The 50,992-nt window shown below is 40.9% G+C and carries 57 protein-coding genes, 5 tRNA genes and 1 riboswitch; of the genes, 57 read left to right on the top strand and 5 right to left on the bottom strand.

Annotation, left to right across the window (positions count from 1 at the left end; translation table 11 throughout):
- Both HMPREF0549_RS02155 and HMPREF0549_RS02160 read right to left on the bottom strand, forming a co-directional pair.
- A partial coding sequence (locus HMPREF0549_RS02155; RefSeq protein WP_003716623.1) for a transporter substrate-binding domain-containing protein occupies positions 1-440 on the bottom strand: 440 nt, incomplete at its 3' end.
- A gap of 16 nt (positions 441-456) precedes the next feature.
- The gene (locus HMPREF0549_RS02160) at positions 457-1,197 is read right to left on the bottom strand and encodes an amino acid ABC transporter ATP-binding protein (RefSeq protein ID WP_003716624.1); all 741 of its coding nucleotides are present in this window, start codon (positions 1,195-1,197) and stop codon (positions 457-459) included.
- 271 nt (positions 1,198-1,468) lie between these two features.
- On the opposite strand from HMPREF0549_RS02160, the gene HMPREF0549_RS02165 reads away from it, so the two are divergent.
- The 3 genes from HMPREF0549_RS02165 (at position 1,469) to HMPREF0549_RS02175 (ending at position 3,537) form a co-directional block, all read left to right on the top strand.
- A complete protein-coding gene (locus tag HMPREF0549_RS02165) occupies positions 1,469-1,945 on the top strand; it encodes a universal stress protein (protein ID WP_003716625.1) in 477 nt (158 codons plus the stop codon).
- Between the two features lie 204 nt (positions 1,946-2,149).
- Positions 2,150-2,833: a VIT1/CCC1 transporter family protein gene (locus tag HMPREF0549_RS02170; protein ID WP_003716626.1), complete on the top strand. Its 684-nt coding sequence runs from the start codon at positions 2,150-2,152 to the stop codon at positions 2,831-2,833.
- A 14-nt stretch (positions 2,834-2,847) separates the two neighbouring features.
- Positions 2,848-3,537: a VIT1/CCC1 transporter family protein gene (locus tag HMPREF0549_RS02175; RefSeq protein ID WP_003716627.1), complete on the top strand. Its 690-nt coding sequence runs from the start codon at positions 2,848-2,850 to the stop codon at positions 3,535-3,537.
- 251 nt (positions 3,538-3,788) lie between these two features.
- On the opposite strand, the gene HMPREF0549_RS02180 is transcribed toward HMPREF0549_RS02175, so the two are convergent.
- Entirely contained in the window at positions 3,789-4,691 is a 903-nt protein-coding gene (locus HMPREF0549_RS02180; protein WP_003716628.1) for a cation diffusion facilitator family transporter, read from the bottom strand.
- Positions 4,692-4,874: 183 nt separating this feature from the next.
- Here HMPREF0549_RS02180 and HMPREF0549_RS02185 point away from each other — a divergent pair, with 183 nt between their 5' ends.
- From HMPREF0549_RS02185 to HMPREF0549_RS02280, 20 genes are all read left to right on the top strand, one after another.
- Positions 4,875-5,540, top strand: a complete 666-nt coding sequence (locus tag HMPREF0549_RS02185; protein WP_040530775.1) for a metal-dependent transcriptional regulator — start codon at positions 4,875-4,877, stop codon at positions 5,538-5,540.
- Between the two features lie 119 nt (positions 5,541-5,659).
- A complete protein-coding gene (locus HMPREF0549_RS02190; protein WP_003716630.1) occupies positions 5,660-6,415 on the top strand; it encodes a threonine/serine exporter family protein in 756 nt (251 codons plus the stop codon).
- A gap of 9 nt (positions 6,416-6,424) precedes the next feature.
- Positions 6,425-6,898: a threonine/serine exporter family protein gene (locus HMPREF0549_RS02195; protein ID WP_003716631.1), complete on the top strand. Its 474-nt coding sequence runs from the start codon at positions 6,425-6,427 to the stop codon at positions 6,896-6,898.
- Positions 6,899-6,948: 50 nt separating this feature from the next.
- Positions 6,949-7,623: a phosphatase PAP2 family protein gene (locus HMPREF0549_RS02200; RefSeq protein ID WP_003716632.1), complete on the top strand. Its 675-nt coding sequence runs from the start codon at positions 6,949-6,951 to the stop codon at positions 7,621-7,623.
- Between the two features lie 70 nt (positions 7,624-7,693).
- Complete coding sequence (locus HMPREF0549_RS02205) at positions 7,694-8,179, top strand: GNAT family N-acetyltransferase (RefSeq protein ID WP_040530778.1); 486 nt, start codon at positions 7,694-7,696, stop codon at positions 8,177-8,179.
- A 36-nt stretch (positions 8,180-8,215) separates the two neighbouring features.
- Positions 8,216-8,389, top strand: a riboswitch (Lysine riboswitch).
- A 100-nt stretch (positions 8,390-8,489) separates the two neighbouring features.
- Complete coding sequence (locus HMPREF0549_RS02210; protein ID WP_003716634.1) at positions 8,490-9,968, top strand: amino acid permease; 1,479 nt, start codon at positions 8,490-8,492, stop codon at positions 9,966-9,968.
- 159 nt (positions 9,969-10,127) lie between these two features.
- A complete protein-coding gene (locus HMPREF0549_RS02215; protein WP_003716635.1) occupies positions 10,128-10,769 on the top strand; it encodes a deoxynucleoside kinase in 642 nt (213 codons plus the stop codon).
- Between the two features lie 64 nt (positions 10,770-10,833).
- A tRNA-Val gene (locus HMPREF0549_RS02220) sits at positions 10,834-10,906 on the top strand.
- 3 nt (positions 10,907-10,909) lie between these two features.
- A tRNA-Leu gene (locus HMPREF0549_RS02225) sits at positions 10,910-10,992 on the top strand.
- Between the two features lie 83 nt (positions 10,993-11,075).
- Positions 11,076-11,147 (top strand) — tRNA-Gly (locus HMPREF0549_RS02230).
- 6 nt (positions 11,148-11,153) lie between these two features.
- Positions 11,154-11,227 (top strand) — tRNA-Arg (locus HMPREF0549_RS02235).
- 49 nt (positions 11,228-11,276) lie between these two features.
- Positions 11,277-11,350 (top strand) — tRNA-Pro (locus tag HMPREF0549_RS02240).
- A 121-nt stretch (positions 11,351-11,471) separates the two neighbouring features.
- Positions 11,472-12,512: a serine hydrolase domain-containing protein gene (locus HMPREF0549_RS02245; protein WP_003716636.1), complete on the top strand. Its 1,041-nt coding sequence runs from the start codon at positions 11,472-11,474 to the stop codon at positions 12,510-12,512.
- 199 nt (positions 12,513-12,711) lie between these two features.
- Entirely contained in the window at positions 12,712-13,734 is a 1,023-nt protein-coding gene (gene adhP / locus HMPREF0549_RS02250) for an alcohol dehydrogenase AdhP (protein WP_003716637.1), read from the top strand.
- A 226-nt stretch (positions 13,735-13,960) separates the two neighbouring features.
- Positions 13,961-14,428, top strand: a complete 468-nt coding sequence (locus HMPREF0549_RS02255) for a CtsR family transcriptional regulator (protein ID WP_003716638.1) — start codon at positions 13,961-13,963, stop codon at positions 14,426-14,428.
- Positions 14,429-14,442: 14 nt separating this feature from the next.
- Entirely contained in the window at positions 14,443-16,920 is a 2,478-nt protein-coding gene (locus HMPREF0549_RS02260) for an ATP-dependent Clp protease ATP-binding subunit (RefSeq protein ID WP_003716639.1), read from the top strand.
- A 234-nt stretch (positions 16,921-17,154) separates the two neighbouring features.
- Entirely contained in the window at positions 17,155-17,748 is a 594-nt protein-coding gene (locus HMPREF0549_RS02265; RefSeq protein ID WP_003716640.1) for a TetR/AcrR family transcriptional regulator, read from the top strand.
- A 224-nt stretch (positions 17,749-17,972) separates the two neighbouring features.
- Positions 17,973-21,599, top strand: a complete 3,627-nt coding sequence (gene rpoB, locus HMPREF0549_RS02270; RefSeq protein WP_040530782.1) for a DNA-directed RNA polymerase subunit beta — start codon at positions 17,973-17,975, stop codon at positions 21,597-21,599.
- 49 nt (positions 21,600-21,648) lie between these two features.
- On the top strand, positions 21,649-25,284 hold the full coding sequence (rpoC, locus tag HMPREF0549_RS02275) for a DNA-directed RNA polymerase subunit beta' (RefSeq protein ID WP_040530786.1): 3,636 nt from the start codon (positions 21,649-21,651) through the stop codon (positions 25,282-25,284).
- Positions 25,285-25,419: 135 nt separating this feature from the next.
- Positions 25,420-26,637, top strand: coding sequence for a DUF998 domain-containing protein (locus tag HMPREF0549_RS02280; RefSeq protein WP_003716643.1), 1,218 nt, complete (start codon positions 25,420-25,422; stop codon positions 26,635-26,637).
- Here the strand turns inward: HMPREF0549_RS02280 and HMPREF0549_RS09275 are convergent.
- Complete coding sequence (locus HMPREF0549_RS09275) at positions 26,593-27,279, bottom strand: prepilin peptidase (RefSeq protein ID WP_003716644.1); 687 nt, start codon at positions 27,277-27,279, stop codon at positions 26,593-26,595. The two genes, HMPREF0549_RS02280 and HMPREF0549_RS09275, sit on opposite strands and share 45 nt — an antisense overlap.
- Before the next feature lie 266 nt (positions 27,280-27,545).
- On the opposite strand from HMPREF0549_RS09275, the gene rpsL reads away from it, so the two are divergent.
- From rpsL to HMPREF0549_RS02310, 5 genes are all read left to right on the top strand, one after another.
- Positions 27,546-27,965, top strand: coding sequence for a 30S ribosomal protein S12 (rpsL, locus tag HMPREF0549_RS02290; RefSeq protein ID WP_040530789.1), 420 nt, complete (start codon positions 27,546-27,548; stop codon positions 27,963-27,965).
- Positions 27,966-27,986: 21 nt separating this feature from the next.
- Positions 27,987-28,457 (top strand): 30S ribosomal protein S7, encoded by a 471-nt coding sequence (gene rpsG, locus HMPREF0549_RS02295; protein WP_003716646.1) that lies wholly within the window; start codon positions 27,987-27,989, stop codon positions 28,455-28,457.
- A gap of 138 nt (positions 28,458-28,595) precedes the next feature.
- Positions 28,596-30,680: an elongation factor G gene (gene fusA, locus HMPREF0549_RS02300; protein WP_003716647.1), complete on the top strand. Its 2,085-nt coding sequence runs from the start codon at positions 28,596-28,598 to the stop codon at positions 30,678-30,680.
- A 155-nt stretch (positions 30,681-30,835) separates the two neighbouring features.
- The gene (guaD, locus tag HMPREF0549_RS02305) at positions 30,836-32,176 is read left to right on the top strand and encodes a guanine deaminase (protein ID WP_003716648.1); all 1,341 of its coding nucleotides are present in this window, start codon (positions 30,836-30,838) and stop codon (positions 32,174-32,176) included.
- 12 nt (positions 32,177-32,188) lie between these two features.
- A complete protein-coding gene (locus HMPREF0549_RS02310; RefSeq protein WP_003716649.1) occupies positions 32,189-33,514 on the top strand; it encodes a uracil-xanthine permease family protein in 1,326 nt (441 codons plus the stop codon).
- A 53-nt stretch (positions 33,515-33,567) separates the two neighbouring features.
- Here HMPREF0549_RS02310 and HMPREF0549_RS02315 read toward each other — a convergent pair whose 3' ends face one another.
- Positions 33,568-36,459 (bottom strand): YfhO family protein, encoded by a 2,892-nt coding sequence (locus HMPREF0549_RS02315; RefSeq protein WP_040530792.1) that lies wholly within the window; start codon positions 36,457-36,459, stop codon positions 33,568-33,570.
- A gap of 344 nt (positions 36,460-36,803) precedes the next feature.
- Here HMPREF0549_RS02315 and rpsJ point away from each other — a divergent pair, with 344 nt between their 5' ends.
- From rpsJ to rplQ, 29 genes are all read left to right on the top strand, one after another.
- On the top strand, positions 36,804-37,112 hold the full coding sequence (rpsJ, locus tag HMPREF0549_RS02320) for a 30S ribosomal protein S10 (protein ID WP_003716651.1): 309 nt from the start codon (positions 36,804-36,806) through the stop codon (positions 37,110-37,112).
- A gap of 38 nt (positions 37,113-37,150) precedes the next feature.
- Positions 37,151-37,813: a 50S ribosomal protein L3 gene (rplC, locus tag HMPREF0549_RS02325; protein ID WP_003716652.1), complete on the top strand. Its 663-nt coding sequence runs from the start codon at positions 37,151-37,153 to the stop codon at positions 37,811-37,813.
- A 22-nt stretch (positions 37,814-37,835) separates the two neighbouring features.
- Entirely contained in the window at positions 37,836-38,459 is a 624-nt protein-coding gene (gene rplD / locus HMPREF0549_RS02330) for a 50S ribosomal protein L4 (protein ID WP_003716653.1), read from the top strand.
- Entirely contained in the window at positions 38,459-38,752 is a 294-nt protein-coding gene (gene rplW / locus HMPREF0549_RS02335; RefSeq protein ID WP_003716654.1) for a 50S ribosomal protein L23, read from the top strand. The genes rplD and rplW overlap by 1 nt, the downstream gene beginning before the upstream one ends.
- Positions 38,753-38,777: 25 nt before the next feature.
- Entirely contained in the window at positions 38,778-39,623 is an 846-nt protein-coding gene (gene rplB, locus HMPREF0549_RS02340; protein WP_040530795.1) for a 50S ribosomal protein L2, read from the top strand.
- A gap of 40 nt (positions 39,624-39,663) precedes the next feature.
- Entirely contained in the window at positions 39,664-39,939 is a 276-nt protein-coding gene (gene rpsS, locus HMPREF0549_RS02345; protein WP_003716656.1) for a 30S ribosomal protein S19, read from the top strand.
- Positions 39,940-39,957: 18 nt separating this feature from the next.
- Positions 39,958-40,305 (top strand): 50S ribosomal protein L22, encoded by a 348-nt coding sequence (gene rplV, locus HMPREF0549_RS02350; RefSeq protein ID WP_003716657.1) that lies wholly within the window; start codon positions 39,958-39,960, stop codon positions 40,303-40,305.
- A gap of 12 nt (positions 40,306-40,317) precedes the next feature.
- A complete protein-coding gene (gene rpsC, locus HMPREF0549_RS02355) occupies positions 40,318-40,977 on the top strand; it encodes a 30S ribosomal protein S3 (RefSeq protein ID WP_003716658.1) in 660 nt (219 codons plus the stop codon).
- A gap of 2 nt (positions 40,978-40,979) precedes the next feature.
- Entirely contained in the window at positions 40,980-41,414 is a 435-nt protein-coding gene (rplP, locus tag HMPREF0549_RS02360; protein WP_003716659.1) for a 50S ribosomal protein L16, read from the top strand.
- On the top strand, positions 41,404-41,610 hold the full coding sequence (gene rpmC / locus HMPREF0549_RS02365; RefSeq protein ID WP_003716660.1) for a 50S ribosomal protein L29: 207 nt from the start codon (positions 41,404-41,406) through the stop codon (positions 41,608-41,610). Before rplP ends, rpmC begins: the two co-directional genes overlap by 11 nt.
- Before the next feature lie 25 nt (positions 41,611-41,635).
- A complete protein-coding gene (gene rpsQ / locus HMPREF0549_RS02370; protein WP_003716661.1) occupies positions 41,636-41,902 on the top strand; it encodes a 30S ribosomal protein S17 in 267 nt (88 codons plus the stop codon).
- 64 nt (positions 41,903-41,966) lie between these two features.
- Positions 41,967-42,335 carry a 50S ribosomal protein L14 gene (gene rplN / locus HMPREF0549_RS02375; RefSeq protein ID WP_003716662.1) on the top strand — a complete coding sequence of 123 codons (369 nt, stop codon included), beginning with the start codon at positions 41,967-41,969 and terminating at the stop codon, positions 42,333-42,335.
- A 34-nt stretch (positions 42,336-42,369) separates the two neighbouring features.
- The gene (rplX, locus tag HMPREF0549_RS02380) at positions 42,370-42,678 is read left to right on the top strand and encodes a 50S ribosomal protein L24 (RefSeq protein ID WP_003716663.1); all 309 of its coding nucleotides are present in this window, start codon (positions 42,370-42,372) and stop codon (positions 42,676-42,678) included.
- Positions 42,679-42,708: 30 nt separating this feature from the next.
- A complete protein-coding gene (rplE, locus tag HMPREF0549_RS02385; protein WP_003716664.1) occupies positions 42,709-43,251 on the top strand; it encodes a 50S ribosomal protein L5 in 543 nt (180 codons plus the stop codon).
- A 15-nt stretch (positions 43,252-43,266) separates the two neighbouring features.
- Positions 43,267-43,452: a type Z 30S ribosomal protein S14 gene (locus tag HMPREF0549_RS02390; RefSeq protein ID WP_003716665.1), complete on the top strand. Its 186-nt coding sequence runs from the start codon at positions 43,267-43,269 to the stop codon at positions 43,450-43,452.
- A 30-nt stretch (positions 43,453-43,482) separates the two neighbouring features.
- Entirely contained in the window at positions 43,483-43,881 is a 399-nt protein-coding gene (gene rpsH, locus HMPREF0549_RS02395) for a 30S ribosomal protein S8 (RefSeq protein ID WP_040530800.1), read from the top strand.
- 29 nt (positions 43,882-43,910) lie between these two features.
- Positions 43,911-44,447 carry a 50S ribosomal protein L6 gene (rplF, locus tag HMPREF0549_RS02400; protein ID WP_003716667.1) on the top strand — a complete coding sequence of 179 codons (537 nt, stop codon included), beginning with the start codon at positions 43,911-43,913 and terminating at the stop codon, positions 44,445-44,447.
- 65 nt (positions 44,448-44,512) lie between these two features.
- Complete coding sequence (gene rplR / locus HMPREF0549_RS02405) at positions 44,513-44,869, top strand: 50S ribosomal protein L18 (RefSeq protein WP_040530802.1); 357 nt, start codon at positions 44,513-44,515, stop codon at positions 44,867-44,869.
- A gap of 22 nt (positions 44,870-44,891) precedes the next feature.
- On the top strand, positions 44,892-45,401 hold the full coding sequence (gene rpsE, locus HMPREF0549_RS02410) for a 30S ribosomal protein S5 (RefSeq protein ID WP_003716669.1): 510 nt from the start codon (positions 44,892-44,894) through the stop codon (positions 45,399-45,401).
- 14 nt (positions 45,402-45,415) lie between these two features.
- The gene (gene rpmD / locus HMPREF0549_RS02415; protein WP_003716670.1) at positions 45,416-45,598 is read left to right on the top strand and encodes a 50S ribosomal protein L30; all 183 of its coding nucleotides are present in this window, start codon (positions 45,416-45,418) and stop codon (positions 45,596-45,598) included.
- 32 nt (positions 45,599-45,630) lie between these two features.
- A complete protein-coding gene (rplO, locus tag HMPREF0549_RS02420; protein ID WP_003716671.1) occupies positions 45,631-46,065 on the top strand; it encodes a 50S ribosomal protein L15 in 435 nt (144 codons plus the stop codon).
- Positions 46,066-47,388: a preprotein translocase subunit SecY gene (gene secY, locus HMPREF0549_RS02425; protein ID WP_003716672.1), complete on the top strand. Its 1,323-nt coding sequence runs from the start codon at positions 46,066-46,068 to the stop codon at positions 47,386-47,388.
- A 5-nt stretch (positions 47,389-47,393) separates the two neighbouring features.
- A complete protein-coding gene (locus HMPREF0549_RS02430) occupies positions 47,394-48,044 on the top strand; it encodes an adenylate kinase (RefSeq protein ID WP_278557020.1) in 651 nt (216 codons plus the stop codon).
- A gap of 129 nt (positions 48,045-48,173) precedes the next feature.
- Positions 48,174-48,392: a translation initiation factor IF-1 gene (gene infA / locus HMPREF0549_RS02435; protein WP_040530804.1), complete on the top strand. Its 219-nt coding sequence runs from the start codon at positions 48,174-48,176 to the stop codon at positions 48,390-48,392.
- 35 nt (positions 48,393-48,427) lie between these two features.
- Positions 48,428-48,547, top strand: coding sequence for a 50S ribosomal protein L36 (gene rpmJ, locus HMPREF0549_RS02440; RefSeq protein WP_003714521.1), 120 nt, complete (start codon positions 48,428-48,430; stop codon positions 48,545-48,547).
- A gap of 31 nt (positions 48,548-48,578) precedes the next feature.
- Positions 48,579-48,944, top strand: a complete 366-nt coding sequence (gene rpsM / locus HMPREF0549_RS02445; RefSeq protein WP_003716675.1) for a 30S ribosomal protein S13 — start codon at positions 48,579-48,581, stop codon at positions 48,942-48,944.
- A 33-nt stretch (positions 48,945-48,977) separates the two neighbouring features.
- The gene (gene rpsK / locus HMPREF0549_RS02450; RefSeq protein WP_003716676.1) at positions 48,978-49,367 is read left to right on the top strand and encodes a 30S ribosomal protein S11; all 390 of its coding nucleotides are present in this window, start codon (positions 48,978-48,980) and stop codon (positions 49,365-49,367) included.
- Positions 49,368-49,449: 82 nt separating this feature from the next.
- Complete coding sequence (locus HMPREF0549_RS02455; RefSeq protein WP_003716677.1) at positions 49,450-50,394, top strand: DNA-directed RNA polymerase subunit alpha; 945 nt, start codon at positions 49,450-49,452, stop codon at positions 50,392-50,394.
- A 34-nt stretch (positions 50,395-50,428) separates the two neighbouring features.
- Complete coding sequence (rplQ, locus tag HMPREF0549_RS02460; protein WP_003716678.1) at positions 50,429-50,812, top strand: 50S ribosomal protein L17; 384 nt, start codon at positions 50,429-50,431, stop codon at positions 50,810-50,812.
- The last annotated feature ends 180 nt before the right edge of the window (positions 50,813-50,992 follow it).

Here is a 50,992-nt window from a genome sequence, read left to right on the forward strand (position 1 = left end):
TCTTGAATATTTTTAATCGGACTACCCTTTTTTACTAAAAGAGATTGACCGGCATCAAAGTAGGACTTAGTGAAATCAACCTGCTTTTCCCGTTCTGGCGTAATTGTCATCGTTGCCATAATGGTGTCAATATTACCATTCTTTAATAGCGGAACTCGAGTACTGCTAGTAACGGGAACGAAAACGGCCTTTCCGTTAGGCCCGAGGATTTCTTTAGTCATTGCCTTGGCAAGATCGATTTCAAACCCTTCAAGCTTTCCCGTTCGAATATTCTCCAAACCGAAAAGACGAGTATCAGCTTTAACTCCCCAAGTAATTTGCTTATTTTTTTGATCAACTTTGAGAACGTCTTGATTAGCCACAGAACTACAGCCAGAAAGAACGGTGATACTAATAAGGGCAACTGCAGCAATCGTTAATAAGTGCCAAATCTTTTTCATTATTTTGGCCTCCCCCTTAGTGTCCGCTAATCTTACTCATAAATTCGCGGGCCCGTTGAGTAGTTGGTTGATCACCAAAGAACTTTTCGGTGGAGTCATCTTCAATAATTCGACCATCAGCCATAAAGATAACCCGGTCGGCAACGTCCCGAGCAAATCCCATTTCGTGGGTAACCACCAGCATGGTCATGTTAGAATTTTCTGCAATATCCTTCATTACATTAAGAACATCATCAATCATTTCTGGATCGAGTGCACTCGTGGGTTCGTCAAATAGAAGACACTTTGGCTTCATTGCTAGGCTGCGGGCAATTGCAATCCGTTGCTTTTGCCCACCTGATAGTTGTGCAGGCATATTATCAGCCTTATCGGCAAGGCCAACCTTTTCAAGCAGCTGCATTGCGAATTCACGATTTTCCTTTTCCGGTCGTTTAAGAACAATCCGCGGTGCCAGCATGATGTTTTCCAAAACGTTTTTATTGTTGTAAAGGTTAAAATGCTGGAAAACCATTCCAACGTCTTTACGAATCAAGTTAACGTTGGTTTTCTTATCAGCTAGGTCAAACCCGTTAACAATTAATTGACCGTCACGAATTGGATCCAACCCATTAATTGTCCGAATTAGACTACTTTTTCCTGAGCCGGATGGACCGATTAAAACAACCGTTTCACCAGCATCAATTGTTAAGTTAATGTCCTTTAATGCGTGGAATTTACCATAGTATTTTTGGACATCATGAAATTCTATCATTGACATGGTACTTTACTCTCCCCTAAATTTACGATGTCATTAGTAGTCATAAAGACTAAAACAATTAAATTATAGAACTTGTTGGATCGACAGGCAAGAAAGCTCAGACGAATATAAAAATTTAAAAATAATTATCATTTAATATAAAAGAATTTTATTTTAGGCTTACCAAAATAAATATTTACAAATATTTGATAAGTAGTAACATAGTAGGTGAAACTTACTGCGATCGAGATAATCTATTGATCGTCAGGACCACAGAGAGGGGAATAGTTTAATGTTTGAAATTAAGCCAAAGAAGTTCAAGAAGATCCTTGTCGGTGTCGATGATGCACCAGATGCCCGGGCTGCTTTTTCATATGCAGTAGATAAGGCAAAACGTGATGGCTCCGAATTAGGAATTGTTTCTATTTTGGAAACTGGTAACGTTAATGTTTATCAAATTCTTGACAAAGATTATGTTCACAGTTCTGCTGATGAATTACGGAAACGGATTAACGAATACGTAAAGGCTGCCGTTGATTACGGAGTTGATCCAAGCAAGATTACGGGAATTGTTGATCAAGGTGAACGACCAGCGGAACGGATTTGTAACCACGTTATTCCAGCATTTCAACCAGACTTGCTAGTTGTTGGGTCAATTGGTAAATGGGGTAATCGGAAGGCTGTTGGTTCACAAGCATCCTACATGACTAGACATGCAGGTACTTCCGTATTTGTTATTCGGACAACCGCTGTGGAAAGATATGAATAATTATTTCTGATTAGTAATTAGTACTGATTTAAAACCTTAGCTAATCAAGGATAAAGGGACTACGACAACCTGTCGCGGTCCCTTTATCCTTTAAGATGCAATTAATAATCTTTCTAAACTAACGTCAAAAACACAGAATTATTAGTTGATCTACTTTTAAACAATGTTATAATGATTCTAATTTAAAAAAGAGGAGTCTTTAGAATGGCTAGTAAAAAGATGTCACTAGCACAAAAAGTTAATATTTTGCGTGCTAGTGTAATGGGGGCCAATGACGGCATTATTTCAATTGCCGGAATTGTTATCGGGGTTGCCGCTGCAACTAATAATGCCTATTCTATTTTAATTTCTGGACTATCAGGGACGTTAGCCGGAATGATCTCAATGTATATGGGTGAGTACGTATCGGTATCTACCCAGAAGGATTCACAAAAAATGGCATTGATTAGTGAACGTCAACGATTAGATGATCAATACCAAGAAGAATTTAATTATGTTCAGCAAAAGTATGAAGATCAGGATATTGATCCCAAACTTGCTAAGCAGGCTACCAAGGAACTGATGGATAAGGATGCCCTGTCAACTGTTGTTCAAGAACGGTATGGGTTTAATCCTAAAGATTTTACCAGTCCATACGCGGCCGCCATTGCATCGTTCATCTCTTTTCCAACCGGTTCTGTCTTACCAATGCTAGCAGTTACGCTGGCACCCGCAGAAAGTAGAATTCTTGCGACTGCAATCGCGGTTTTAATCGCCCTGTTAATAACGGGATACTGCGCTGCGATCCTGAGTAATTCTAACCGGTTGAAGTCAAGTATTCGGAATGCCATTGCTGGATTACTAACTATGGGTGTTACCTATATTATTGGTCAGTTGCTGGCACACTAAAGGAGGGGTGAGCGATGGAAAAAATTAAGCAACAAAAAAAGCAAACGATGGAAGAAAAGCTGAATACCCTTCGTGCTGGTGTATTAGGTTCGAATGATGGTATCTTAACCGTTGTTGGTGTTCTGGTTTCCGTTGCCGCTGCGACATCTGACCGGTTTACGATCTTTATTGCGGGGCTATCTGATTTGCTTGCATGTGCGTTTTCAATGGCTTCTGGAGAGTATGCTTCAGTTTCAACACAGAAGGATACAGAAGAATCGGCCGTAAGTAAGGAGCAACACCTCTTAAAAACTGATTTTGAAAGTGAAGTTGCTGCTGTTAAGGATTATTACGTCAGCAAGGGTGTTACTCCAGAAACTTCACTCGCAATTGCAAAAGATCTTCTTAGCAAAAAGCCTCTGGAGACCGTTGTTCGGGTTAAGTATGATATTGAGTTAGGACACTACTTGAATCCTTGGGATGCTGCTTTCTCCTCTCTCTTTTCAGCAGCTGCCGGTGGAATCTTTCCCCTTTGTGCGATGACCTTTGCCCCCGCTGCTTATAAGTGGTATGCGGTTATTTTGGCGGTAGTTTTAACTAGTGCGCTAATCGGATATATTAGTTCAAAGCTGGGAAACGGGTTAGTAAAAATCGCAGTTATTCGAAATATTATCATTGCATTGATTACTGTTGCCATCCACTACGGAGTTGGTAAGCTGTTCTAAAAATATTGAAGCTGGGAATTAACTTTCTCGGAGGGACGGTTGACTAACCTAGAACGATGAATGATGATAAACTCATCAGAATCGTTCGTAGCCGAATAGGCTTGCTTCGCTGCGTTAGGCTCGAGTCCCTCAGTTACGATACGAAGTGAGCCTATTTGGATTCCCGCGATTAGACTCTATAAGTTCGGAGATCGCTAAATATGGATAGAGGATGAGAAAAAATGTTTAGTTTTTTCTCATCCTCTTACTACTTATTTAATTAAATGTTCCTCATCAACCACCGTATCGAAGAAGTCCTCGTCTTTTCCCCGGTGGTATTCTGCTTGAATTGTGACGTGGCAAATACCATATTTTTCGCGAAGAATTTTATCAACCTGACTATAAATTTTTTCAACATCGCTAAGCTTCATATCGTGACAATTTAAATGGGCGGAAAAAATAATTCGCTTTTCATCAATCATCCATGCATGAACATGGTGAACCGCGGTAACCCCATCAATTTTAACCAAATCTCGTTCAATTCCGTTATAGTCAAGCTTTGGCGCTGATTCCATAAGAATGGTAACGGTTTGCTTGATTACAGGCCAAGCCTCGTAGGCAATGTAGATTGCCACTGCAATTGTCAAAACCGGATCAAGCCAAGGGATGTTAATAAATGTTAGAATCACACCGCCAATAATTACGGCAAATGATGATAGGGCATCACTTAAAACGTGAAGGTAGGTTGCTTTTACATTTAAGTTATTGTGGCTTCCAGAATGAAGCAGAACCGCTGAAAGTAAGTTAGCGACTAAACCAACAACGGCAACAATTAACATTATTTCACCGTTAATATGTGCGGGCTGCTGAATTCGTTTAATGGCTTCGATGATTAAGAATACCGAGACGATTACTAAGAAAGCAGCGTTGACCATTGCCGCAAGAATTTCAGCGCGACGGTATCCATATGTCCGTTTGCTCGTTTCTGGCTTGTTAGCAATTGACTGGGCAACATAGCCGAGAACAATTGAAAATGAGTCTCCTAAGTTATGAAAGGCATCGGACAGTAAGGCAAGACTTCCTGAAACCAGTCCCCCGATAATTTCAACAGCAGTTATCAGAACGTTTAATACGGTTGCTGCTAAAAAGCGTTTTCCCGTGATTTGTTCATCCATCGTAAACTCCTCATTTCTTTGATATCTCCTTCATAAGTTTAGCATACTAAATTACTAACTAACAAAAAAATTAGGCTATCCGAAGAAGATGTTTATTGATTATGCTATAATCAAATGTGTTATTATAAGTTAATCAGAGGACCGTTCGTAGGCCGATAAACAAAGTAGAGGAGGATGCAGCCCTTGACACCGATGAAAGAAGATTATCTTAAGATTATCTTTGAGCTAGGTGGTAGTCACAAGAAGGTTTCAAATAAGGATATTTCTTTAGGCCTAGGTATAGCGGCAGGTTCTGTAACAGAAATGGTTTCAAAACTATCTGATGAAGGACTAGTAGTTCATGAACCCTATGCTGGTATTTCACTTACTGAAAAGGGACAGAAGTATGCAGCAGAGTTAGTTCGTAAACACCGCCTGTGGGAAACATTTCTTGTTGATAAGCTTCACTATAATTTTGCGGATGTTCACTCAGAAGCCGAAGTTTTAGAGCACCAAACAAGTGACCGTTTAGCAACAGCACTAGATAACTTTTTACAACACCCGCAAGCATGTCCTCATGGTGGAGTTATTCCGTCAGCGAGTGGACAGTTTCCTGATGTTTCACACCGTTTGCTGGCAGATGCAAATGATGGTGAAACAGTTCAGCTTGAACGCTTCTTAGATAACCATGAATTATTAACATACCTGGAAGAATTAAAGTTACGGCCAAACGATACCGTTAAAGTAATCCGCCACGAGCCGTTTGAGGGGCCATTAGTTATTGAAAAAGATGGTGAAGATACCCCGTTAAATGTTTCGTATAAGGCATCGCACAACATCTTTATTAAGGCCGGAAATTCAGACAAATAGTGATGTGAAGGGCCGAGAAATACCTCGGTCTTTTTTGCTACTTTAGTGTTAGAAAGATAGTAACCCAGTTTTTCACAGAGGGAGAACATGAATTAGGAACATCGGGAGGGAAGACATTAATGCTAACAGAAGAACGACGAATTCTTGCGTTACGGACCTGTGTTCTAGCAGGAAGACTGCTGATCGAGAATGGCTCAAACATGGAACGGGTCAACGATACTTTAGATCGAATCGCAAAGAATGCCGGTTTGAGAAAATTCCAGGCTTTCACAACGTTAACCGGGATTGTTGCGAGCAGTGATGATCTCCCTAATTCGCAGGTTGCTGATATTCGCCGGCGAAAAAATGATCTTAGTAAGGTTGCAGCAGTAAATGAAGTTTCTCGTGAACTAGCAAGCGGACTAATTGAATTACCCGAGGCGCATGCCCAATTAAAGTCAATTGAACGGCAGACGACTGACTGGTGGCAAAATCCACTAGAAGCATTCGCAGCCGCTATTTTAAGTGCTGCCTTAATGATCGTTTTTACTGGGGACGTTGTTGACTGGTGGGCGGCATTTATCATTGGCGGCTTAAGTTATGCTGTATTCTCGTTCGTTGTCCGTAAATTTAAAATTCAGTATCTTGGTGAGTTTTGTGCATCACTAGTTATCGGCGGCTTAGCAATCTTAACCGTTAAACTTGGGTGGACTCAAAATGCCAATTCAATTATTATTGGAGGCGTAATGCCGCTGGTACCAGGAATTCCCCTAACAAACGCTGCCCGGGACCTTGTTTCTGGGAATCTCATTAGCGGCCCAACTCGCGGAATTGAGGCAATATTAACTGCAGTAGCGATTGGTAGTGCAATTGTAATTGTCATGCGTTTTAGTTAGGAGAAGCGAATGAACTGGGAAAACTTATTCGTACAATTTATTCTTTCATATATATCTACCGTCTGCTTCGGTGTTTTATTGCATATTCCGTTACGGGCGTATAATACGGCTGGAATTATTGGTGGCGGTGTTTGGGTCATCTATTGGATAATGTATTATTATCAGCATACTGGCTTGGCAATCAGTAACCTTTTTGCTGCCATTTTAATTTCTCTGCTTAGTATGGTTGCTGCCCGTCACTTAAAAATGCCGATGATTGTATTTAATGTTCCTGCCTTAGTTCCGTTTGTTCCAGGGGGACAGGCCTACAAACTTGTTCGTAATTTTGCAATTGGTAATTATCAATTAGCAACGGTATATCTTTATCAGGTCATTGTAATTGCTGGGGCGATTACTCTTGGCTTCGGGCTTGGCGAACTACTAATTCGCGCAGTAAACTACTTGCATCTTAGTTTAGTAAAAACTTCAAAATCAAAAAGCTAGGGGTATGGTATACTCTAAATTAATGTTTAATTGATGATAGGAGAAAGATAATGTTAATTGTTCCAGATAATCAACGGTGGAAACGATTTACAATTAGTGGAGTCGTTTTTATTGTTTTGATGCTAATGATTAAGTTCAATTCAACAATTGGAACCACAATGGATGCAGTTTTTCAATCGTTATTTACTAGCCAACGCTTTGAAAATATTGGTTGGTTCCATGCCTTGATGACTTTAATTTCCTTTTTAGCAAGTCCTAAGCTTGATTTGCTATGGGTCCTGATTATTGCAATTGTTTTATGGCTAAGAAATTACCGAATTCCTGCAGTATGGGCAATCTGTACAATTATTGGTGGGGATGTCATAGGAACACTGGTCAAGCATTTTGTAAAACGGGCACGACCAGCACAACACTTAGCTGCCGACGATGGCTATAGTTTTCCGAGCGGTCATACCCTTGGATTGTTTCTGGTTGCTGGGATCCTTTTCCTTGTGGTAATCCCAATAATTCAGAAAGCAGCTGTCCGGACGATTTGCCAATTATTATTAATTTTTGCAATTTTCTTCTTGGCGGTTTCACGGGTATACTTATATGCTCACTGGCCTGTAGATACAATTGCAGCAATGGTTTTGGCATATGCTTGGCTTCAAGTTGCTGAATGGCTATACGTAGCCTGGGCACCAAAACTGCGAGAGCTAAAAATCTTTAGTAATTCAATTTATTAAAAGAAGAACGCAAAGGATCATTTTTGATTTGTTTGCGTTTTTTATTTCCCGGGAAATGGATGGTCTTTTGATGAAAATTAAAACGAAACGCCTTATTGTTGAAAGGGTTCACCGACAAAATGTTATTGAATTAACGCCACTGCTAAAATATCAATCATTATTCCAACAGGCAGGATTAGTTACAGTTGGAAAGGTTGATTTAGTTACTTTAGGGATGCTTGCCCAAACGGAATGTGTACTGCAAATAAGGGAAAGGGGAGAGCAAGGACTACTTGGCTTGATTATCCTTCTCCATTCCTACGATAAAACGGGTGCTATTCTTCCAAAGCAATACGAGGTTGGCTACCTACTTCTTCCACGAAAACAGCATCAAGGGTACATGACAGAAGCGTTAAGTGCCGTTTGCGACCAGTTAAACCGCTCTCAGATCACGGTAACTGCAGAGGTAAGGAGCGATAATGCTTCGTCAATTGGTGTTTTAAGCCGGTGTAATTTTATTCGTATCACTATAAATCCAGGAATGATCGAACTCTGGAAGCGGCAAGATATGGGATGATGGCTTGCGTTATTAAATGATGAGAGTATAATGTTATCGAAATGAAGAGGTTGCATTCTTTATCAGTATTGACTATTAGGAAAATAAGTTCCGGAGTAGTTTTGAAAGGAAAGAATGCCGAAATGCTGCTTAGCTTATTCTGAGCTGCATTGGGTCATGATTGAAAAAGTCATGGACTGTCGCGATAAATCGCGGGGCGCTTCGCTGAACGATTCAATGATAAATCTTGGATCTTCTAATGAGGTTGCCTTGTTGGAAGATCCTTTTTTATTGAGTAAGTCGCTCAGATATTTTACAGGAGGAATTTAAGATGACAGAAGACACGGGTAATGGTCAGGGGCAGATAAAAAGAACACTTAAAACACGTCACCTGGCAATGATTGCTCTTGGTGGAACGATTGGTACTGGTCTATTTATTACCAGTGGTTCGGCAATTTCAACTGCTGGACCAGGCGGGGCTTTAGTTGCATACGGAATCATGGGGATTATGGTTTATTTCTTGATGACTAGCCTTGGTGAAATGTCGACTTATATGCCGCTTACCGGATCGTTTTCTGCATTTTCATCAAAGTTTGTTGATCCAGCACTAGGCTTTGCTATGGGATGGAACTATTGGTTTAACTGGGCGATTACAATTCCAGTTGATGTAACCAGTGCGGGAATTGTAATGAATTTCTGGTTGCCACATGTTCCTAGCTGGGTATTTAGTACGGTTGTCTTGGTTTTAGTATTCCTTATCAACTATTTATCAGTTCGTTCGTACGGTGAAACAGAATACTGGTTAGCATTAATTAAGGTAATTACCGTGATCGTTTTCTTAATTGTCGGTGTTGCAATCATTCTGGGAATTATGGGCGGTCAACCAGTTGGCTTCAGCAACTTCCACTACAAGAAAGCTCCATTTGTTGGCGGCATTCCTGCAATTATTAGTGTATTCTTGGTTGCTGGTTTCTCTTTCCAGGGGACAGAATTAGTTGGGATTACTGCTGGAGAGGCTGCTACTCCTGAAAAGTCAATTTCAAAGGCAATTCATTCAACTTTCTGGCGAATCCTTCTTTTCTATATCTTTGCCATTTTTGTAATTGCATGTGTCCTGCCATACACAGATAAGAACCTGTTAAATTCGGATGTTACTAACATTACGATGAGTCCGTTTACAATCATTTTTAAGCGGGCTGGATTAGCGGTTGCTGCCAGTATCATGAATGCGGTTATCTTAACTGCGGTTGTTTCTGCGGCTAACTCTGGTTTATATGCTTCAACCCGGATGCTTTACTCGCAGGCTCGTGAAGGTTACGCATGGCGATTCTTCGGCTATGTTAACCGTCGGGGAATACCGATTTATGCATTAATTGGGACGATGGTTGTGTCATCATTGGCATTTGCAACTCAGTTTGTGGTTCCTCAAGCTTACCTTTACCTAACAGATGCTTCTGGACTGTGTGGCTTTATTGCATGGCTAGGAATTGCCATTTCACATTACCGGTTCCGGAAAGCTTACACCGCTCAGGGCCATACTGTAAGCGAACTTAAATATCACGCAACCCTGTATCCTTTTGGACCGATTTTTGCGTTTGTTCTTTGTACAATTGTTATTTGCGGGCAGAACGTTGAGGCCTTTGCAAAACTTGACTGGTCAAATATTTTGATTACGTACATGAGTGTACCGTTATTCCTAATTTTGTTCTTCTACTACAAAATTCGTTATAAGACCCATATTATTCCGTTGAAGGAAGTAGATCTTTCTCGGCAGACTAAGGGTGAAAAGTATGACCCAGAACAAAATTAATTAGAATTTGAAGAGGGTTTCTATACCGAGAAAATTTAGGTATGGGAATCCTTTTCGAATTTAGGAAGAGGACTTCTGGTTCAGTCTCTTCTTTTTTTTAATGTTCAATGTTAGAATGGTAAAGTTGTTTTTCATAAATTAAAGGGGGAGAAGCGTTTAATGATTGCACTTGCAGGGACAATAGGCGCCGGGAAAACAAGCCTAACCGGATTGCTGGCTGATCATTTGAATAGCCAAGCATTTTATGAATCTGTTGATGATAATAAGATTTTGCCGCTCTTTTATAAGGACCCGAAAAAGTATGGTTTTTTACTGCAAATTTACTTTTTAAATCGACGACTAGATGAGATTAAAGATTCTTTTGGAAATGATTTAAATGTCCTTGACCGTTCAATTTTTGAAGATGCATTGTTGTTTAAACTCAATGCTGATATGGGGCGGGCAACCGAAACAGAATCGGATATTTACTCATCATTACTGCACAACATGATGGAAGAGTTACCTGAACAACCTCACCAAAAAGCACCTAATCTGCTAATCACGATCCAGGTTTCATTCGAAACAATGCTGGAGCGGATAAAAAAACGTGGTCGGTCATACGAACAGCTCGCTAATGACCCATCTCTCTATAATTACTACAAGAACCTTAATGAACGCTACCGTGATTGGTATCAACAATATAATGCTAGTCCTAAAATGCTGATTGATGGGGATAAGTATGACTTTGTCGAAGATCCAGTAGCGGCACGTCAAGTATTGAAAATGATTGATCAAAAATTAATCGAACTTGGTTTGAAATAATTGTTGACACTAAATTTAAATGATGATATATTAATAAAGTTCCATTATGAATATATCATTTTTCGGAGGATTAGCTCAGTTGGGAGAGCATCTGCCTTACAAGCAGGAGGTCACAGGTTCGAGCCCTGTATCCTCCATATGCGGATGTGGCGGAATTGGCAGACGCGCAAGATTTAGGATCTTGTATCTTTTAGATGTAAGGGTTCAAGTCCCTTCATCCGCATTTGAAATAATACTTTATTTCAAAATCATATTGACATCGGTCTGTGACACGTGGTATATTAATTATTGTTGCAGAACAGTTATGCGGAAGTAGTTCAGTGGTAGAACATCACCTTGCCATGGTGGGGGTCGCGGGTTCGAATCCCGTCTTCCGCTCTTTATGCACCCATAGCGCAATTGGATAGAGTGTCTGACTACGAATCAGAAGGTTGAAGGTTCGACTCCTTCTGGGTGCACTACTTAAAAGCGTGGCACACTACTTAGTGTTGTCACGCTTTTTCTTTTCGGAACTTAGCTCAGCTTGGTAGAGCGCTGCGTTCGGGACGCAGAGGTCGCAAGTTCAAATCTTGTAGTTCCGATTATTATAAATGTAGAGAGCAGGGGAAACTAATCTGTTAGTTCTATCCTGCTTTTTTTAGTAGTAGTGACTTGGCGAAAGACACTTTGCTTTAGATTACAATCAATTTTTAGGAACGGCTTATGACAAGGAAATTATTCTACTTATTATTAATACCGGTAATTATTCTGGGAGTGCTTCTCTGGAGCCCGCAAAAAAATGTGAATGCCAGTCAGGTTGATAGAAAAACTAAGCTGGAATTACAAGCATACCTTCATGATCACCATATTAATGGAATTATCCTCGTTAACGGGAAAAAGGATCAACCAGTAGTTTTAAGGAATAAACTTACAACTAATCCAGCACAGGTTGTTACTCCTAATGCCCTATTTCCGATTGGTTCGTTGCAAAAATTGATAACGGGAGTCGCAGTGTACCAGCTCGTTCAAAAGGGTGAACTGAAGTGGAGTACGCCACTAAGCAAATATTATCCCCAAATTCAGGGAAGCGACCAGATAACGTTACAACAGTTAATGACTCATACGAGTGGGCTGCAAAACGATGGTGCGTTACCGAAGAAAACATTAAATAACGAACAAAGTCAGGAACGGTTCTTCCTTCATCACTTTAAGAATACAGCCAATCATGATTGGAACTATCAGGATATTGATTTTGAAATACTAGGTGCGATTATTCGCCAGCGGACTCATGGCGGTTACTATCACTATATTAAAAAGACAATTTTGAAACCGTTGAATCACCATCAGCTAAAAATGGTGTATCAGGTAAAACCGCGTAAAGTACTGCAAACTATGCAACCAGGGATGACTTGGCAGATGCTATCACAAGCCGCTTCGTCAGAAATTGGTGCCGGTGATTTGTTACTCTCACCATTAAACTATTGGAACTTTATTTACCACGGTGTACTCAGTAAGCCAAAACTTATTAAGAACTTTGCTAATCAACCTAAGAGCCAGCGTGAAGCTTATTTTGGCGGTATTTATTTTCAGGGAACGGTTATCCGGGCTAATGGTAGCGAACCGGGATATAATTGCTGCTTCTTTGCAGATTATAAAACTAAAAGAACGCTGATGCTGTTTACCAATAACATTGATTATCAAACTCTGCGCCAAACTGCTGAAGAACTTTATGAAATTTACTATGGTGAGCAAATTCAGCCATAGTGAATAAAATTTATTTGCTAAAATACTCACAATTGGTATTAATTAAGTGATGCTAGCTTCAGTAAATTGGTGGAGAACTAATAGAATATTGGTCTGTCAATTTCCTGTTTATTTATTCACAAAAGCGCTTTAAAAACTGAATTGGATTTGTTATTATATCTTGTGTAAAAGATAACAAGTTCAAAGGAGATTTTAGATTATGAAAGCTGCTGTTATTAACGATCCAGTAGATGGTTACGTTACTGTTAAGGATGTTCAACTTCGGGATCTTAAACCAGGTGAAGCCTTAGTTGATATGGAATATTGTGGTCTTTGTCACACCGACTTGCACGTTGCTGCTGGTGACTTTGGTAAGAAGCCAGGTCGGATTATTGGTCACGAAGGTGTTGGTCGTGTATCTAAAGTTGCTCCTGGTGTTACTTCCTTAAAGGTTGGGGACCGGGTATCAATTGCTTGGTTCTTCAAGGGCTGTGGACACTGTGAATACTGCCTTACTGGTCGTGAAACACTTTGCCGGAACGTTTTGAATGCTGGTTACACTGCTGATGGTGCAATGGCACAACAATGTATCGTTCCTGCTGACTATGCTGTTAAGGTTCCAGAAGGCCTTGACCCAGTTGAAGCTACTTCATTAACTTGTGCCGGTGTTACTATGTACAAGGCATTGAAGGTTGCTGACATTAAGCCAGGTCAATGGGTATCTATCGTTGGTGCCGGTGGTCTTGGTAACTTGGGTATTCAATTTGCCCACAATGTCTTCGGTGCTCACGTTATTGCCGTTGATGGTAACCCTGAAAAGCTTGAAGCTGCTAAGGAAAACGGTGCTGAAATTGTTATCAACCGTCATGATGGCGATGTTGACAAGCAAATCCAAGAAAAGGTTGGCGGTGTTCACGCTGCTGTTGTAACTGCTGTTTCAGCTTCAGCATTTGACCAAGCCGTTGATTCCCTCCGTCCAGATGGTAAGTTGGTTGCCGTTGCTCTTCCACAAGGTGACATGAAGCTTAACATTGCTAAGACAGTTCTTGACGGAATTATCGTTGCTGGTTCATTAGTTGGTACCCGTCAAGACTTAGCTGAATGTTTCCAATTTGGTGCTGAAGGTAAGGTTCACCCAATTGTTAAGACACGGAAGTTAAGTGAAATCAACGACATGATCCAAGAATTAAAGGATAACAAGGTTGTTGGTCGTAACGTTGTTGACTTCAGCTTAGAAGATTAATCTATAAATATCCCCTTTTTGAAATTTAGCGGGAGTGAGATGTTGAGTCTCACAAACGTAAATAAGCTCCTAGAGTAAGGTAAGGCCGAGCTCCGGGGGCTTATTTTGTACTTTTTTCTAAATAATTTGCTAACACTTGCTCTTTATTGAGACTGTTTTCTGGTCCCTAATTTAATATTGTGGTAAAATTTGGTCAAGATTAGTCAAGAAATTTGGAGGTGATGGAATGGAAGAGAAAAGCATTTCTGACATTATTGAGGAGTATTTGAAACAAATACTTGGTGAGTCATCTCAAATTGAAATTCGTCGTTCGGAAATTGCCAACCATTTTGATGTTGTTCCGTCACAAATTAATTACGTAATCAAAACCCGATTTACTATTCAGCATGGATATTTAGTGCAAAGTAAACGTGGTGGTGGCGGTTATATTCGAATTGAGCGCGTTAATTTACTTGATAATGTTGATGTGTTAAACTCACTGATCCAAGCAATCGGGGATTCAATTAGTGAGCGTGATGCTTATGACATTGTTCGAACGCTTTATGATGAAAAGCTGCTGACAAGGCGTGAGGGGGATTTAATGCTAGTTGCCTTGTCAAAGCAGACCCTAAATGTGAATGATTGCAATGTTGAAGCTCGATTAAGAGCAAGAATTTTAATTTCAATGCTTAATCGTTTACGGTATGAGAGCTAGGAGGAAAGCAGTTAATGGATAATATGTTTACACCTAGTGCCAAACACGTCTTGGCACTCGCCCATGAACAAGCAAAGTACTTTAAGCACCAAGCCGTTGGTACTGAACACTTATTACTTGCGTTGGCAATTGAAAGGGAGGGAATTGCTAGCAAGATTTTTGAGCAATTCTCCATTACTAGCGATGATATTCAAGAAGAAATTGAGCGGATGATTGGCTATGGGACCATGGATGACATGGGGCCAGCTGATTACCTTCCATATTCTCCCAAAGCACGGCAGGTATTAGCACTAGCGGGACAGGAAGCACAGCAGTTAAATGCCTTAAAGATTGGTACTGAACACTTATTACTCGCGTTGATTTCAGATGAAGGAATTCTTTCTTCCAGAATTTTAATGAGCTTAGATGTTCTACCCCGACAAATTCGCAAAGTAACCTTGCGGCGTCTTGGTGTTTCAGATATTCAGGCACGACAGCGCTTAGGCAGACAGCCGGGACAACGAACACGAAGATCGCAGACACCAACTCTTGATAAGCTTGCACGTGATATGACCCAAATGGCAAGGGATGGTAAACTTGACCCTGTAATTGGTCGCGACAACGAATTACGACGGGTTGAGCAGATCTTAAGTCGCCGAACAAAGAACAATCCAGTGCTAATTGGTGAACCCGGTGTTGGGAAGACAGCGATTGCTGAGGAATTAGCTCGTCGAATGGCCAACAATGAAGTTCCTGAAGACTTAGCACAGAAGCGATTGATGATGCTTGATATGGGATCGTTAGTTGCCGGAACTAAGTATCGTGGAGAATTTGAAGATCGGTTGAAAAAGGTTATTGACGAAATTCAAAAAGACGGCCATGTCATCCTCTTCATTGATGAATTACACACTTTGATTGGTGCTGGTGGTGCTGAAGGGGCGATTGATGCTTCAAATATCTTAAAGCCAGCTCTTGCTCGTGGTGATTTACAGACAATTGGTGCTACGACTCTTGATGAATACCAAAAGTATATTGAATCTGATGCTGCACTAGAACGACGGTTTGCGACTGTTCAGATTGAAGAACCCACTGAAAATATTGCTTTGCAGATTCTAAATGGCTTGCGGCCAAAATATGAGGAACACCATCATGTTAAAATTGATGATGATGCATTAAAGCAGGCTGTTAAATTATCAAGTCGCTACATCACAGACCGTTATTTACCGGATAAGGCAATTGATTTAATTGATGAGGCTTCCTCAATGGTACGGATTGATGCCGAAGAAAAGGGAAATCATCAACCATCATTAACTACCAAATTAGTACAATTACGGCAACAAAAAGAAGCTGCAATTGAGAACCAAGATTTTGATCAGGCTGCTAATCTCCGGCAAGAAGAGCTAACGTTAAAGGCTAAGGTTGATGAGCAACAGAAAAAGACTGAGAAGCAATCTGCACAGCGAAAGCTCCACACAACAGGGGAAGATGTTGCAAAAATTGTTGCTGAATGGACCGGTGTCCCGCTGACCCAGCTTAAGAAGAGCGAAAGTGAACGACTAGTTAATCTTGAAAAGGTTCTTCATAATCGTGTCATTGGTCAAAATGAGGCTGTATCAGTGGTTGCAAAGGCAATCCGTCGAGCAAGAAGCGGCTTGAAGGATCCGCAACGGCCAATTGGTTCATTTATGTTCCTTGGACCAACAGGAGTAGGGAAAACGGAACTAGCTAAGGCACTAGCGGCGGCAATGTTTGGTTCTGAAGATAACATGATCCGGATTGATATGTCTGAATATATGGAAAAGTACAGTGCTAGTCGTTTAATTGGTGCTGCACCGGGTTATGTTGGTTATGATGAAGGTGGTCAGTTAACAGAAAAGGTTCGTCAACACCCATATTCGGTTGTCCTATTAGATGAGGCAGAAAAAGCGCATCCCGATGTCTTTAATTTGTTGCTTCAAGTCCTCGATGATGGCTATTTGACTGATGCTAAGGGACGAAAAGTTGACTTCCGCAATACCATCATTATTATGACCTCTAATTTAGGTGCTACCCAGCTCCAAGATGAAAAAGAGGTCGGATTTGGTGCACGTGATGTTAGTCAGGACTATCAGGCAATGGCATCTGCAATTCGTCAACAATTAAGACTGCATTTCCGTCCTGAGTTCCTGAACCGGATTGATGAAACAATAATTTTCCACTCCTTACAAAAGGATGAACTTCACCAAATTGTTAAATTGATGGTTGCTCAACTAAGAGCACGGGTTGCTGAACAAGGAATTAACTTGAAAGTTACGCCTGCAGCGATTGATGTTGTGGCAACTAAGGGTTACAATCCGGCATATGGTGCTCGGCCATTACGTCGGGCATTGCAGGATCTGATTGAGGATCCGCTAAGCACCGCGCTACTAAGTGGCAACGTAAAAACTGGTGATAACGTTGTTGTCGGTGCTCACCAAGGAAAAATTACCTTGAAAGTAAAAAATGACCACAATGAGCGAATGGTAAAGAATTAAAATTAAAATCGGACTTTGACGTTTGACTTTTGGAACGTTGAAGTCCTTTTATTTACGGGAAGCTATTAAACATTTCTGTTATCATCTGTTCAACTGAAATTAATAAGAATAAAAATATTATTTTATCTATATCTAATTTGGGAGGAGATAATTTTGCTTAAAAGCTTGTCAAATCAAAGTTTTGGTGGCATTATATATTTATAATGTGATTAATATGTTAGGAGATAGTAAAGTATGAAGAGAGCTGAACAGCTTGAGAAAACACGACAGTCAATTATGAGAACGGCAACTAAGCTCTTCTTGCAAAAAGGCTTCGGTGAAACTTCTACTCGTGATATTGCTAAGCAAGTTGGGATTACTCAACCGGCTCTTTACCATCACTTTAGCGATAAGGAAGTCCTCTATCTAGACGTGATGACTAATTTGAGTAGTAAGGTTCGTAAGGATATTAATAAGGTAATGCGGAAACATAAGCTAACACCTAATGAACAATTGTGGCAAATTACGGTTGTACTGAAAAAACATCACCCAGTAAGTATTTACGATCAATACCACCAAGCAGTTAGTTTGCTTTCAAAGAGTTCCCAACAAAAATTGAACATGATTCTCGCAATGAATTATCTTCAGCCAATTGCTGAGTACTTTAAGCAACCAGAAGTTGAATTACGTCCTGATATTTTGCCGCAAGAAGCTGCTGAATTGTTCTTAGCTGGAATTTCACCGATTTTTGGTACCTACCAGCCAATTGGTGGCCATAACATTAGTGACGATCAACGCGATCAATTAATTTTGGATTGCATTATTAGCGGACTTTCAAAAACAAAATAATTAGTTGAGTAACTCTGTTGACATTTAATAAATTATCTTATATACTACAAAAGTATGTAATTGTGAGTTCTCATATGAACCTAGTGATCTATTGTCCATTAGGTTCAGTAAATAAAACCAAAGGCAGTTTTTAACTGTTTTTGGATTTTTTTTGCTCAAAATTATGATTTTAGTTCATTTGTAACCAAATTGTAATATTTGAACTCACTGAATAAATTAGAGAGGTGAACAGTTTGGCCGGACATTTAGTTAAATACGGTAAGCACCGTACCCGTCGTAGCTACTCCCGAATCAAAGAAGTTCTCGAGCTGCCAAACCTGATTGAAATCCAAACGGACTCATACAAGTGGTTCATGGATAAAGGTTTACGGGAAATGTTTGATGATATTATGCCAATTGATGATTTCCAAGGGAAGTTATCATTGGAATTCGTTGACTATCAACTTTTGGAACCTAAGTATACTGTTGATGAAGCACGTGAACATGATGCAAATTACTCAGCACCGCTTCACGTTACTTTGCGTCTTACTAACCATGAGACTGGGGAAATTAAGTCTCAAGATGTTTTCTTTGGTGAATTCCCATTAATGACAGATCAAGGGACCTTCATTATTAATGGTGCTGAACGGGTTATTGTTTCTCAATTAGTTCGGTCACCAGGTGTTTACTACAATGAAGAAGCTGGCAAGAACGGCCGGCCAAGTTATGGTGCTACCTTTATTCCTAACCGTGGTGCCTGGCTTGAATACGAAACTGATGCTAAGAATATTTCTTACGTTCGGATTGACCGGACTCGTAAGTTACCAATGACTGAATTAATCCGGGCACTTGGCTTTGGTTCAGATGATGAAATCATTGATATGTTTGGTGGCAACAGTGAGACCCTATCCTTAACTTTGGATAAGGATGTTCACAAGAATGCTGAAGACTCTCGGGTTGAAGAAGCACTTAAGGATATCTATGAACGTCTTCGTCCAGGTGAACCTAAGACTGCGGACTCAGCTCGGAACCTATTGACAGCACGGTTCTTTGATCCTAAGCGTTATGATATGGCTCCTGTTGGTCGATACAAGACTAACAAGAAGTTAATGCTGAAGTACCGTCTTCTTGGTGAAACCTTAGCCGAAACCCTTGCTGATCCAGATACTGGTGAAGTGCTTGCGCAAAAGGGTGACAAGGTTACCAAGGAAGTATTGAAGAAGTTAGAACCATACTTAGATCGTGACGACTTTAAGATGATTACCTACACTCCTTCTGATGAAGCCGTGGTTACTGAACCAGTAAAGCTTCAAAAAGTTTTGGTTTACTCCCATGAAGATCCAGAACGAGTTGTTCCAATTATCGGTAATGGCCACATTCCATTGGAATACAAGCATATTGAACCAGCTGATATTCTTGCTTCATTGAACTACTTCTTCAACTTGCAAGAAGGTATCGGCACTACCGACGATATTGACCACTTAGGTAATCGGCGGATTCGTTCAGTTGGTGAATTATTGCAAAACCAATTCCGGATTGGGTTAGCACGGATGGAACGGGTTGTTCGGGAACGGATGTCAATTCAGGATCCTGACACTGTTACTCCACAACAATTGATTAATATTCGGCCAGTTGTTGCTTCAATTCGTGAATTCTTTGGTTCTTCACAATTGTCACAATTCATGGACCAAACCAACCCGCTTGGTGAATTAACTCATAAGCGGCGTCTTTCCGCCCTTGGTCCTGGTGGTTTGACTCGTGATCGGGCCGGATATGAAGTTCGTGATGTGCACTATACTCACTATGGTCGGATGTGCCCAATCGAAACTCCTGAAGGTCCTAACATTGGTTTGATTAACAGTCTTTCATCATATGCTCGTGTTAATAAGTATGGATTCATCGAAACTCCATACCGTCGTGTTTCATGGAAGACTCATAAAGTTACTGACAAGATCGACTACTTAACTGCCGACGAAGAAGATAACTACATCATTGCTCAGGCCAACACGCCTTTGAATGATGATGGTTCATTTGCTCAAGACCAAGTTATGTGTCGTGATAAGGATGATTACATTGAAACGAGCGTTGAGAACGTCGATTACATGGACGTTTCTCCAAAACAAGTTGTCTCCGTTGCTTCCGCATGTATTCCATTCCTTGAAAACGATGACTCTAACCGTGCCTTGATGGGTGCTAACATGCAACGGCAAGCTGTTCCGTTGTTGAACCCTCATGCACCATTAGTAAGTACTGGAATTGACTACAAAGCAGCCCATGACTCTGGGGTGGCCATGATTGCTAAGAAATCAGGGACAGTTGAATATGTTGATGCTCGTGAAGTTCGTGTTCGTGAAGAAGATGGAACTCTTGATACTTACAAATTAATGAAGTTCCGTCGTTCTAACGGTGGTAAGAACTACAACCAACGTCCAATTGTTAAAGTTGGCGAACATGTAGACGCCGATGATGTTCTTGCTGATGGACCATCAATGGAACAAGGTGAATTAGCCTTAGGTCAAAATCCATTGATTGCCTTCATGACTTGGCAAGGTTACAACTTCGAAGATGCCATCGCAATTAGCGAACGGTTAGTTAAGGATGATGTTTATACATCAATTCATATCGAGTCATACGAATCAGAAGCTCGGGAAACTAAGCTTGGACCTGAAGAAATGACCCGTGAAATTCCTAACGTTGGTGACGATGCACTTAAAGATCTGGACGAAAATGGGATTGTTCGGATTGGTGCTGAAGTTCATGACGGCGATATTTTAGTAGGTAAGGTTACTCCTAAGGGAATGACTGAATTATCTGCTGAAGAACGGTTGCTTCACGCTATCTTTGGTGAAAAGTCACGTGAAGTTCGTGATACTTCTCTCCGTGTTCCTCACGGTGGTGGCGGTATTATCCAAGACGTTAAGGTCTTTACTCGTGAAAATGGGGATGAACTTTCACCAGGTGTTAACACCATGGTTCGGGTTTACATTGCCCAAAAGCGGAAGATCCAAGTCGGTGATAAGATGTCAGGTCGTCACGGTAACAAGGGTACTGTTTCTATCGTTGTTCCTGAAGAAGATATGCCGTATATGCCAGACGGTACACCGATCGACATTATGTTGAGTCCAATGGGTGTGCCAAGTCGTATGAATATCGGACAGTTGCTTGAATTGCACTTAGGAATGGCTGCAAAGCGTCTTGGAATTCACATGGCAACACCAGTATTCGATGGTGCTACTGATAAGGATGTTTGGGATGCTGTTAAGGAATCCGGGTTCCCTGAAGACGGTAAGACAATTCTTTATGATGGTCGTACAGGTGAACCATTTGAAAACCGGATTGCCGTTGGTTCAATGCATTACCTTAAGTTAGCCCACATGGTTGACGATAAGATTCACGCTCGTTCTACTGGTCCATACTCACTTGTTACTCAACAGCCATTGGGTGGTAAAGCTCAGTTTGGTGGTCAGCGGTTCGGTGAAATGGAAGTTTGGGCTCTTGAAGCTTACGGTGCTGCATACACTCTTCAAGAAATCCTTACTTACAAGTCAGACGATACTGTTGGTCGTGTTCGGACTTACGATGCCATCATTAATGGTGAACCAATTCCAAAGCCGGGTGTTCCTGAATCATTCCGGGTTCTTGTTAAGGAATTACAAGCATTAGGCCTTGATATGAAGGTGCTTGATGGTAACCATAATGAAGTTCAATTGAAGAACATGGATGAAGATGATGATGAAGTTGTTAATGTTGATGCTTTAGCTAAGTATGCTGCAAAGCACAATGCTGAAGAAAAAGAAAAGAAAGACGAAGCGTCTGCCGATAATAAATCAGCTGCAACAACTGATGAACAAGACAAGACTAAGCAAGACTAGTTTTACTTAGTGCTGAACGTAAACTATTAAAATAAGGAGGAAAAATCCTTTGATTGATGTCAATAAATTTGAAAGTATGCAGATCGGCCTGGCATCACCAGATAAGATCCGTAGTTGGTCTTACGGGGAAGTTAAGAAGCCCGAGACCATCAACTACCGGACTTTAAAGCCAGAAAAACAAGGTCTGTTTGACGAACGAATCTTTGGCCCAACTAAGGACTATGAATGTGCTTGTGGTAAGTACAAGCGGATTCGCTACAAGGGTCGTGTCTGTGACCGCTGTGGTGTTGAAGTTACTAGTTCAAAGGTTCGTCGTGAACGGATGGGGCACATTGAATTGGCCGCTCCGGTTTCCCATATTTGGTACTTCAAGGGGATTCCAAGTCGGATGGGTCTTGTCTTAGACATGAGTCCACGATCACTTGAAGAAGTTATTTACTTTGCTTCATACGTTGTTTTGGATCCAGGTGATACTCCACTTGAAAAGAAGCAATTGCTTTCTGAAGCAGAATACCGTGACAAGAAGGCTGAATTTGGCGACCGCTTTACTGCTGAAATGGGAGCCGCTGCTATTAAGAAGTTATTAGCAGACGTCGACCTTAATAAGGAAGCAGCCGAATTAAAGGAAGAACTAAAGGAAGCAACTGGTCAAAAGCGGACTCGTGCTATCCGTCGTTTGGATATTTTGGAAGCATTTATCAAGTCTGGTAACAAGCCGGAATGGATGGTCCTTGATGTTATTCCTGTTATGCCACCTGATTTACGGCCAATGGTTCAACTTGAAGGTGGCCGGTTTGCTACCTCTGACTTAAACGATTTATACCGGCGGGTTATTAACCGGAATAACCGTTTGAAGCGTCTTTTGAAGTTGCAAGCTCCAGGAATCATTGTTCAAAACGAAAAACGGATGCTCCAAGAAGCCGTTGATGCCTTAATTGATAATGGCCGTCGAGGTCGTCCTGTTTCAGGTCCTGGTAACCGTCCATTGAAGTCCCTTTCTCACCTTCTGAAGGGGAAGCAAGGACGTTTCCGTCAAAACTTGCTTGGTAAGCGTGTTGATTACTCTGGTCGTTCAGTTATTGATGTTGGTCCATCATTACGAATGAACCAAATGGGGCTTCCTGTTCCAATGGCTCTTGAATTGTTCAAGCCATTTATCATGCACGAATTAGTTAAGCGTGGTTTATCCGCTAACGTTAAGGCAGCTAAGCGGAAGATTGACCGTCGTGATGATGATGTCTTTGATGTTCTTGAAGATGTTATCAAGGAACACCCAGTTCTTCTTAACCGGGCCCCTACATTGCACCGGTTAGGTATCCAGGCCTTTGAACCAATTCTGGTTTCTGGTAAGTCAATGCGTCTTCACCCATTGGTATGTACTGCTTACAATGCCGATTTTGATGGGGACCAGATGGCGATCCACGTACCACTTTCTGATGAAGCTCAAGCTGAAGCACGGCTATTAATGCTTGCCGCTTCTCACATTTTGAGTCCTCGTGACGGTGAACCAATCGTTTCTCCATCTCAGGATATGGTTATCGGTAACTACTACATGACCACTGAAGATAAGGGTCGTGAAGGTGAAGGGATGATCTTCAAGGATACCGATGAAGCTGAAATGGCATACCGGAACAACTATGTTTCACTCCAAACTCGTGTTGGTGTACAAGTTTCAGCATTCCCTGACAAGCCATTTACTGATGAACAACGCGGTAAGATCATGGTAACTAGTGTAGGTAAGTTATTGTTCAACCGGATTCTTCCTAAAGACTTCAATTACATTAACGAACCTACTGCTGATAACATTACTAAGGGTGTTGATGACCGCTTCTTCCTTGATCCGGGTGAAGATATCAACGAATACCTTGAAAATGCACCACTAGTTCCACCATTCAAGAAGGGCTTCTTGTCAGACTTAATTGCTGAAGTTTACAAGCAATACAAGGTTACCAAGACTTCTCAATTCCTTGACCGGATTAAGGACCTTGGTTACTACGAATCAACTATTTCTGGTTTAACTACCGCAATGTCAGATATTCATGACTTGCCTGAAAAGCCAGAAATTATTAAGAAGGCTCGTAAGCAAGTTGCCTTAGTTACCAAGCAATTCCGTCGTGGGTTGATTACTGATGACGAACGTTACGACCGGGTTATTGGTATCTGGAACGATGCAAAAGACAAAGTTCAAAACAAGTTGATTGAACATATGGACATCCATAATCCAATCAACATGATGTCTGACTCAGGTGCTCGTGGTAACATTTCTAACTTTACTCAGCTTGCCGGAATGCGTGGGTTGATGGCTTCTCCAAACGGTAAGATTATGGAATTGCCAGTTCTTTCTAACTTCTATGAAGGTTTGTCAGTGCTGGAAATGTTCATTTCTTCTCACGGTGCTCGTAAGGGAATGACCGATACCGCCTTGAAGACTGCTAACTCAGGTTACTTGACTCGGCGGTTAGTTGATGTTGCTCAGGATGTTGTTGTTCGTGAAAAGGACTGTGGCACTGACCGTGGCCTTGAAGTTACTGCAATTACAAACGGTAACGAAATGATCGAACCACTTTACGACCGGATCATGGGTCGTTACACTATGAAGTCTGTCTTTGATCCAAAGACTGGCGAGAAGATCGTTGGTAAGAACGTTCTAATCGACGAAACAATGGCACAAAAGATCGTTGATGCTGGCGTTAAGAAGGTTACTATTCGTTCTGCATTTACTTGCAACACTGAACACGGTGTTTGTGAACGATGCTACGGCCGAAACGCAGCTACTGGTGACCGGGTTGAAGCCGGTGAAGCAGTTGGTACCGTTGCCGCTCAATCAATCGGTGAACCAGGTACTCAATTGACCTTGCGGAACTTCCACACTGGTGGTGTTGCCGGTAACGAAGATATTACTCAAGGTCTCCCTCGTGTTCAAGAAATTGTGGAAGCACGTAATCCTAAGGGGCGTGCAACCATTACTGAGGTTACTGGTGAAGTTGAATCAATCGAAGAAAATCCAGCAGAACGGACTAAGGATGTTACTGTTAAGGGTGAAACTGATACTCGGACATACACCTTACCAATTACTGCACGGATGCGGGTTGCTGAAGGTGACTTTATTCACCGTGGAACTGCTCTTAATGAAGGTTCAATTGATCCTAAGGAATTGATTCGGGTTCGTGATGTTCTTTCTACAGAAACTTATCTCCTTGCTGAAGTTCAAAAGGTTTACCGTATGCAGGGGATCGATCTGTTAGATAAGCACGTTGAAATCATGATTCGTCAAATGATGCGGAAGGTTCGTGTCATGGATCCAGGTGACACAGATATGTTGCCAGGACAATTAATGGACATTGGTCAATTCCGTGATGCTAACTACAAGACATTAGTAGCCGGTAATATTCCAGCTACTGCTCGTCCAGTTATCTTAGGAATTACCAAGGCTGCCCTTGAAACTAACAGTTTCTTATCAGCTGCTTCATTCCAGGAAACTACTCGTGTCCTGACTGATGCTGCTATTCGTGGTAAGAATGACCCATTAGTTGGTTTGAAGGAAAATGTTATTATCGGTAAGATCATTCCAGCAGGTACTGGTATGAGTACGTACCGGAACATTAAGCCAAAAGAAGTTAATGTTGCTGCTTACTCCATCAAAGATTTAGAAGCTAAGATGAAGGAAGAAGACAAGCAAAATTAATTAGCTTAATCCCATAAGAAGGACTATGACTTGATTGTCATGGTCCTTTTTGCTATTTTAAATAATGAAGAAGAACGATAGGTAGGGGAACTATGGCTAAGGGGCTATGGTTCTTCGTTATTTTTGGGAGAGAAAATGTCAAAGAAATATACTATTGAGATTCCGGAATCTGCAATGAAGAAAACGGGATTCACAGCAAATGAACAACTAGAACTAAATGTTAACCATAATGAAATTACGATTAGGCCGTCACGAGTAACAGATCAGTTGCCAAAAATTAGATTGTATTGGTATATTTTGCCAGCATTGGTTTTAACAATTGTCTTTTTTGCTTTCTGCCGTAACCAGCACATGAAGACAGTCCCAATTACTGGTGACTATTCGATTGCTTATGGTTCGATGCTATTAAGCTTGGTAAGCGGCTTGCTTGTTTTTGTGATTACCTTTATTGTCACAAAATTGCAAAATAATGGGCCAACGAGAAATATTTATTGGCGAAGCTTACCAGTAATTACAATTGCTTATGGATTAATTATTGCCTTTTCATTTTCAGCCTTTTTCTTGTTATTAGAGAAGCTATTTACAGATGCTCGATTCGATATTTATACTTCGACAACCTTTGTTTTTGTGATTATTGCCGCTATTAATTACTTGACAATTAATCTTGCGTTAACCCTCTCTTCGGCAATTATTACTAACTTGTTGACGATAATGATCATTGGCGGAATGCTATTTTCGATGTTAACTAATTCCACTCGCGATTGGTGGAAATATAACTTTAGCTTTTTGGGAACCTCACAAAACTCAGCGAACTTACAGTTTAACGTGACCTTAATATTTTCGGGACTACTAATGATGGCGTTAGTTGATTATCTTTTTGTTAATCTCCAACAAAAGTATCCGGGAATTAAAACTCAATTGTTACGGTGGCTATTGTATGGTGAAGCAGCTTGTATCGCAGCAATTGGCTTATTCCCTAACGATCCCAAATTTCATGTTCTGCATGACCGAATTTCAATGTGGTTAGTTTATATTATGTTAATTTTGATTGTTGCTATTCGCTGGATTCTTGCAGAAGTTACCAGACAATTCTTAGTCACTTCTTACGTGATTGGGGCGGTAATGGGAGCAGAATATATTGTCTTTAAACTGGCTAATTATTTGTCGTTAACGGCATTTGAACTGATCGAATTTGCTCTTTCATTTTCTTGGTTATTGCTGTTACTACAAAATATTGAAAACCTTGCTCAATATGGCGAACAGCTATTTCTTGTTAAAATAAAAAATAATTCAACAGAAGACGAGACACTAGTCGGAACAGAAAAGCAGCCTCAGGATGAAGCCAAGCGCTAATCCAGGAATGAGGGGCACCTTGCTGTTCCTTTTTATTAAGGCTGGAATTAGTGTTAGCAGGCAGCCAATTAAAACAATTTGTGCTGTTAATTCCCAGCCCCCTATTAAGTCGGTTACAAGGATGAATTCAATATCGCCTGTTCCCAGCCCCTTGGTAATATGCTGTAATCCCAAAAGAAAGAGTCCGATTATAACTAACTCAACCGTGACTTTGCCGATTGATAATGATTGGCGGGGAAGAACTAAAAGAAGGGGAAGCAACCCAATTAATGCGATTGGGTAGATTACCTGGCTAACGAAATCGGTTGTTGAAAGGTATAAAAGTGTAAGAATAACAATGGCAAAGATCAGGTTATGGTACCAGGAGGAAGTGAACGTCCAAGCCGTGACGAGAATAATCGTGAGTTCTGATAACGGAAAGAATGGTGAAATCTTGGCGTCACACCAATGGCAATGTCCCCGTTGAATGATAAAGCCCAGGATGGGAATAAGTTGCCACCAACTGAGAGGATGATGGCAATTATCACAAACAGAATGCTTTGGCGACCATGGCAATTGGTTATTAAGCTGCCGCTGACCACAGAGGGTAACAAAAGAAGCCAGGGTAGTAAGAATGGCACAATTAATAAATGTAAAAAACATTAGTATCATCTCCAGAAACTGTCTCTATAGATCCATAACGTAAAAATCACGAAATGATCTTTAGAAAAGTTAACAAGACCTCGTTGACATTAACAGAAGACCGTGATAGTCTATTAAAGGTGCTTTTTATAGCAACGTCGGTGTCTGTCGTTGGGCAGACTTTGCGTCAACGAAGGCACATAATTTAATAACATCCAAGCACTTTTTTTATTCATGAAAAAGAACCACCTGGATGTGTGGACTTAAAACTAGGAAGGGGAAAAATTATGCCAACCATTAACCAATTGGTACGTAAAGGCCGGAAGAGCCACAAGGGCAAGTCAAAGTCACCAGCTCTTGGATATGTTTACAACACATTTAAGAAGGAAGAAGTTAAGACTCCATCACCACAAAAGCGTGGAGTTGCTACCCGTGTCGGTACTATGACACCTAAGAAGCCTAACTCAGCTTTGCGGAAGTACGCTCGTGTACGTCTTTCAAACTTGATTGAAGTTACTGCTTACATCCCTGGTATTGGTCACAACCTCCAAGAACACTCAGTTGTTTTAATTCGTGGTGGTCGTGTTAAGGATTTGCCTGGGGTTCGTTACCACATCGTTCGTGGTACTCTTGATACTGCCGGTGTTGAAGGACGGATGCAATCACGTTCTAAGTACGGTACCAAGAAGCCTAAGGACAAGAAGTAAAATATTAGGAGGGATTAAGTAATGCCACGTAAAGGACATGTACAAAAGCGTGAAATTTTACCAGATCCAATGTACAACTCAAAGTTGGTTACCAGCTTGATTGACCACTTGATGATCGATGGTAAGCGCGGAACTGCTACTAAGATTTTGTATGCAGCATTTGATGAAATTAAGAATGAAACAGGTAACAACCCTGTAGAAGTTTTCGAACAAGCTATGGAAAACGTTATGCCTGTTCTTGAAGTTAAGGCTCGTCGTGTTGGTGGTTCAAACTACCAAGTTCCAATCGAAGTTCGTCCAGAACGTCGGACCACTTTAGGTCTTCGTTGGATTGTTCAATACGCACGGTTGCGTGGTGAACACACAATGGTTGAACGTCTTGCACGTGAAATCATCGATGCTTCAAACAACACTGGTGCCTCAGTTAAGAAGCGTGAAGATACTCACCGTATGGCTGAAGCCAACCGTGCTTTCGCACACTACCGCTGGTAATCACTGCGAATTGAAACCGGTTGTCTAACCAGTTACAATATAGGGGTGACGTAGATTATTTGAATAACCGTCATCCCTTTTTCTAAATAAAGTTTGATTTTGAAATAACCATATTCTGGAAGGAGATACACTTTTAAGATGGCTAACAAACGTGAATACCCTCTTGACAAGACTCGTAACATCGGTATCATGGCCCACATCGATGCCGGTAAGACGACTGCCACTGAACGGATTCTTTACTACACTGGTAAGATTCACAAGATTGGTGAAACCCACGATGGTGCTTCACAAATGGACTGGATGGATGAAGAAAAGGAACGTGGTATCACTATCACTTCCGCAGCCACTACTGCCGTTTGGAAGGATTACCGGATTAACATTATCGATACCCCAGGACACGTGGACTTCACTGTCGAAGTTGAACGTGCACTTCGGGTTCTTGATGGTGCCGTAACTGTTCTTGATGCCCAAGCCGGGGTTGAACCACAAACCGAAACTGTTTGGCGTCAAGCTGATGACTTTAACGTTCCACGGATTGTGTTTGCTAACAAGATGGATAAAGTTGGTGCCAACTTTGACTACTCAGTTCAAACTATTAAGGATCGTTTGAACGTTACCCCATTGCCAATCCAAATGCCAATTGGTGCCGAAGATACTTTCTCTGGTGTCGTTGACTTGGTTAAGATGGTTGCTTATGTTTATGACGAAGATAAGCTTGGTACTAACTGGGACACTGTTGATATTCCTGATGATATGAAGGAAGAAGCACAAAAGCGTCACGATGCCTTGATCGAAACCTTAGCTGACATTGATGACAACATCATGGAAAAGTACCTTGAAGGTGACGAAATTTCCGTTGACGAAATTAAGGCTGCTATTCGTAAGGGTACTTTGGAACAAAAGCTCTTCCCTGTATTAGCTGGTTCAGCTTATAAGGATAAGGGTATCCAAATGATGCTTGATGCTGTTATTGATTACTTACCATCACCACTTGATGTTAAGCCATTCGTTGCTCACGATGCTGATGGTAATGAAGTTGAATTGACTGCCGGTGATAATAAGCCATTTGCTGCTTTGGCATTTAAGATTGCTACTGACCCATTCGTTGGTCGTTTAACATTCTTACGGGTTTACACTGGTTCACTTCAATCAGGTTCATACGTTCTTAACGCAACTAAGGACAAGCGTGAACGGATTGGTCGTTTGCTTCAAATGCACTCCAACCAACAACACGAAATTCCAGAAGTATTCTCTGGTGATATTGCTGCTGCTATTGGTTTGAAGAACACTACTACTGGTGATTCATTAACTGATCCTGATCACCCACTTCAACTTGAATCAATGGACTTCCCTGACCCAGTTATCCAAGTTTCTGTTGAACCTAAGTCAAAGGCTGACCAAGACAAGATGGACAAGGGTCTCCAAAAGTTGGCTGAAGAAGATCCAACCTTTAAGGCTGAAACTAACCCAGAAACTGGTGAAACTTTGATCGCCGGAATGGGTGAACTTCACTTGGACATCATTGTTGAACGTCTCCGTCGTGAATTCCACGCCGAAGTTACTGTTGGTAAGCCACAAGTTTCCTACCGTGAAGCATTTACTAAGAAGGTATCTGCACAAGGTAAGTTTGTTCGTCAATCTGGTGGTAAAGGTCAATACGGTGATGTATGGATCGAATTCACACCACTTGAAGAAGGTAAGGGCTTTGAATTCGAAGATGCCATTGTTGGTGGTGTTGTTCCTCGTGAATTCATTCCTGCCGTTGAACAAGGTTTGAAGGAAGCTATGCAAAACGGTGTATTAGCAGGCTACCCACTTGTTGATATGCACGCTAAGCTTTACGATGGTAGTTACCACGAAGTCGACTCTAGTGAAGCCGCCTTCAAGGTTGCTGCATCACTTGCATTAAAGAACGCTGCTAAGAAAGCAGATCCAGTTATCCTCGAACCTATTATGAAGGTTGACATCGTTGTTCCTGAAGAAAACATGGGTGACGTTATGGGTCAAGTTACTGCTCGTCGTGGTACCATTGATGGTATGGAAGAACGTGGTAACGCTCAACAAATCCACTCATTTGTTCCACTTTCAGAAATGTTCGGTTATGCTACTGCCCTTCGTTCTGCTACCCAGGGTCGTGGTACCTTCACTATGACTTTCGATCATTACTCAGCTGTTCCTAAGTCAGTTCAAGAAAAGATCATTAAGGAAAGCGGCAATAACTAATCATTATTGTTAATTAACCTTAGAAGGGGCCTGAAGACGAATTAGTCTTCAGGCCCTTTTCCTATCCTTTAAATAAAAACGAATTATTAAGTATTTACATTTAAAATAGTTCGTGTTAACCTAATGATACAAATTTATTGAAAGGAAATAATTTGATGGAGAACATCGTTATTCACGGAACTTACTTTACATTTAAAAATGTGAATGAAGTAGAATCCCATGAAGATCATTTAATTTGTATTGATCGTAGTGGAACCATAACACGAACATTGTCGCCAGTTGATGCTGAGTATTCACAAATACTAAATGATGCTCGACAAGCGGGGCGATTAATTGAGTTAAAGCCTAACCAATACTTATTACCAGGTTTCATTGATCTTCATGTCCATGCTCCACAATGGCCTCAAGCAGGATTAGCACTTGACTTACCGTTGGCCGATTGGTTGAATCACTATACTTTTCCGTTAGAAGCTAAGTTTGCCGATTCTTACTATGCTCGTCGTGTTTATCAAGATTTTGTCCATCAATTGCTTAGTCATGGTACTACTACTGCAATGATGTTTGGGACGATTCATAACGATGCTAATGTAGAATTAGCACGTCAATCTGTTACACAAGGCTTACGTGCGTTTGTTGGCCAAGTTGTCATGGATAATCCGGAACAAACACCGGATTATTATCGCAACCAATCATCGGTAAGTGCTCTTCATGCAACGGAGCAATTTATTAAAGAGATATTTGAATTAGCAAAGAAGACTTCATCAACAGTGGTTCCGGTTATTACACCACGGTTTGTGCCGAGCTGTACGGACGAAGCATTAACTGGTCTTGGTCAGCTTGCCAAACAGTATGATTTACCGGTTCAGTCTCATTTAAGTGAAAGTAATTGGGAACATGGATACGCAATTAAGCGATTTGGCATTCATGATACGGCTGTAATGGATCATTTTCACCTATTAACAGAAAAATCAGTAATGGCTCATGGAACCCAGCTAACTAGTGATGACTTAACGACCCTTCGCCAAAGAGGAACCACGATTGCCCATTGCCCAATTTCAAATGTTTATTTTGGGAATGGGGTTTTAGCGGTTAAAAAATTGTTAGCCTATGGAAACAGCGTTGGCTTAGGGAGCGATATTTCAGGGGGCTATTCGCCAAGTCTTTACCATAATATTCGGCAAGCAATTAAGTCTTCACAGATGCTTACGGATGGGGTTGATAGTTCGCTAGCAACGGCAACTCGTGGTGTTAAAGACTCACGAATAACAATGGCAAATGCATTTTACTTGGCGACTGTTGGCGGGGCTAAAGCTCTTCAACTAAAGGTTGGGAAAATTGCTCCAGGCTTTCAAGCTGACTTTCAGATTGTCAATGGACATCAGCCATTAATGAAACTATCAATTGCTGATGTTTTTCAGCGATTAATGTATCAAACCGAACAACAAGATATTCAAAGTGTTTATGTTGCTGGTAAAAGGGTTTATGAAAGAGAGTAGGAGGATAACTTAATGGATGAAAAAGCACAATTATTGATTGGACCCGATGAAAAGGTTCCAACCGGGGAAGCAGTATTACTTGGTTTACAACACGTTTTGGCAATGGACGTTTATGTTCCGCCAATTATTCTTGGTGGACTATTGGCAATGGGGGCAGCTGATTCCACGGGATTGCTCCAAGCAACGTTTTTAGCCTGTGGGATTGGTACAATCTTACAAACGGCTTACTTTATGAAAATGCCCGTTTCTCAAGGACCATCATTCGTTCCCTTAACTGCGGCTGCTGGGGTTGTTCTTGCTATTGGCGGCCTTCATGGTGGTGGGATGTCAACATTAATGGGTGCACTACTTGTCGGTGCAATTTTGTTAATCCTGCTTGGGCTAAGCGGCTTCTTCCAAAAAATTATTAACCGTTTAGTTCCAGCTGTTGTTGGTGGGACAATTATTACTTGCGTTGGTTTATCACTAATTCCTTCAGCATTGAACGATAATATCTTTGAGGCTAAAGGTGATGTTTACCAAAACATGGAATTAGCAGGAATTACCGCTGCTATCTTAATTGTTTGTGTAGCAATCAGTATTCGTTTCCCTAAGGTTCAAAAGTTATTTAAGACTGGTTCAATTGTAATTGCCTTGTTAGTCGGAACTGCAATTAGTGCTTCAATGGGACGTTTTGATGCTTCATCCGTTGCAGCAGCCCCATGGTTTAGTCTTCCTCAACGAACAATTTTTCACTGGGGAATCCACTTTGATATGACTGCAATTTTTACCTTCATTATTATTTATGCAATTTTAACTACTGAAACTACCGGGACCTGGTTTGCAATGGGTGCCGTAACAAATCATGAAATTACTGATAAGCAATGGAACCGGGGAATTATTGGTGAAGGCCTTAGTTGTTTAATTGCTACGATTACCGGGACAACACCTGTTACGGGATACTCTACAAATGCTGGAATTATTTCAATCACTGGTGTTGCCAGTAAGATTGTGTTTGTCGCCGCTGGGGTATGGTTCATTATCTTGGGATTCTGTACAAAGCTTTCAGCCTTTCTTGCAGCTATTCCGGCTCCAGTAATTGGTGGGGTTTTCGCTATCATTACTGTGACAATTATGTTAAATGGGTTAAATGTTATCCGAAACTTAAAGGTCCGAGAAAGTGACCTCTACATCATCGGATTGCCAATTGTGATTACGATTGCTTTAGTGTTAATTCCGCAAAAAATTGTTCATGGGGCACCCCAAATGGTTCAATACCTTCTTGGTTCACCAGTTGCAATGGCAGCAATTACGGCAATTGTTCTTAACCTCATAATGCCAAAGCGGGCTAAAATTTAATTTATTCTCAAAAAGCTCCCTAGCGTCTAAATGACGTTGGGAGCCTTTTCTAGTTATTTTTTTCGGTTAAACATAATTAGTGAGATCAAAGCAGCTACTAGCGTCCAGATTAAACCAGCGATGCTTACGATTAAGCCAGGACGGAAGCCAGGTAATTGATAAGTGAACTTTATCTGGTGTGTACCGGCCGAAAGCGGAATTCCTAGGAATGCTTGGTTGGTTCTAACTGTTTTAACGGCTTTACCGTTTACGGTTGCCCGCCAACCACTTGAGTACGGAATTGAGGAGGTAAGGATTCCCTTTCTGCTAGTACTGATTGTGCCTTGAATTTGATTCCGACCAAACTTGATATTCTGCAAACCATGCTTCTTAATGTTTGCCAATTGATTTTGGTAATGATCATCAAGCTTTTCAGCAACTACCTGGTACTTTAATTGATAAGTACCAAGTTTTGTTGGTTGAAACGAAAGATGATCTGGAAGACCACCAGCATAGTAGCCAATATTCAACGTTGAATTTTTAACTTGCTTAAAGAATGAAAGGGTACTTTGCTTTGGTTGATTAATTGTTGCGGTACCAAAGCGGCTGCCAACGTTAATCTTAAAGCTAATATCAGGTGAACCATTAAGAACATGATAGCGCCAATAACGATACTGATTATATTTATAATTAACGCTACTGCCAGGATTAGTTGCCATCTGTTGGAGGTGTTTCTGCTCATATTTGAGCTGCTCCTTCATTGAAAATGGGGTGAACTTAATTTGACTAAACTCAATGTGAAGTTCAGATCCACGAAGTTTTCGTCTAAAAGTAGAGTTTGTTAATTGCGGCAGCTCAATCCGGTATTTCTCCTCGCTATCCGTATACTTTAAGTTTTTGGGGTTAACCTTATTCAACCGGTTTGATATTAAATTGCTTTTTAACTTATAGACGTGGTTATTAAGATTTGCGGCTTTCATTCCCTTAGTAACGTTTTCATGGTTAACCACCACCCCACTTGCCAGTGCTCGCTCCTTCTCGGTAGGGGATAACTTGTGGTAACGTTTCTGACTAATGTAGCTATCTTGCCAGTAAATTAGTGGGAAAGCATTATTTGATTTATAGCGGTTTGTCTGGGTAGGAATAAAGTCTTTTTTGTCCTTGATATTGCTTGGCTGGCCAGAATCGTAATTAATAATGGGGGTAGATGATTGATCCAGAAAATAACCAGCAGGAATCTTGGTAGCATTTTCACCATCACTCTGAACAAATAAGTACTTAACGCCTAAAAAGTTATTAAGAACCGTCCGATCATCAACTTGACGAAGGGGGACGTTTGCTTGGTACTGGTTATTTTGCAAGCTTGTACTGAAATCACCTAAATATTGATTTTGCAGTGAATAATATGAATCAATATTATGAAGTCCAGAAGTAAGATCGTTATCAATAGTTGGAACATCAATGATTTGATTTTGGCTAATTGTTGATACCCGGTAAGTAGGGGTACGAGTCAAATCTTTGTCAAGTCCTCCATAACGCATTGCCATCATTTGCTGGTATTGTCCACGGTTAAGCATCTTAGTACTGAAATCCCCATTAAACGGAAATGATGCGTAGATTGCGTTGAATCCTGCGTTAAGAACGATAATTCCAAAAAGCCAAAGCTGGGGATAGCTAAGACGATGAAAGTTAATCAACCAGAGAAGGAGTAATGAAGTTATAAGAAAAAGGAGGGGGATAATGATATCATTTTCGCTTTCAAAGAGAAATGTAACGAGAAGAACCACTACATAAATTCCCGTTGCGGAAGAAATAATTTTTAGCGAGTGGTGAGAGAGTGAGGTAGCATTTTCAACTAATAGGCAAATTGCCATTGCTAAGGGAAGGTAGATTAAGAGGGTCCAGCGATTCGAAGCAGCCATCATTCCGTTAAAGGCTGCACCAACAGCAGGAATGAGGAGCATGATAAGGGCAAGGCTAAGGCTAATTGTGATTAATGGGTACTTTTTAGCATGAATATAGACATAGACAAGGGCAATGAAACCGATAGAAACAATTCCCAAAGCACTCCAAAACATAAAGGACCATTGATCACCGTTGATTAACTGTTTCGGTAAGAAGAGATAGTAGTATAGCGGGTAAACCTTTAAGCCATTTGCAAATTGTGCCCCAAGCCGAGTTGAATGACTAACAGCAATCAGCTCTGGGATCCACATAATGGCTGATAAGAGCAGACTTGTAATGGTAGCAAAGGCTAACTTAATAAATACTTGGAGATAATTAAGAACCCTTAAGTACTTGGTCGTAACACGAAGAATAAGGTAGATTAATGAACCGATCCCGAGAATAAATGCCAGATAGTAGTTACTAATGAGCATCCATGTGAAAGCACCAGTTAATGGCCATGCAGAGCCACCCTGTAAAATTCGTTCAATTTGAACCACGATTAATGGAAAAAGAATAAAGGGTGTTGTAAAAAACGGTTGGGCAACGCAAGCATATAATAGGAAAGAATTTACTAGATAAGCAGTTGTTCCTGCGAGAATGGTTGTATTCTTAAATTTGAAATGCTGCGCAAAATAAACAAAGGAGAGACCGACACAGTACATCCGAATAATGCTAATGAACTGGTAAGCTCGGGTAATTTCACGTGCCGGAAAGAGCAGTGCCAAATAGGAAAAAATATCTCCAATATTATAATAGGAAAAGACTTGGAAAGTATCTGATCCTAATCCAAATTGCCAGGACCAAAAATTAAGCTTTCCAGGGTGATGAAGAAAATTAACCACTGCTTGACGGTACTGGGCTAAAAGAGGAAGGTGCTGATTTAAAGCATCCTTACTCCAGATAATACTATGACCAGTTACTAAATATGTCCCGAAAATACATAAAGCAAGGAATAAAAAGAGAACTGTGTATTCGAGGTATAGTTTAGTGACGTTTTTTTTCTTAAACGAAAACTCCATAAGTAACTCCTTGATAAATAAATGTACAATGATCATATTTTAGCATTTGTTAGTACAAACACGACAAAAACTAAAAAATATTGCAGAAAAATTTCGTGACTGCAATCAACTTGTAAAGAAAAAAGTGAAATTAATTTCTCAAAAAGGTTGATATAACAATCATTCTTTAGTATTATGGATAGGTGCTTGAGTTCAAGAGGTATATTTTGTATACCCCCAAACGAAATTAAGCTGCGAAGCGATGATGCGGAAGGTTGCGACACACCCGGCCGCTTTGCCACAGGATGTGGCGGTAATTTCCGCGGAGCTAGTCAAATTTTAAATCTGACGAAGGAGGGAATATAATGGCAAAACAAAAGATTCGTATTCGGTTAAAGGCTTATGAACACCGTATCCTTGATCAATCAGCAGACAAGATTGTTGAAACTGCAAAGCGTACAGGTGCTCAAATTTCAGGTCCTATCCCGTTGCCAACTGAACGGACTATTTACACTGTTCTCCGTTCACCACATAAGTTTAAGAAGTCTCGGGAACAATTTGAAATGCGCACTCACAAGCGTTTGATTGATATCGTTGATCCAACACCAAAGACTGTTGATTCACTTATGAAGCTCGATCTTCCAAGTGGTGTTGATATCGAAATTAAGTTGTAATTATATTTTTAAATTAAATTATTTTAGGAGGTGTACTCATGGCCAAAGGAATCTTAGGTAAAAAGGTTGGGATGACTCAAGTTTTTACTGACAACGGTGAATTAGTACCAGTTACTGTTATTGATGTAACGCCAAACGTTGTTATGCAAATTAAGACCGTTGAAAACGATGGTTACAATGCCGTTCAACTTGGTTTTGACGACAAGCGTGAAATCTTGAGTAACAAGCCTGAACAAGGTCATGCAGCAAAAGCAAACACGACCCCTAAGCGCTTCATCGGTGAAATCCGTGACGCTGAATTAGGGGATGACATCAAGGTTGGAGACGAAGTTAAGGCTGATGTCTTCAATGAAGGTGAAACTGTCGACGTTACGGGTGTTACAAAGGGTCATGGTTACCAAGGTAACATTCACAAGGACAACCAATCACGTGGACCAATGTCACACGGTTCTCGTTATCACCGTCGTCCAGGTTCATTAGGACCAATTATTAACCGTGTCTTCAAGGGAATGAAGTTACCAGGTCGTATGGGTGGCAAGACTGTCACTATGCAACACCTTGAAGTGGTTAAGGTTGATCTTGATAACAATGTTCTTTTAATTAAGGGTAACGTTCCTGGTGCTAACAAGTCATACGTTACTATTAAGAATTCTGTGAAGGCTAACACTAAGAAGAGCCTGAGCAAGCAACACAACAAATAATTAAGAAAGGAGGAAGTTAATAATGACTAGCGTTAATTTGTACAAGCAAGATGGTAGCCAAAACGGTACTATCGATTTGAATGCTGATATTTTCGGTATTGAACCAAATGAAAATGCTGAGTTTGAAGCCATTCTTCGTCAACGTGCTTCAATGCGTCAAGGTACTCATGCCGTAAAGAACCGTTCAGCTGTTAGCGGTGGTGGTAAGAAGCCATGGCGTCAAAAGGGTACTGGTCGTGCTCGTCAAGGTTCAATCCGTTCACCACAATTCCGTGGTGGTGGTATTGTCTTCGGCCCAACTCCACGTTCTTACAAGTACAGCCTTCCTCGCAAGGTTCGTCAACTTGCTATTAAGTCTGCCCTTTCTCAAAAGGTTCTCGACAACGCTTTAGTTGTTGTTGATGCATTAAACTTTGATGCACCAAAGACTAAGGAATTTGCAGGAGTTATGGATAACCTTAAGGTTGCCGAAAAGGTACTGGTTGTTGTTACTGATGATGACAAGAACGCTGCTTTGTCTGCTCGCAACTTGGCAAATGCCACTGTTGTTACACCAGCTGGTGTTAACATCTTAAGTGTTGTTGACAGTCAAAAGATTGTCATCACTAAGTCAGCTCTTTCTCAAGTAGAGGAGGTGCTCGCATAATGGAAGCACGCGAAGTTATCTTACGTCCAGTAGTTACTGAAGCTTCAATGGCTGGTATGGACGACAAGCGTTACACATTCGATGTTGATTTACGAGCAACTAAGACACAAGTAAAGAATGCTGTTGAAGAAATCTTTGGTGTTAAGGTTGTTAAGGTAAACATCATGAACTTAAAGGGTAAGAAGAAGCGTCAAGGCCGTTACGTTGGTTACACTAAACGTCGTCGTAAGGCTATTGTTACTTTATCTGCCGACTCAAATGAAATTAAGCTGTTTAATGACAGCGAAAACTAATCATTAGAAAAAGGAGGAAAACATAGTGGGAATTCGTAAGTACAAACCTACTACTAACGGTCGCCGTAATATGAACGGTTATGACTTTGCAGAAATTACAAAGTCAGCTCCAGAAAAGTCATTATTGGCTCCTTTGAAGCACAAGGCTGGTCGTAACAGCTACGGTCACATTACTGTTCGTCACCGTGGCGGTGGTGTAAAACGTCAATACCGTATCGTTGACTTCAAGCGGATTAAGGATAATGTACCTGCAACCGTAAAGGCAATTGAATATGATCCAAACAGGACTGCAAACATTGCTTTACTTGGTTATGCTGATGGTACTAAGTCATACATCTTGGCTCCAAAGGGCCTTAAGGTTGGTATGACTGTTCAATCTGGTCCAGATGCTGATATCAAGGTTGGTAATGCTCTTCCATTAAAGAATATTCCAGTTGGTACAGTTATTCACAACATTGAATTAAAGCCAGGCAAGGGTGGTCAATTAGCTCGTTCAGCTGGTGCTTCTGCTCAATTACTTGGTAAGGAAGAAAAGTATGTACTTGTTCGTTTATCATCTGGTGAAGTTCGGATGGTTCTTGCAACTTGCCGTGCTACTATCGGTACTGTTGGTAATGATGAACATGCATTGCTGATTAAGGGTAAAGCTGGTCGTACTCGTTACGCTGGTCAACGTCCACACGTTCGTGGTTCTGTTATGAACCCTAATGATCACCCACATGGTGGTGGTGAAGGTAAGCAACCTGTTGGTTTACCATCTCCTCTGTCTCCATGGGGTAAGAAGACCGCTGGTAAGAAGACTCGTTCACACAAGGCTCGTTCAAACAAGTTCATTGTTCGTGGTCGGAAGCGCGGTCCACACACTCGTTAAGATTAAATATCGCTTAAATACCCGAGAGGAGGTACACTAAATGGGTCGTAGTTTGAAGAAGGGACCTTTCGCTGATGCTTCTCTATTAAAGAAGGTTAAGGAACAAGAAGGTTCTGATAAGAAGACTGTCATCAAGACATGGTCACGTCGTTCAACAATTTTCCCAAGTTTTATCGGTTATACTTTTGCTGTATATGATGGTCGTAAGCACGTGCCAGTTTACGTACAAGAAGATATGGTTGGTCATAAGCTTGGTGAATTTGTTCCAACACGGACTTTCCATGGTCACGCTACTGATGACAAGGCAACTAAGTAAGGAGGGTGAACAATAGACATGGCTGAAAACATTACATCCGCTAAGGCAACTGCTAAGATGGTTCGTGTTTCTGCACGTAAGGTTCGTCTTGTTTTAGACGCAATTCGCGGTAAAAGCGTTGCTGAAGCATTTGCTATTCTGAAGTTCACTCCTCGTGGTGCCGCTTCAGATGTTGAAAAAGTATTAAATTCTGCTGTTGCAAACGCTGAAAACAATTTTGACTTAGATCGTGCTTCACTTGTTGTTAGCGAAGCATTCGCAAACGAAGGACCAACCCTTAAGCGGTTCCGTCCACGTGCTAAGGGCTCCGCTTCACCAATTAACAAGCGGACTAGTCATATTACAGTGGTTGTTACAGAACGATAGGAGGAATGAATAGTGGGTCAAAAGATCAATCCTAATGGTTTTCGTGTTGGGGTCATTCGCGACTGGACTGCTAAGTGGTATGCAGAAAAAGATTTTGCAAACTACTTAAACGAAGACCTTCGGATCCGTAAGTACATTGAAAAGCGACTTGCTGATGCCTCAGTATCAACCGTTGAAATTGAACGTGCTGCTAACCGCGTAAACGTTTCAATTCATACTGCCAAGCCTGGTATGGTTATTGGTAAGGGTGGTTCAGAAGTTGAAGCACTTCGTAAGGAATTAAACAAGTTAACTGGTAAGCGTGTCCACATTAACATTGTGGAAATTAAGAAGCCAGACTTGGATGCTCACCTTGTTGGTGAAAGTATCGCTCGTCAATTGGAAGCACGTATCGCATTCCGTCGTGCAATGCGTGGTGCTATGCAACGTGCAATGCGTGCCGGTGCTAAGGGTATTAAAACTCAAGTTGCTGGTCGGTTGAATGGTGCAGATATGTCACGGGTTGAATCATACTCAGACGGAACTGTTCCTTTGCACACTTTGCGTGCCGACATTGATTACTCTTGGGATGAAGCAAATACTACATACGGTGTTCTTGGTGTAAAGACTTGGATTTACCGTGGTGAAGTTTTGCCAACCAAGAAGAACAACGATGAAGAAGGAGGGAAGTAAACATGCTAGTACCTAAGCGAGTTAAGCACCGTAAGGTTCAACGTGGCCACATGCGTGGTGAAGCCAAGGGTGGTAAGACTGTTTCATTCGGTGAGTTTGGTTTACAAGCATTGGATTCCCACTGGATTAGTAACCGTCAAATTGAAGCTGCTCGTATCGCTATTACCCGTTACATGAAGCGTGGTGGTAAGGTTTGGATTAAGATCTTCCCTCAACTTTCCTACACTAGCAAAGGTGTTGGTGTCCGGATGGGTAATGGTAAGGGTGCCCCAGAAGGATGGGTTGCCCCAGTTAAGCGTGGCAAGGTAATGTTCGAAGTAGCAGGTGTATCTGAAGAAACTGCTCGTGAAGCTTTACGTCTTGCCGGTCACAAGTTGCCAGTTCGCACTAAGATCGTAAAACGTGAGGAAGTAGGTGGACAATCTAATGAAAAGTAAAGATTACGTACAAGAACTGAATGGATTAACCACTGAGAAGCTACTTGACCGTGAAAAGGAACTGAAGGAGCAATTATTTAACTTACGTTTCCAATTAGCAACCGGCCAATTGGAAAACACTGCAAGTCTTAAGCAAGTACGCAAAGACATTGCCCGGGTTAAGACAGTTCTTCGTCAACAAGAATTAAATAAATAAAGAATACGAAAAGGAGGATTAGCGCATGAGTGAAGAACGTAATGCACGTAAGGTTTATCAAGGCCGCGTTGTTTCCGATAAAATGGATAAGACTATCACTGTTGTGATTGATACTTACAAGAGTGCCCCAATTTACGGCAAGCGTGTTAAGTATTCTAAGAAGTACTACGCACATGACGAAAACAACGAAGCTAAGACTGGCGACACTGTACAAATCATGGAAACACGTCCATTATCTGCAAAGAAGCGTTTCCGTCTTGTAAAGATTGTCGAAAAGGCTGCTACCCTTTAATTAGCAGACAACTCTAAATTTCGTATTCTAATTCTTATTCAAAGATGGAAGGAGGACATTAACCGTGATTCAACAAGAAAGTCGGTTGAAGGTCGCTGATAACTCCGGTGCCCGCGAAATCTTGGTAATCAAGATCTTAGGTGGTTCCCGAGTAAAAACAGGTAATATTGGTGATATTATTGTTGCTACTGTAAAGCAGGCAACACCAGGTGGCGTTGTCAAAAAGGGTGACGTTGTTAAGGCTGTTGTAGTACGGACTAAGCAAGGTCTACACCGTAAGGATGGTTCATACATCAAGTTTGATGAAAACGCTGCTGTTTTGATTAACAACGATAAGAGCCCTAAGGGTACCCGTATTTTTGGCCCAATTGCTCGTGAACTTCGTGGAGATGACTTCATGAAGATCGTTTCATTAGCTCCAGAAGTTCTGTAAGATTTACCCAAAAATAAGGAGGTGCACTATCAACATGTTCATTAAAACAGGTGACAAAGTTCGCGTTATCGCCGGTAAGGACAAGGGCAAGGAAGGTACTGTTAAAAAGACCATTGCTTCTGCAAACCGTGTGATCGTTGAAGGCATTAACATGGTTAAGAAACACCAAAAGCCAAGTAACTCAAACCCTAATGGTGGAGTTATTGATACTGAAGCTGCTATCAGTGCTTCAAATGTTATGCTGATTGATCCTTCTACTAACGAACCAACCCGTGTTGGTTTCAAGTTCGTTGATGGTAAGAAGGTTCGTTTTGCCAAGAAATCTGGCAAGACTATCGACTAAAATTAATTACGAAAGGAGGAATAACTTCCAATGGAAAATCGTTTGAAAGCTAAGTACGAAAGTGAAATCCGTCCAGCATTGATTGAAAAGTTTAACTATTCATCAATCATGCAAGCACCTAAGATTGACAAGATTGTCTTAAACATGGGTGTTGGTGACGCTACTACCAACTCAAAGAACCTTGATGAAGCCGTTGAAGAATTGGGATTGATTTCTGGACAAAAGCCTTTAATTACTAAGGCTAAGAAGTCAATCGCCGGCTTCCGTCTTCGTGAAGGAATGTCAATTGGTGCCAAGGTCACTTTACGTGGTGAACGCATGTATGATTTCTTGGATAAGTTGATTAATGTTTCATTACCTCGTGTTCGTGATTTCCATGGTGTAAGCAACAAGTCATTTGATGGCCGTGGTAACTACACTTTAGGTATTCGTGAACAATTAATCTTCCCTGAAATTGATTTTGATAAGGTTAACCGTGTTCGTGGTTTGGATGTTGTTATTGTTACAACTGCACAAACTGATGAAGAATCACACGAATTATTGGCTCAACTTGGTATGCCGTTCGCTAAATAAAGGAGGTTCCACAAATTGGCTAAAAAATCAATGATTGCTAAGTGCAACCGTCCAGCTAAGTTCTCAAGTCGTGAATACACACGTTGTGCACGTTGTGGACGTCCGCACTCAGTTTACCGTAAATTCCACTTATGCCGGCTTTGCTTACGAGAACTTGCCCACAAGGGACAAATTCCTGGTTTAAAGAAGGCTAGCTGGTAAACAAATCACCGACAAAGGAGGAAAACATCGATGTCTATGAGTGATCCAATCGCAGATTTCTTAACTCGTATTCGTAACGCTAATATGGCTCAACACGAATCAGTAGAAGCACCTGCATCAAAGATGAAGAAGGACATCGCCGAAATCTTAAAGAATGAAGGTTTCATTCGCGATGTTGAATACGTTGACGATAACAAGCAAGGCATCATTCGTGTCTTCTTAAAGTATGGTAACGATGGTCAACGGGTTATTTCCGGATTAAAGCGGATTTCTAAGCCTGGTCTTCGTACATACGTTAAGGCTGACGCAGTGCCAAAGGTTCTCAACGGATTAGGGATTGCCATTATCTCAACATCTGAGGGTGTTGTGACTGACAAGGTTGCTCGCGCCAAGAAAATTGGTGGCGAAGTTATCGCCTACATTTGGTAATTAATTAAATTAAGTTAGGAGGTGCAAGCATGAGTCGTATTGGTTACAAGGAAATTGATCTACCAGAAGGTGTAGAAATTTCTCAACAAGGTAATATTGTGACTGTAAAGGGTCCTAAGGGTACTTTAAGTCGCGAAATTTCACCATTGATCAAGATGAGCGTTGAAGGCAACGTTGTAAAATTTGATCGTGATGAAGATAGCAACCAAGTTAAGATGGTTCACGGAACAACCCGTGCAAACGTCAACAACATGGTTGAAGGTGTTGTTAATGGATTTAGTAAGACCTTGAAGCTTGTCGGTGTTGGTTACCGTGCTCAATTTAAGGGTAACAAGCTTATTTTGACTGTTGGTTACTCACAACCAGTTGAAATGGACAAGCCTGAAGATGTTGATATTAAGGTTCCTGACAACACTACTATTGAATTAAGCTCAATCAACAAGCAACACCTTGGTGATTTTGCTGCTTTAGTTCGTGCCGTTCGTTCACCTGAACCATACAAGGGTAAGGGTATTCGTTACGAAAACGAACACATTATTCGTAAGGAAGGTAAGACTGGTAAGTAATATTTGGTTACTAACTAGTTATTATCGACAAATTAAACTATATTTTATATTAAGAGGTGACTGTTGTGATTTCTAAACCAGATAAGAATAAGATCCGTCAACGTCGTCATATGCGCGTTCGCGGTAAGATTTCTGGTACTGCGGAGCGCCCACGCTTAAGTGTTTACCGTTCAAACAAAAACATTTACGCTCAATTAATTGATGACGTAAAGGGTGTGACGCTCGCAAGTGCCTCCACAATTGACAGTGAAGTTAGTGGAAAGAGCAAGACTGAACAAGCTAGTGGTGTTGGTGAATTAATTGCCAAGCGTGCTGCTGCAAAGAACATCACTAATGTTGTTTTTGATCGTGGTGGATACCTTTACCATGGTCGTGTTCAAGCATTAGCTGAAGCTGCTCGTGAAAACGGACTTAAATTCTAAAGAAAAGGAGGAATAACCTGCAATGACATCATCAGAATTCATTGATCCAGCAAAGTTGGACTTAGACGATCAAGTTGTTGCCATCAACCGGATTACCAAGGTTGTTAAGGGTGGTCGTCGGATGCGTTTTGCCGCTTTAGTAATTGTCGGCGATCGTAAGGGCCATGTTGGTTTTGGTACTGGTAAGGCTCAAGAAGTTCCTGAAGCTATTCGTAAGGCTCAAGCTGCTGCTGAAAAGAACCTGATCACTGTTCCTATCGTTGGTACTACTATTCCACACGAAGTTATCGGTACATACGGTGGTGGAAAGATTATGTTGAAGCCAGCCGTTGAAGGTTCCGGGGTTGCTGCCGGTGGTGCGGTCCGTAACGTTATGGACCTTGCTGGTGTAGCCGATGTTACTTCAAAGCGTCTTGGTTCAAACACTCCTGTTAACGTTGTTCGTGCAACATTCGAAGGTTTGAAGCAATTAAAGAGCGCTGAAGAAGTTGCTAAACTTCGTGGCGTTTCTGTAGACCACTTAGCAGAATAAGGAGGGCACTAATTATGGCTCAAGTTAAAGTTACTTTAATCCACAGTGTTGCCCACCGTCAGCCAACTCAACGCCGGACTGTTAAGGCTTTGGGTCTTGGTAAGATTAACAGTTCTGTTATCTTACCAGATAACGCTGCAACACGTGGCCAAATCTTTAAGATTGCTCACTTAGTTTCTATTGAAGAAGTTAAGTAATTACAACTAAATAATAAGGAGGTGCCTACTAAATGAAGTTAAACGAATTAAAACCTGCTGCAGGTTCTCGTTCAAAGCGTCTTCGTAAGGGTCGTGGCCTTTCATCAGGTCATGGTTTTACTTCTGGACGTGGTACTAAGGGTCAAAAGGCTCATGGTAAGACACGTTTAGGCTTTGAAGGGGGTCAAATGCCACTCTACCGGCAAATTCCAAAGCGTGGTTTCACTAATATTAACCGTAAGGAATATGCTATTGTTAACTTAAGTACGTTAGATCGGTTTGAAGATGGTACTGAAGTTACTCCACAATTATTGATGGAAAGTGGCATTGTTAAGAACTTGAAGAGCGGTGTTAAGGTTCTTGGTAACGGTAAGCTTACTAAGAAGTTAACTGTTAAGGCTAATAAGTTTTCTGCTTCAGCAGTGTCAGCTATCGAAGCTGCTGGCGGTAAAACTGAGGTGATGTAATTGTTTACAGCCGTCAAAAATGCATTTAAGGTTAAGGATATTCGTAAAAAAATATTCTTTACATTATTTGTATTAATTGTTTACCGGATTGGGGCGGCGATCACAGTTCCTGGTGTTAATGCTGCTGCTTTGCAGGAAATTTCATCGACTGGATTGGCTTCAATCCTTAATACCTTTAGTGGTGGTGGACTAGAAAATTACTCACTATTTGCGATGGGTGTTTCTCCATACATCACTGCACAAATTGTTGTTCAATTACTACAAATGGATATTGTTCCACGATTTGTTGAATGGAGTAAACAAGGTGAAGTTGGTCGGCGAAAGTTGAATCAAGCAACCCGATGGCTGACAATTGTTCTCGGATTTATTCAGTCAATCGGGATTACAGCAGGTTTTAATGCTTTAAGCTCGATAAAGCTTGTCAATCATCCAAATGTTACAACATACTTGACAATTGGATTAATTCTAACTGCAGGGACAATGTTTGCAACTTGGATGGGTGATATGATTACTGAGCGAGGATTAGGAAATGGGGTTTCCATGCTAATCTTCGCTGGTATTGTTGCTCAGATGCCAGGTGGTATTTACCAACTATGGCAAGACCAAATTGCTGGTGAATCTGGATCGGCACTTTGGATGGGAATCGGTTTTGTTGCCTTAGTAATAATTGCATTGATTATCATTGTTGCTTTTGTTACTTGGGTACAACAGGCTGAACGACGCTTACCAATTCAGTATACTCGACGGACTACCACTTCACCTGCTAGTAGTTACTTACCATTAAAGATTAACGTTTCTGGTGTTATTCCGGTTATTTTTGCTGGTTCATTCATTTCTACACCGCAAACAATCTTAATGGCATTCCAACAAAATCATGGTGGAGATACCTGGTACCAAGTGTTATCTACAATATTTAACATGCAGTCTGGACCAGGAATTACATTATATATTTTCTTAATTGTTGTATTTACCTTCTTCTATGCCTTTGTTCAAGTCAATCCAGAAAAGCTTGCGGAAAACTTGCAAAAACAAGGGAGTTATATTTCAGGAGTTCGTCCTGGAAAGGGTACTCAGCAATATATTTCAGCATTATTAATGCGGTTAAGTACTGTTGGTTCACTTTTCTTGGGATTGATTTCATTAATTCCATTAGTAGCCAGCAATGTATGGAACCTAAGTCAATCAATTGGATTAGGTGGTACTAGTTTACTGATTATTGTTCAAATTGCTCTTGACGTTGTCCGTCAATTAACTGGTTTGACAATGAAACGTGAATATATTGGATTTATTCGTGGACCAAGACCAGAAGGAGGAGAAGTATAATGACAATGAATCTTGTTTTAATGGGTTTGCCTGGTGCCGGTAAAGGTACACAAGCTCAAAAGATTGTTGAGGATTTTGATATTCCTCACATTTCTACCGGAGATATTTTCCGGGCAGCAATTAAGAATGAAACGCCAATGGGAATTGAGGCAAAGAAGTACATCGATAAGGGAGAACTTGTTCCTGATGAAGTTACCAATGGTATTGTTAAGGAACGTCTTTCGAAAGATGATACGGCAAAAGGCTTCATGTTAGATGGCTTCCCACGTAATCTTAACCAAGCAGCAGCATTGGATAAGATGTTGGCTGAAAGTAATCGACAACTAGATGCGGTTATCAATATTCACGTCGAACCAGATGTATTGGTAGAACGACTAAGTGGTCGATTTATCTGTCGTAATTGTGGTGCAACTTATCACCGAGTATACAACCCACCTAAGGTTGAAGGTACTTGTGATGTTTGTGGTCATCATGATTTTTATCAACGTGATGATGATAAACCTGAAACCGTAAAGAATCGGTTAGATGTTAACATCAAGTTAAATACACCACTGGTAGACTACTACCAAAAGAAAGGTGTTTTGTACACAATCGATGGTCAACAAGACATTGACAAGGTTTATGAAGATGTTAAAAAGGTATTAGATAACCTTTAAGCTGTTAAACCTTGCGAAGTTTACATAGTTATGCTAAACTTTGTAAGGTTTATATAGCTTACAGTGGGAAATGATGTCGTTTTCCACCGTTTTTACGTCATTTCTTGGTTATGCAAGGAGGAACCAATTGTGGCAAAAGCCGATGTGATTGAAGTTGAAGGTAAGATTACTGAAACCTTACCTAATGCGATGTTTAAAGTTGAATTGGAAAATGGTGCTGAAATTTTAGCACACGTTTCTGGTAAAATTCGGATGCACTACATTAAGATTTTACCTGGTGACCGTGTTAAGGTCGAAATGTCACCATATGATTTGACCAAGGGTCGGATTACCTTCCGGTTTAAGTAGTAATTAAACAGTAACTCTCTAGGAGGATTAATAAAATGAAAGTAAGACCATCAGTCAAGCGGATGTGCGAACACTGCAAGATCGTAAAGCGTCATGGACGTGTTATGGTTATTTGCTCTGCTAATCCAAAGCACAAGCAACGTCAAGGTAAGTAATTTATTTAAATAAGGATGGAGGTGTAAATAAATGGCTCGTATCGCAGGTGTCGATTTACCTCGTGACAAGCGAATCGTAATCGGCTTAACATACATTTACGGAATTGGTAACACACGTGCTCAAAAGATTTTGAAGGACGCTGGTGTTTCTGAAGATATTCGTGTTCGTGATTTAACTCCTGAACAAGAAGAACAAATCCGTACTCAAGTTGACCAATACCAAGTAGAAGGTGACTTACGTCGTGAAGTTACTTTGAACATTAAGCGGCTCCAAGAAATTGGTTCATACCGTGGAATGCGTCACCGTCGTGGTTTACCAGTTCGTGGTCAACACACTAAGAACAATGCACGTACTCGTAAGGGTAAGGCAGTTACTATTGCTAACAAGAAGAAGTAATCTATTTTAATATAAAGGAGGTTAGTACTTAATATGGCAACCAAAAAAGGTACGCGTAAGCGTCGTGCAAAAAAGAATGTTGAAACTGGTGTTGCTCACATTCACTCAACATTTAACAACACTTTGATCATGATTACCGATGTTCAAGGTAATGCTGTTGCTTGGTCATCAGCTGGTGTATTAGGCTTTAAGGGTTCACGGAAGTCAACTCCTTTCGCTGCTCAAATGGCTTCGGAAGCTGCTGCTAAGCAAGCTATGGAACACGGTATGAAGACTGTTGAAGTTGAAGTTAAGGGTCCAGGTTCTGGTCGTGAATCAGCTATCCGTGCTCTTCAAGCAACTGGTTTGGAAGTCACTGCTATTCGTGATGTTACTCCAGTTCCTCATAATGGTTCTCGTCCTCCAAAGCGTCGTCGTGTTTAATTGACATTGCTGGAGTTACGAATCCACCAATGGCCTTTTAGTCTAAAATACGAACTGCGTTTGAAAGGGGTACAGAGATAGAATGATTGAATTTGAAAAGCCAAACATTCACAAGGTTGAAGAAACTGATAGCTACGGTAAGTTCGTTGTTGAACCGCTCGAACGTGGTTATGGAACTACACTTGGTAATTCATTAAGACGAGTTTTACTAGCATCATTACCTGGTGCTGCCATCACTAGTATTCAAATTGATGGTGTTTTACATGAATTCAGTACTGTTGAAGGTGTTACTGAAGATGTAACTCAAATCATTTTGAACCTGAAGAAAGTTTCTCTAAAACTGGATTCAGAAGAACAAAAGGATCTTGAGATTGATGTTAAAGGTCCTGCTGAAGTTACCGCCGGTGATATTCAAGGCGATGGTGAAGTTGAGGTTCTTAACCCTGACTTATACATTGCTACCGTTGCAGATGGTGCCGAACTGCACATCAAGATGACTGCTGACAAGGGTCGTGGTTATCTTTCTGCAAATGATAACAAAGCTCGAATGGATGATCTCGCAATTGGTGTATTGCCAATTGACTCCATTTATACCCCGATTGAACGTGTTAACTACACAGTTGAAAATGCTCGGGTTGGTCAACGTAATGATTACGATAAGCTAACCTTAGATGTTTGGACTGATGGTTCATTAACACCGACCGAAGCTGTTAGCTTGGGTGCTAAGATTTTAACGGAACACTTGGCAATGTTTGTCAACCTTACTGAAGAGGCTCAAAATGCACAAGTGATGGTTGAAAAGGAAGAAACCCATAAAGAAAAAATGCTTGAAATGACAATTGAAGAACTTGATCTTTCAGTTCGTTCATACAACTGTCTTAAGCGTGCGGGTATCAATACCGTTAAGGAATTGACTGATCGGACCGAAGCTGACATGATGAAGGTACGGAACTTAGGCCAAAAGTCACTTGAAGAAATTAAGTTGAAATTAAACGATCTCGGCGTTTCATTCCGTCAAGATGATTAATTAATCAAACCAATGGAAAAGGAGGGACAACTTCATGAGTTACCGTAAATTAGGACGTACAAGTTCACAACGTAAGGCTTTATTACGTGATTTAACTACTGATTTAATTGTTAATGGTCGGATTACTACTACCGAGGCTCGTGCTAAGGAAGTTCGTAAGACTGCTGATCAAATGATTACCCTTGCAAAGCGTGGCGATTTAGCTTCACGTCGTAAGGCAGCTGCTTTTGTTCGGAACGTTGTTGCTGATGTTAAGGAAGATGGCGACAACATCCGTATTCAATCTGCTCTTCAAAACTTGTTTGAAGAATTAGCACCTAAGTATGCTGAACGTAATGGTGGTTACACACGGATTTTGAAGACTATGCCTCGTCGTGGTGACGGTGCTAAGATGGTTATCTTAGAATTCGTTGACTAACATTTCGTTAATCAAAAGTTTATTAATACGTAATAAAGAATCACTATCATTGAAGTATAGAGTGTTATGATGGTGGGATTATTCCCTAGTCTAGCTTGAATGCGGATTAACCGTGCACTTCTCTGGTAAGTGATTTTTTATTTTTAAATTCTTTTGCTTTCTCTGTTAAAATAATAAGTA

Origin of the sequence: Limosilactobacillus vaginalis DSM 5837 = ATCC 49540, assembly GCF_000159435.1 — a bacterium.
Lineage (GTDB): Bacteria > Bacillota > Bacilli > Lactobacillales > Lactobacillaceae > Limosilactobacillus > Limosilactobacillus vaginalis.

Excerpts from the sequence above, each read along its gene's own strand:
- rplW (WP_003716654.1), top strand. The coding sequence starts at position 38,459 with ATGGAAGCACGCGAAGTTATCTTACGTCCAGTAGTTACTGAAGCTTCA.
- HMPREF0549_RS02280 (WP_003716643.1), top strand. The coding sequence starts at position 25,420 with ATGTCAAAGAAATATACTATTGAGATTCCGGAATCTGCAATGAAGAAA.
- HMPREF0549_RS02315 (WP_040530792.1), bottom strand. The coding sequence starts at position 36,459 with ATGGAGTTTTCGTTTAAGAAAAAAAACGTCACTAAACTATACCTCGAA.
- HMPREF0549_RS02205 (WP_040530778.1), top strand. The coding sequence starts at position 7,694 with ATGAAAATTAAAACGAAACGCCTTATTGTTGAAAGGGTTCACCGACAA.
- HMPREF0549_RS02210 (WP_003716634.1), top strand. The coding sequence starts at position 8,490 with ATGACAGAAGACACGGGTAATGGTCAGGGGCAGATAAAAAGAACACTT.
- HMPREF0549_RS02165 (WP_003716625.1), top strand. The coding sequence starts at position 1,469 with ATGTTTGAAATTAAGCCAAAGAAGTTCAAGAAGATCCTTGTCGGTGTC.
- rplO (WP_003716671.1), top strand. The coding sequence starts at position 45,631 with ATGAAGTTAAACGAATTAAAACCTGCTGCAGGTTCTCGTTCAAAGCGT.
- rpsL (WP_040530789.1), top strand. The coding sequence starts at position 27,546 with ATGCCAACCATTAACCAATTGGTACGTAAAGGCCGGAAGAGCCACAAG.
- HMPREF0549_RS02160 (WP_003716624.1), bottom strand. The coding sequence starts at position 1,197 with ATGTCAATGATAGAATTTCATGATGTCCAAAAATACTATGGTAAATTC.
- rplE (WP_003716664.1), top strand. The coding sequence starts at position 42,709 with ATGGAAAATCGTTTGAAAGCTAAGTACGAAAGTGAAATCCGTCCAGCA.
- rpmJ (WP_003714521.1), top strand. The coding sequence starts at position 48,428 with ATGAAAGTAAGACCATCAGTCAAGCGGATGTGCGAACACTGCAAGATC.
- HMPREF0549_RS02195 (WP_003716631.1), top strand. The coding sequence starts at position 6,425 with ATGAACTGGGAAAACTTATTCGTACAATTTATTCTTTCATATATATCT.
- rplX (WP_003716663.1), top strand. The coding sequence starts at position 42,370 with ATGTTCATTAAAACAGGTGACAAAGTTCGCGTTATCGCCGGTAAGGAC.
- rplC (WP_003716652.1), top strand. The coding sequence starts at position 37,151 with ATGGCCAAAGGAATCTTAGGTAAAAAGGTTGGGATGACTCAAGTTTTT.
- HMPREF0549_RS02170 (WP_003716626.1), top strand. The coding sequence starts at position 2,150 with ATGGCTAGTAAAAAGATGTCACTAGCACAAAAAGTTAATATTTTGCGT.
- rpsM (WP_003716675.1), top strand. The coding sequence starts at position 48,579 with ATGGCTCGTATCGCAGGTGTCGATTTACCTCGTGACAAGCGAATCGTA.
- rpsJ (WP_003716651.1), top strand. The coding sequence starts at position 36,804 with ATGGCAAAACAAAAGATTCGTATTCGGTTAAAGGCTTATGAACACCGT.
- HMPREF0549_RS02180 (WP_003716628.1), bottom strand. The coding sequence starts at position 4,691 with ATGGATGAACAAATCACGGGAAAACGCTTTTTAGCAGCAACCGTATTA.
- rplP (WP_003716659.1), top strand. The coding sequence starts at position 40,980 with ATGCTAGTACCTAAGCGAGTTAAGCACCGTAAGGTTCAACGTGGCCAC.
- rpsK (WP_003716676.1), top strand. The coding sequence starts at position 48,978 with ATGGCAACCAAAAAAGGTACGCGTAAGCGTCGTGCAAAAAAGAATGTT.
- rplD (WP_003716653.1), top strand. The coding sequence starts at position 37,836 with ATGACTAGCGTTAATTTGTACAAGCAAGATGGTAGCCAAAACGGTACT.
- rpsG (WP_003716646.1), top strand. The coding sequence starts at position 27,987 with ATGCCACGTAAAGGACATGTACAAAAGCGTGAAATTTTACCAGATCCA.
- rpmD (WP_003716670.1), top strand. The coding sequence starts at position 45,416 with ATGGCTCAAGTTAAAGTTACTTTAATCCACAGTGTTGCCCACCGTCAG.
- rpsE (WP_003716669.1), top strand. The coding sequence starts at position 44,892 with ATGACATCATCAGAATTCATTGATCCAGCAAAGTTGGACTTAGACGAT.
- HMPREF0549_RS02265 (WP_003716640.1), top strand. The coding sequence starts at position 17,155 with ATGAAGAGAGCTGAACAGCTTGAGAAAACACGACAGTCAATTATGAGA.
- rpmC (WP_003716660.1), top strand. The coding sequence starts at position 41,404 with ATGAAAAGTAAAGATTACGTACAAGAACTGAATGGATTAACCACTGAG.
- HMPREF0549_RS02245 (WP_003716636.1), top strand. The coding sequence starts at position 11,472 with ATGACAAGGAAATTATTCTACTTATTATTAATACCGGTAATTATTCTG.
- HMPREF0549_RS02190 (WP_003716630.1), top strand. The coding sequence starts at position 5,660 with ATGCTAACAGAAGAACGACGAATTCTTGCGTTACGGACCTGTGTTCTA.
- rplQ (WP_003716678.1), top strand. The coding sequence starts at position 50,429 with ATGAGTTACCGTAAATTAGGACGTACAAGTTCACAACGTAAGGCTTTA.
- rplV (WP_003716657.1), top strand. The coding sequence starts at position 39,958 with ATGGCTGAAAACATTACATCCGCTAAGGCAACTGCTAAGATGGTTCGT.
- HMPREF0549_RS02215 (WP_003716635.1), top strand. The coding sequence starts at position 10,128 with ATGATTGCACTTGCAGGGACAATAGGCGCCGGGAAAACAAGCCTAACC.
- HMPREF0549_RS02310 (WP_003716649.1), top strand. The coding sequence starts at position 32,189 with ATGGATGAAAAAGCACAATTATTGATTGGACCCGATGAAAAGGTTCCA.
- HMPREF0549_RS02430 (WP_278557020.1), top strand. The coding sequence starts at position 47,394 with ATGAATCTTGTTTTAATGGGTTTGCCTGGTGCCGGTAAAGGTACACAA.
- rpsS (WP_003716656.1), top strand. The coding sequence starts at position 39,664 with ATGGGTCGTAGTTTGAAGAAGGGACCTTTCGCTGATGCTTCTCTATTA.
- HMPREF0549_RS02255 (WP_003716638.1), top strand. The coding sequence starts at position 13,961 with ATGGAAGAGAAAAGCATTTCTGACATTATTGAGGAGTATTTGAAACAA.
- adhP (WP_003716637.1), top strand. The coding sequence starts at position 12,712 with ATGAAAGCTGCTGTTATTAACGATCCAGTAGATGGTTACGTTACTGTT.
- HMPREF0549_RS09275 (WP_003716644.1), bottom strand. The coding sequence starts at position 27,279 with ATGTTTTTTACATTTATTAATTGTGCCATTCTTACTACCCTGGCTTCT.
- HMPREF0549_RS02455 (WP_003716677.1), top strand. The coding sequence starts at position 49,450 with ATGATTGAATTTGAAAAGCCAAACATTCACAAGGTTGAAGAAACTGAT.
- rpsH (WP_040530800.1), top strand. The coding sequence starts at position 43,483 with ATGTCTATGAGTGATCCAATCGCAGATTTCTTAACTCGTATTCGTAAC.
- HMPREF0549_RS02175 (WP_003716627.1), top strand. The coding sequence starts at position 2,848 with ATGGAAAAAATTAAGCAACAAAAAAAGCAAACGATGGAAGAAAAGCTG.
- fusA (WP_003716647.1), top strand. The coding sequence starts at position 28,596 with ATGGCTAACAAACGTGAATACCCTCTTGACAAGACTCGTAACATCGGT.
- guaD (WP_003716648.1), top strand. The coding sequence starts at position 30,836 with ATGGAGAACATCGTTATTCACGGAACTTACTTTACATTTAAAAATGTG.
- HMPREF0549_RS02260 (WP_003716639.1), top strand. The coding sequence starts at position 14,443 with ATGGATAATATGTTTACACCTAGTGCCAAACACGTCTTGGCACTCGCC.
- rplF (WP_003716667.1), top strand. The coding sequence starts at position 43,911 with ATGAGTCGTATTGGTTACAAGGAAATTGATCTACCAGAAGGTGTAGAA.
- HMPREF0549_RS02200 (WP_003716632.1), top strand. The coding sequence starts at position 6,949 with ATGTTAATTGTTCCAGATAATCAACGGTGGAAACGATTTACAATTAGT.
- rpsQ (WP_003716661.1), top strand. The coding sequence starts at position 41,636 with ATGAGTGAAGAACGTAATGCACGTAAGGTTTATCAAGGCCGCGTTGTT.